Origin of the sequence: Bacillus sp. BS98 (assembly GCF_008432245.1) — a bacterium.
Classification (GTDB): Bacteria; Bacillota; Bacilli; order Bacillales; family Bacillaceae_G; genus Bacillus_A; species Bacillus_A toyonensis.
This window is the reverse complement of sequence record NZ_CP043831.1, coordinates 173,015-230,685: the sequence shown is the minus strand read 5'-3', so window position 1 is coordinate 230,685 and position 57,671 is coordinate 173,015. Positions and strand designations below refer to the sequence as shown.

Here is a 57,671-nt window from a genome sequence, read left to right as displayed (position 1 = left end):
TAAAGTAAATAACGCTAATACTGTTAAAACTAATAAAGAGCCGTTTAGAATTGCTGAAAACATATCAAAAAAGCCTTTTATAAGTAGTGCATCTAAAACCATTAAAGCAATTACAGAAATACATAATTTATATTTGTATCCTACTAATAATTTTTGACATCGATTCAGATCACTTATTTCCTGCACCCCTATATTTTTAGTACAAAATAAACGTCTGTTACCTACATTCTCTCTTAACCACAAAAAGCTGCTTCAGCATATTTACCTGAAGCAGCTCTTGTTATCTCAAAAATGGTAATGGTGCTTGCTGAATTCCGTTTTGAGTTGAGATATAAAAAGATTTTGCGAATCCCTCACTGTGAATGCATTCGTCTATTACGAGCATTATAGGAATCTTTCGTAAGTCTAACATGAGCTCCTTTCTAACATGTTCTGCTAAAGCGAGATTAGATATAGATAAAATAAAAATACCTGGTAAACTCTTTGTATTTTCGAAATTCAATAAATTATTTGGTCCATTTTGAATCTGATCTTCCCAAATTTTCAATCGCGATTTTAAATGTTGTGCATATCGCTGACCTTGTTGTACCCTTTCAAATATGAAGTTTTGATTTCCAATTGGAGTTTTAATTTCTCCAACAGCAATTGGATTATAACCATTACCAGTACCTTTTAGCTTTGGATACCAGCACCAGTTTTTTAATAGCTGTTGGCCTACTGCAAACTCATATTTTATTTGATTCATAGTGACAAATCTTTGTACCCCTACTACTCCAAGCCTTAACCACTGTTCTGGCTTTAAAGAATAGTTTGTATTACGGTTATGATAAGCCCACATCATCAAATGACCAGCAGTATTTAAAGTGATTGGAGCAGAGGTTTTGGGCTGATCCGGAAATAGCCCCGATTTTATCTCCCATCTACTAACAAATCCATACAGTACCAGTTTTTTCAGTGATTCTGAAACCTGTGACCTACTAATTTTAGATTCCACAAAATTTTTAATTTGAGCTTCAGTAATCGCTAATGAATCCCAAATAAGCTTTAATATTAAATTGTCCTTTTCATTTATAAAACCTGAATTAATTCTGTCATATATACTACGTAAATCTGTGAGTGGTTTAAATTTATCTGGAAGAATTGGTCCCCCCTGTAAAGAGGGGTCATCCCAAAGTGATAACGATTCGTCCCTATTAAGCCAATATTGAACCGCCTTTCCATTCTCTTGTACGGAAACCTGCGGCGCACTCATTAGTTATATAAAAACGCCGTTGGATCGTTAACTTTTTTACGTCCAAATGGAAACTTAAAGATAACCCCCGACCCTCTCTCTTTTTCCACATCCACACTTACAATTCTCATACTTACTACGTCATCCAATACTGGCTGTTCGATTATTTTAGGGACAATTCCTTTAATTGTGCAGCCTTGGTCCAATTCAACAAAAACACCAAAACGCGGGTCAACATTTACAACCCTTCCTACAATTGTATCCCCTTCAGCTAATTCAGATAATAACTGATAAGGATTTTCCACGGCAGCTTTTCTAGAAACGTGGATTAGTCGCTGTTCTGGATTAAATTGTAGAACCTTAACTGGGATACGTTCACCAATTGGTGCATAGCGATCCACAGCGTTTTTATACACTCTTCCATAGTTTAGTTCATGTAATTTCATGAAGCATTCCGCACCATTGATGCGTAAGAATATGGTTGGAACCTGAGCATTCATATTGTATCCGGTTACTTCTGCTTCGTAGGTTGGCTCTTGCAGTCTTTCATCTTGCTCCAATTCTATTAACTCACGAATTAACGCATCTGCCGATCTCCTGCTAGCTTCTTTTACTGAAACCTGTACTTTATTTATATCCAGTTCATCAGACATTTGTGTAATTACTACATTAAAAATATTACCTGTGAATTGAGTAATACTTCTAAAAGAGTAATCAGAGAAGTCTTCTTTTTTACAAATACCTATAATCTTACCGTTTTCAAGGGCAAACTCAGCGTATTCAGTATCTGTATCATCTTTGTCATGTTTTTTAACCGTTCTCAATACTGCTTGAATTGGCTCTTTATATCTACGTAATGCCTGTAGCTTTTCATAAGTTTTTGAATCCATAAAAATATCTCCTCTCCCTTGTTCAATATTTATAAAGTTCAAAAATAATACTTCTACTTGAATTATTGTTACTTTTAACTAGGAAACTAAGCTTTTTAGAAATATTTCCTGAAATTTTTAATCATTTTTATACTAGACCGGTCACTTACCTTATTTATAAGAAGTAACGTTTAAATAGTTATATATTAAATTCATGTTATATAGAATTTTTGACTGTGAGGGGGGAAAGGTTCGTATACCACTTAATAAAAAGGGTATTAAAAAAACAAAAGAAGGTTCTCTTTATTTCGTATTGCCTTCAGACTGGTTTCACAAATACGTTGGGCTTTGGGGCTATCTAATTCGGCTCATGGAATTTCATAAACCTATTTGTTCAGTTTTTGGGCACAATTTATAAAATATAAAAAAAGACTTTAAGCAGATGTGCCTAAAGTCTTTAATATCTTTGCTGTATTTATAATAGCTTCCTTTGATGGTCCGTTAAAAACTCTTACTATAAGTGTTATTGGTTTCTTTTTCTTAGTTGTTGTTTCCCATATTGTTGTTAGTACCCCCTGAAACTGTCTTGTCAGTTAGGTACTTGCAATTCAACAGATTTTTAAGACGTTGTTTTATAGAACTTATTTCTTTAATTCAACTTGTTTAAACCCTGCCATTACAATCTATTAAGTAAAACAGTTTATAAGCTGGATTCCTAACACTTATAAAGGGGATAGCCTATTAAAGTGCATAAATAACTTAAGATCTTCTCTATTTGATAAGAACTCAACACCTTGCCTTTTTTATATTTTCTTAAATCCTCAAAAAGCAATATAAAAATTTTTTTGTATTATTGGTAATTTTAATGAAAACCCAAAAATAACTTGCAAAAGTCTTACACATTTGATACGATTAAATATTTACCTTTATTTCTCGATAATATAATTGTAAACTTATAATTACTAACTATAAGTTTAAGGAGAGAGATCAAATGGCGTATGACCATACTTTTAGTTGCATTAAACTTACTGAAGAACAATATGTGAAAGCTGTTGAATTATTAGAAAAATTCAAAAAGGAGTCGATATATAACTTTGAAGTTAGACCATTAGATGTTGTAAGAAATTCCATTCAAACTACACATTATTTTATAATCGAAATGAATCTTTCACGTGAAGACCTAGAACGATTGATTATGGAAAATAATGAGTTGAAGTTGAGAAATAACGAATTAACTGAAGAACACAATTTATATAAATATAAGATTAAAGAATTGACATTGAAGAATGAAGAACTTACAAAAAGGTTAGAAAAAGAGAAAATAAAGTATTTACAGCAAGCAAACTTTAATAGAATAACTTCCTAGATTAACTAGATAAATAATGTAGTGATAAAATATAATGTTTAATACTAATAAAAAGGTGGAATTATTATGGAAAATAAAGAAATTCTTTTAGCAATTACTGAATTAAAATCAAGTATAGACAAACGCTTTGATGCTTTAGAAAAACAATTTGATAAACGTTTAGACAGTGTTAGTGAAGAACTTTACAAAATAAAACAGAATCTAGTTACAGTTGATGGACAACAGTCCGAAGATACTCAAAAACAAATCGATAAAATTGAAAAAGATATAAAAATTCTAAATCAAGATGTAATGTTTTTAGCTGGGAAATTAGGTGTACATGATTTGAAATTAATTGGTATTGAAAATAAAACATACATCAAACGCTAGATTTATATATACAAATATAGTTTTTTAGTTTAGATATTCTAAGCAAAAAATTAGCATTTTCCACTAACCTGCGAATCAAATAATTATTTTATTTTTAGGATCCGTATTGGCACTTTACAATTTGTTGTTTATATGAAAAAAATTCTTCAATATATTAATGTTTCCGGTCATAAGAAATACTAAATATTCCCCCTTGCCTACTTCATATCACAGTGGATAAGGGGGACTTTTCTATTGTACTCGATTACCAACCTACGGCATCTGATCTCTTAAATCTGCTAAAGGTATAAGTTTGTCGACAAGCCATAACTTCTTATTTCCATCATATATAAGGTTTATTTGCATTAATGACATATTATCAGATGAAACACCATTAACTGAAATTTTACTTTTCACTTTTGCTAATACATTTGCTTTGGTGGTATCCAAAAATGCATAATATAACTCGCCACCTGTGTATTCAGATTGAAAGGAAACTTTCTTCTTTTCCTTCTCATCTCCAGCACCAGGGGCAGATTGAATTGGTCCACCTGGTGGTGTTAATTCTTTCTTTGCATTTGGTGTTATATATGCATCGATATTAGCAAGGTATGATTCGCCTTTACCCGTATCATAAGTACGGAAAGCTTTAAGAAATCGTTCTGCAGCTTCCTTTACTTGTTGTTGATTATTACTCTTTAGAGCTGACAATTCCTTTTTCGTATCGTTGTATTGTGCCCCCACCTTTTCCACTTTTTTCGTTAATTTTATATTATCAGTTTTAAGTTTTTCATTATCAGATTGATATTTTATTAAAAACCCTACACTAGCTATTAATAAAATTGCTATTATAATGGTGATTTTCTTCATGATTTACCTCCTTTTCGCAGTTTCATAAGTTGCTAGATGTTACATCCATTATTATCTAACTACACGACCATATCCCGCAAAATGCTGTTGAAAATATGGTTTACCTAAATCAGCATAGCCAATCGGATCGCCAGCATGATACATTGTATTATTTCCTACATAAATGCCAACATGCGTAATGTAGTTACTTGTAGCATAAGTACTATGGAAAAACACTAAATCTCCTGGCTTAGGATCTGTTATGCGTTGGGTTTTATCCCATTGGGTTTGTGCAGTACCAAATAAATTAATACCAACTCTTGAATACGTATACTCAATAATTCCACTACAGTCAAATGACGTATTTGGTGTTCGCCCTCCAAACACATATGGCCATCCTTGATACTTTAGTGCTTCTGCCATAATTGCTTGGAATACATCATCACCTAAAACGCTACCACCAGCAATTCCACCAGAACCACCAGGGGTTTGACCAGGTTGATAGTATCTCATAATATGTGGGACATAGTCTGGATCACCATAACACCAATTATTAGCTACTGCCTCCGCACTTCGCCATGATGCACATCTATAACCATTTTTAGCTGATTGTTCTGCAGAAAATGCTCTTGCATTCTCGTGTGTATATCCACCTTTCAATACTGCATAGTTAGCGTATCCGGTTCCGTAGTTATAACATTGTAATGTAGTATTTTGATCACCATTTGATTTTTTATGACAATCAGCAAAATGCATTAAACCATATTTTATACTTTCCTCTGGATCAGTAAAATACCCCGGAGGATACCCTTGTGATTCTGAACTTTGCATAACATCCAATTGTGTTCCAGAACTTTCTTGTTGAATAAGAGCTAATATTAATGGGGTCATTGCTTCTATGCCATGTTGCGCCGCATATTTCCTTACCAATGGCTCCCATCTCATTACTTCAGGACTGACACTTGCAGTACCCGGTGCAAAAGGACCACCAATTCCGCCAGGACTGACTTCATCTTCACTCATTGTGGCAGTTAATAAAAATATCACTATACCTAAACCTAAAACAACAGCCATAATAACACCAGCAACTATTAATAACGGCTTTGCAACAGCAACTGTAGCAGCCTTCTGTGCTACTTTTACTGCTACTTTCTTACCTACTTGCGCAACTGCTTTACCCGCTATTTTTGATCCTTTACCAGCCGCCTTCCCTAAAGAATGGCCTGCCTTTTTCAAGGCAGGCTTAGCATTCCCTAGTTCAGCTTCAGGATGGTGTTCATTTTCAAGGTCGCGATTTGGTTCCGCACTCAATGTATAAACCCTCCCTCATGAGCTGAATTATTTTGGTTTTATGGTTTCTTTTGCTTTTACATTTTTTAAAGCTTCTTGTTGTGTTTGTGCTTTTGCGTTAACTTTCTTAATATCTGCTCCTTCTTTTACATGTTGTTGATTATTCACTTTAGAAACATTTTTAGTTTGTTGTTGATTAACTGGTTTTACCTCTACTGGTTTTTGTGGTGTACTCACATGGGAAGTAGTGACTGGCTTACTCTCAATTGGATTCGATTGTAATGGTGTTGTTCCTGACTGCGGTGTTGTGATCGGCTTAATTTCCATCAGATTCGCTGGTGTTGGTGTTGTTCCTGACTGTGGTGTTGTGATTGGCTTACTTTCCATTGGATTCGCTGGTGTTGGTGTTGTTCCTGACTGTGGTGTTGTGATTGGCTTACTTTCCATTGGATTCGCTGGTGTTGGTGTTGTTCCTGACTGTGGTGTTGTGATTGGCTTACTTTCCATCGGATTCGCTGGTGTTGGTGTTGTTCCTAACTGTGGTGTTGTAATTGGTTTACTCTCATTCGGATTCGATGGCAATGGTGTCGTTCCTGACTGTGGTGTTGTAATTGGTTTATCATCCGTTGACTTAGTTTGACCCGTTGGTGTTTTAATTGCGGCTACTGGTTTTACTTCCGCTTTTACATCTTCTTTCTTATTCTCGAGACCACCATTATTTTGAGTTGCAGCTGGTCTGATTTGAGCTTTTACATCTTCTTTATTACCTAGTTCCTCATTTAATGGTGCTACTGGTTTAGCATCCACCTTTACATCTTCTTTATCTTTTAATTCTGCTTGTTGTACTTCAGGATTATTATCTTGATGTTTCTCTCGTACTGCTAATTCTGGATTTTCTTTAGTTGCGGCTACTTCTTCCTGAACCCTTTCTTGCTCCTGATTTCCTTTTCTATCGCGAACACCTAAGTTTTCTTCTTTTTTCATTTGATTAATATTTTTTTCTTTTTCTGCTTGCATTTGCTCTTTTTCCTTACGTTTACCATCTGCTACCTTTTCTTTTCTATCTGCATAGTTTTCTTTCAACTGCTTAAACTTACTATAACCTGATTTGCCCATTTTCCCGGCCATTGCCGCACTTGCAACACCCGCGGCGCCAGCTACTGCTACACCTCTGCCAACTGTCTTAGATCCATGTTTAACATCACGATATTTCTGCCTAATATTACTCATAGCATCTGATGCCCGTGCAGCTCCTGCACTTGCTGGTACTGTAGTAATAGCATCAAAAATTGTTTTACGGTACAACCAAACACCCAAGAATGAAAGTATTTGTAGTATAGCTACAACTAAGTATCCATACTTATCAGTAGCACTGAACAAAATTGACGATACCCAAAACATTAAGGTCACCAGGAAACCAATTGCAACTTTCATAAGCAATGTTCTAAACAGTTCGGCTAAGAACTTTTTAGCAGTTCCAGTCCACGCAGGTACTAATGCCATTAATAACATTACAGGAGACATTAGCGCTACGATGATAAACATTAATTGATAAAATAACATCGCCATACTGCATAATCCCAATACAATCCATAAAGGAGCATTAATAACACCTAGTAGTAATACGAGTGCCCCCCTCTCAAAAGTAGCATCTAACGACAGTGTTTGGTTTTTCTGAACCTCAACTTCATCCTTTAAAAGAGCTTTTCTTTCATCAGGATCTGTCGTTGTTAACATTTTCTTTATTCTTTCATCACCGATTTTCTTCATATCTGTTGTGCCAAACTGTAATAATGTATAAGGTTGCTTTATTAATAGAGTGTGTGTTAAATCTGTAATGGAATCGACACCACTTGAATGCCCTTCACTTGCTCCACTAATACTTTGAGATGAATCAAGAACAGTTTTATTTACTTGCTCTGAAAAATTATTTAATCCTTTGATGATATAACTTGAATTCGCGAAAAAACCTAGAGTGAAAACTAAAATACCTAATGCTTTTAACAATCCTCCTAGCATCTCTGACTGGCGTCGTTGTACAAAACCTACCCAGATAACCCAGCATGCTAGTAAAGCTAACATGAGCCCAATTAGTTCACTATATATCCCATTACCCCAAGAACCATTGAACCCTGCTGTTTTAGATATTACCTCACCCAACTTATCTCCAACATCAGCAACTATATTTAAGCTCATTGATTGGCCTACTAAACTTGTTACCAAACTACTAATTGCAAGGTTTACTGTCCATGCAATACTAATTAATATAAAAATAGTTGCTACAATTTGTTCTTTAATATTATCTTTCCATTTCCAAAATTTAAGAGATTCTCCAAATCCACCTTCTGGAGTATAAACATCGATGCTATAACTACTTGGTGGATATTCCTCAAATTTTAATTTCTCTTTGCTTTTTGGAATAATGTTGTCTATTAGTGAAGGTCTTGGTTCCTCTTCCGCATAGACTGGTGCAGCTTTAAAAAGTAAATTAAATGCTAAAAGCAAAGTACAAATTAATAACAATAGGGTAATAAACTTTTTCATTACATGTTACTCCCCCTCTATGGGAAACCTATTAATCTTTTGAACTAAACTCACTTGTCGGTTTAGTATTTGCTACTTCATCAATTTCATTTCGTTCAGGGCCAGTATAACTTCGAACTTTGAATCCATCTTCTGTACGAACTACTCTTACCCATTTCACTGCTTTATCGATATTTTTAGGGGGCTTCTTTGAAATAAAGTTATACATAATTGTATCCTTATCTACCACATATTCTTTTACTGTGTAATCTTTATAAGATAAATTATTTTGAGGTCCTTTATTAGGATCCAATATTTTATTTTTCTCCCCATCGACAACTAATTTACGTATTGTTTTATAATCATGTCTTAAATCTGCGTTTACAAAGTCAAGCATCATTTCTCTTGGAGTGTGTCCCTGTTTATCTGTTTCTTCTCCTACACTTGTGTCACTATTACCACATGCCGCACTTAAAAATAGAGTACCTACACATAGACTTGTTAGAATAATTTTTTTGAATTTAGTTTTTACCATGTTAACTCACTCCTACATTTATTTTTTCTCCCCCTTCTTCGACAAAGGTTGCATTAACTTCCTGCTTTTCATCATCATTTGACTTTCTATAATTCTTCCTTGCATTTGGTCTAGTATCAAATGCATCGTATAAATCTTTAAACACTACATCCATTGTGACAACACCTGTTCTTCCTTGGATATCTTGGAATAAACATTGTCCTGTTTCTAAATTAGTAATAATCGCATGATTTTCTTCATTATCAGGTAATCCAAAGAAATCTAAGATTGAAGAAATCTCTTTACTGTCGGTATTACGGAATGAGAACTTCATACCGATATTATTCTTAAATGTCTCATCTCCAAGGTCACTTGCGCTTTGAGTTGCAAAGTATACTGCAGAGTTTAATGCACGACCTTCACGAACTAACTTACGAGCCAACTCTCGCCCTTGAGAAGTTCCCATAATCGCCCATGCTTCATCTAATAGAACAATTTTGAATTTAGTAGGGTCCTTTTGAAAGAATTTTCTTGCAAAAGAAGATAGAGACATCAGCATACTAACTGATAAATTTTCTTGTAAGGTATAATCTTTCGGATCTTTTTGAATATCTGGCATATCAAGATGCTGAATTTGTATGATATTCACTGCTGTATCAAGTTCAATATCTCTATTTGTTCCATCACCAAAGATTAAGTGTGCAAATGATAAATTTTCAAATGCTTGAATGTGTGCGGCTAATTGTTGATCCACTTTATCCTCACTATCTTCAAGGTATTGAGATACAGCTGTTAAGCACGGCTCTTCCATTCCTGCTACAAATTCTACAGCTGAAGCCAAGCGCGGGAATTTTTCCGAGTTATCAGGTTTAATACCTGTAATGAAAGTAAGAATTGTCATTGCTAACTCAATTGCATCTTTCCGACTATGTTTATGAATGATAAATGGGTCTAGTTTCCCTTCATCTCGTCTATCAGTCCCTAGTGTAATTACGTTTACTTTACCTTCTAGACCGTGTAAATCTTCTGTCCAGTTTCCCCTCTCACCTTTTGGATCGACTATCAGTGTTTGAGCTCCTCCAAGTACGGCTAGGTAAACAATTAAGTTCGTTCCAAATGATTTACCGGAACCAGTACTTCCTGTTACTGCAACTGAAAGTGCGCTTGTTTTTTGATTTGCAACGGTATTTGTTGCTGCAAGTGAGGGTGTCATATAAACTGCTTTGTTTAAAATACCAGTTGTTCCAATATAAAACCCGATATTATCTCCTAAATCTTGTGTTGCACCAAACATACCGGCTGCTAGAACTCCAGGTTCCATAAAGTGTATATAATCATTTACATATCTTCTTGAACCAGGGATAAATTCATTAAACAGTAGGAACTGATCTCCATACGGCCTTACTAGTTCAATCATCATCTCTCTATAAATAGAAATAAGTGAATTTGTATTTCGACGCATTGTATCTAAATCTTCAGCACATATACAGAAAGATACCGATGTTTTAACTAATGGCATACGTGTCTTTTGTATAAGTGCTTGTAATTCAGTAGCTTCTTGAACACCTTCATACACGTTTAGCCCAACAGTTTGTGCATTTTCTCTTGCATGTGCCTCTTGATCTTCTAAATCTTTTTTCTTTTTATTTAGTTTAGATAGAGCTTTGCGATGGTTAATATTTTCAGTGCGAACACTCAGTTCAATTGGAAAATCTATATTTTGAATCATATACATCCACTCTTGGTCTGGAAACTCCATCGTATATGGGATTTTAGAAGCCGATAAAAAGCTCATATATGCTGGATATTCTAACCCGTCGGTACCAATTTGAGACATTTCAATATGTCTTCCTTTAACATCAAATTCTGCCTCTGATAAACGTAATAAGCTTTCTTGATTTGGTATGATTGCAGAATCGTCATTTTGTACGGGAGGTGTCCATCCAGCAGTTACTGGCGCCTCTAATGTGCGATAGAAGTTTCTTAATATAACCCATTGCGTTTCATTAGTTTCTAGAGCCCTTACAGCCAAATGTTTTCTTATTTTATTTTTAAAAGCGCTAGCTTCTCTTTTAAACATCTCCAAATCAGTTTTTAGTATCTTAGTATCACCAAGTAACCCAAACTGTTCTGCTGTATTTTTAAAGGTATGAAATGCTGTGTACAACATTTCTTTAAACCCTTCTTGTATGTGTCTTACCTTTAATTTCACGCCAATAAAATATCGGTACTCTACTGCATTTTTACCAAATTTTCGTTCTAGCTCATGTACGACATCATCTGTATGATCAATTGCAAGTTCTTTTAATTCACCGCTTACTGTTTCTTTGAATTCATCTGCTTTTTCTTGGAAGTTCTGATAAACAGGAATCATTAAGAGGTGCTTTTCTTCATCAAAATTCCAAAACAAGCCAAGTTGGCGCATGAATAAGGTATTTTTATCATCATCTCCTCGGAATTCATATGGTATTCCGTATGCCTCGTAATACGCCCAGCAAGAACCATCTTGGTTAAAAATCAAATTATCGTGAAAGTATTTGACTGGAAATTCAACCTGATTCATTTTACCCTCCTTAGAGAAGAATATGAGACTAAAATAATTCTTCCGTATAGATTAATTAATTACTTATTATTGATTGAATCATCCTTGAATCGTATTAAGGTTTTATATTGATAGTTTCCAATATTACCAGTTGTATCTTTATAGCGGCTAATCTTCTTACTTTCGAACATAAACACGAAAAATCGAAATAAAAATTTATGCGGGCTTTTTCCATCCAATTCTACATTGCCAAAGAAGTATGCTATTCCACCTGGTAATATTAAATATTTTAAAAACACATTATTTCCTAAAGGTAAAAACTGATCTAGAATTAAAATTAAAAGTAAAGATCCAACAAAGAAGCCCAACTGTCTATAAGGAACTGGGAAAGGGAGAGTTAAGTCCCTTATCCCGTATAAACTCTTAGGAATATCCCATATCGAGTTGTATGTCCTAACTTCTTTACGAGTCGGCTTTTGAGTCATTTCTACCAACCCCTTTAATATTTTTAGAGATTTTTAATTTATTACTTGAATACTAAATTATATAATTTTGTGCCAAGATCTTTGAAAACGTCTGGTGAGAATACAAAAACTGATAATAGTGCACAAACAATTATCCAACCAAGTAAACCAGCCATTTGTCGTTTAACTGCAAAGACGATTACTCCAATAAGTGCTACAACTAAAAAGATCGGGCCCAATTGAGCTACTAACCAGTTTTTAATATTTACTCCAAAATTTATATTACCTATTACAGCTGCATCTGTAATAGCAGGTAATTGATGAGCAACCATATCTAATCCCAAAGGCTCCATAATTATTTACCCTCCACTTTCTCTAATGTGTTTTCAAATTTTTTCATAGAGCTAATTGAAAACTTATTATCTTTATTTACTAGATTTAAATCATATGTGTATGTGTACTCTAAGCTGCTATCGTTGTCTTTTAATTTTGCATCAACTAAGACTCTGTACCCTTTATCCTTATCTTCATAAATTCGCAGGTTTTCTAATTTGCTAAATGTCATAATGCCTTTTAATCCATTTGTTATATTGCTTTTTTCAAAGTAGTAAGCAATTTCTTCTGGTGTTCCTTCTGTATAAACTTTAAATACAGATTGTAAAAATTGTTCTACTTTTTTCACTTCTGCATCTGTATTAATTTCTCGTCCTTCTGATTTGAATGTAGCCACTTTATAAGATGCCTTTTCTCTCTCTCCATGAACGATTGTAGGATTGTTAGGAACGACCATTTTTCCTTTCTCCATTAAAATTGGAATAGAGAAGTACCTTGTCACTTCTTTAGGTTCTTTTGGTGTATCTGGGGCTTGAGTCGTTCCAGGAGCTGGATTATTTACAGGTTCTAGTTTTTGAATGATTTTCAATGTAACTTCTGCTTCATTTCCTTTTTGACGAACCTCTACAGCTTCTGACTTAACTAACGTACTAGAAGCATTTTTTAAAGTATCTCTATTTAATCCTCCTTGCTCATCGGATCCTTCAACTAAATATTTTTCTAATCGTTTTTTCCGTGTTTCAGCTACATTCATATCAACCTTCCAGTTAAAATAATCAGCGGCAAAACTATTGGCATATGCAATTAATTCTGCTTCCGACATCTTAACTTTTACGGGTTCCTCCTTCTTTTCTTGAACAGCTACTGCTCTAGGAGGACCGGCAAGTTGGATAAATGAAAGGGAGCTTCCTGCAAACACGAATCCCATCACACACCAAAATGTAACCTTACCTACTTTTCTTCCTGTTATAGCTGGAACTTTCTCCCTTGTTTTACGTGTCCTCTTTTCTTTAAGTGCTTCTGAATTTTCTTGTTGCATATCTAATAGTTCAGTTGTTTTATTCTTTGCTTTTTTAAAGAATGTAAATTTCTTTTTTTCGGCGTTTTTCTGGGATTTTTTTTTTACCATGTCTTCACCTCTCTTTTTAAATGGTTAGGAGATTACAAGGTTCATTGTAATTTCCACTAATTAACTATCTACTTTAAGTATGATTTACTTTTTTCGGAAATCTAAGAGAAATAAAAAAAATTATGTTTTATATCAAAATTTTTTAGGAAGATTAAACCTAAATATAATGTTTATTAAAGTACATAAAAAAACCAATTCCATTAAGAAATGAAATTGGTTTTACACAGGGTCTATTCTCTATAGTAAGTATTACACAATATAAAAACCTAATATAATATATATCTTTAATATATATAAAGAAAAAAGATAATACTTTTATACAGAGAAAAAATCGTCTTAAAACATTGCAGTGCTAAGGGTTCATCATTACTCTAGCCATAAAAAATCATAAAAAGTAAATACTGGGAATGTACTTAATGAGCTGGATGATGATTAAAAACTACAAAATATCGTAAAGTAGATATATAAAAACTACATATAATCATCGTTAATTTGATGCGAGTGAATGAATAAATAATAAATACAAATTTTGCTGATTTATGAACAAGCTTTCCACATTTCTTAAAAACTACACACAATTTATTAACAAATTGGTCAAAGTTAGGAACAGAATCCACTTTTTAAACATAACTAACAGAAGTTTTTCTGATTTTAAGTAGATTTAGAGATAGAACATGATAAGAACAGTATTTAAGGCTTTATGTTATACACATCAGATCAAAATTATTAAGATATCAACAGAATTATAAAAAATATTTCTGCTTTTTTGTAGATGAAATGACACAAAGGGATTGAAAATTCAGATTTAATAACTCAGAAATTGTGAATATCTCATTTTGATTTACATGCAATGTATGTAAATGCATAAAAAATAGAGAGGCGTGATCATTAAAATTGAAAACTTTCTCTCTGTTTTGTTTGAAGTAATGCATTTCATAGGGGATCTTCAACACGAATAGCCCTCCACTTTTGTTTTTTCAAAAATAGAGAGCTGTATCTTTACATTGCTGGAAGCAGCTGATCAACTGAATGTGGTGTTTCACTTGTTGAACGGTAGTATGCTTCTAAGGACTGTAGAAACTGAATTAAATCAAAGTCTTCAGGGACCTCAATTACACGAATCTTTTCCTTCGACAATTTATCAACTTTTTCAATGAACAGTTCACGAATATCACTAGGCATGTTAGTTCCTTGATGCCCGCTAGACTTTAATAGTTCACGGATTTCAATTTCTAATGCTGTATATGCGTTAATATTTACTCCTTGCTCATAAGCATATTTTCTAAATAGTGATTCCTCTTGATACTGCATGTAATTACGATGGTAAGCATCTAAGGTTACAGGTACAGCATATTTCGCATGAAGCAGGTCATGCGCTTTACGGAATAGCTTTTGAACATTGCGTAAAGAGTATATAGCAAAATGAGTACCAAATTTAAAAATGGCCTCTTCTTGTTCATGTTTAGGTACATTGTGTGTAATTAAAGGATAAATACCAGTTTTAGCAGCTGTGTCTAATACACGATATTGAGAAGATTGCTTTAATAATTTACTTAGTGTATAAACAAGCTTTTTAGGATATCCTTCTTGTCGATCAATCATTTCTCGTAAGCCACGAACTACTTGGCGAATTTGACGATGACAAGAGTGTTTTAAAACGTTAATGAATTGATTCATATCCTTTGCAAATTCAGCAATATTCATTTCCACTAACAGATTTTCAATGAATTTAACTTTACGCTTATATGTATCTCTTGGTGTAAAAGGATCACGGTATTCTGCTCCTTCTTCTTTTGCGCATAAGAAATCAGGATGTACAGATAAATGCAATGTTGTGTATTGCTTTTTATTCTTCTTCCCTTTTTCTAACTTGCAAATTTTAAATAAAGGAGATCCAGTAGCAGATAGCTTTGTTTCTAGTTCCTCAAGCACAGCACGAATCTGATGTGGGTATTTCTTATGTAAGTAACGATACATACCGCCAAAGTGAGTTGAGTTTCCTTGTTCATCAACTTTGAATAAAGAACGTTTCAGGGTAGTTTCGCGTTTCTGCTGCATTGCTACATCCATGAATAGTTTCTTAGCTGCAATGGATAACTCAAAGAATTCTTTGGTAAATACTATCGGGCTAATAAATGTATATGCATTTGCTTTATTCGTTTCTTTATTCATGAAATCAGTTAAGGTGATTTTATATTTACCACTGTACTCATTTTCGATTGTAATGATGTTATGGAAACTTAACTTCTTCAAAGCTACATAAAATTGTGAGTGGTGAATATGTGCAAATGCTTCTTTATAATTTTTATAATCTTCCCAAAGCATATGGATCGATACATGCGAAAGCTCACCATATGTATTACATTTTTTATGAAGAAATAGAAACACTTCTAAATCAGCATTTGTAATTCCATATAGCTTATGTTTTCTACCTTCGTTTTTATCAAATTCACTTACTTTATCTACAATCTTTTTCATTTTCAGTGAAAAAGATGGCTTTGCTTTAGCAACAAATCCCTCTTCATCTGCAATTCGTTCTTCATAGGACATTGAATTCACAATGTCTTCTAGATAAGTATCTTTAAAACTGTAATACTTACCTTCTAAAGCATCTACTAACTTTTGCCATGATTTAATTGTTACAATTACCGGTGTTGTTGTTTCACCATTCAAACTACGTTTGTTCTTTATAACGAAAGGTTTTGCCATCTTTTTCACCTCCTTTTATGTTAAGTTGCAGTTTTCCCTACAATTAGATATAGATTTTCATTTTTGATTATATCAAATCGAATACTGGTGAAATCTGTCCCTTTAAGAGGAAAAATAAAAAAATGAAACGTGCCCAAATCCCTTGGGGGACAAGGGATTTGACGTTTCATAAAAAAAAGTTTATTGCCACCATAGGGCTATGAAGTTTTTTGAATATGAAACGAAGTATGTTGTGGGAGAAATCTTACTAAACCATTGATTTTATAGGGTTTTACACTAATTTCGTTTTAAAGTTGTAGCCATCATATAGCTATAACGTTTCATATTTTGGATTGACTAAGAAATTTCTATAGATTTCGTATAAACACTGATATATAGGGAGTTATAACTGTTTTTAAATGAAAAGTTGTAGCCATCATACCGCTATAATCGTTTCATTTCGTTTCATGTTTCCTGCCGTCATATAGCTATAACGTTTCATGTTTTTAAAATAAGTTATATTTTATTGAAAGTTGCTGTAACCCTTGGTATATATAGATTTGTTTGAATTTTTAAAGTGAAAGTTGTAGCCATCATATAGCTATAATGATTTTATTGTTTTTTCTTTCATATTTAATGAAATGGCTTTATATCAACGTTTATTGGTAAATTACATAGAATAAAATTTTTTTAGTCGAATGATTTTCAGGATATTCTCGTTTCATTTTTTTAAAGTTGTAGCCATCATATAGCTATAACGTTTCATAAATTACGAAATTATAACCACAATATAGCTATTCATTATTATAAGTAAGAAGTAATAGCCGTGATAAGGCTACATAGTTTCAAGTAAGAAGTAATAGCCGCGATAAGGCTATATAGTTTCAAATAAGAGCTTATAGCCATGATAAAGCTATATAGTTTCAAATAAGAGTTTATAGCCCCGATAAAGCTATATAGTTTCAAATAAGAAATAATAGCCGTGATAAGGCTATGCAGTTTCAAATAAGAGCTTATGGCCAAGATAAAGCTATATAGTTTCAAATAAGAGTTTATAGCCATGATAAGGATATGTAGTTTCAAGTAAGAAGTAATAGCCGTGATAAGGCTATATAGTTTCAAGTAGGAAGTAATAGCCGCGATAAGGCTATGTAGTTTCAAATAAGAGCTTATAGCCGCGATAAGGCTATGTAGTTTCAAATAAGAGTTTATAGCCGCGATAAGGCTATGTAGTTTCAAATAAGAGTTTATAGCCCCGATAAAGCTATATAGTTTCAGATAAGAGTTTATAGCCCTGATAAAGCTATGCAGTTTCAAATAAGAGTTTATAGCCGCGATAAGGCTATGCAGTTTCAAATAAGAGTTTATAGCCCCGATAAAGCTATGCAGTTTCAAATAAGAGTTTATAGCCCCGATAAAGCTATGCAGTTTCAAATAAGAGTTTATAGCCCCGATAAAGCTATGCAGTTTCAAATAAGAGTTTATAGCCCCGATAAAGCTATGCAGTTTCAAATAAGAGTTTATAGCCCCGATAAAGCTATGCAGTTTCAAATAAGAGTTTATAGCCCCGATAAAGCTATGCAGTTTCAAATAAGAGTTTATAGCCCCGATAAAGCTATGCAGTTTCAAATAAGAGTTTATAGCCCCGATAAAGCTATATAGTTTCAAATAAGAGTTTATAGCCCCGATAAAGCTATGCAGTTTCAAATAAGAGTTTATAGCCCCGATAAAGCTATATAGTTTCAAATAAGAGTTTATGGCCATGATAAGGCTATGTAGTTTCAAATAAGAGTTTATAGCCCCGATAAAGCTATGCAGTTTCAAATAAGAGTTTATAGCCCCGATAAAGCTATATAGTTTCAGATAAGAGTTTATAGCCATGATAAGGCTATGTAGTTTTAAATAAGAAGCAGCTGGGGGATTTAAGTTTTGAATTAGAGTAACAAGTTATCTAGGCGTTAAGCAAAAAATCAGTGTGTTTAACTAATTTACTTTTAAAAATTGAAATTGTATTGTAAAGTAGTGATTTTACAAATAGAAGCAGTTTTATATAATTAAAGACAAGTAAATAGAATTTAAATGATCTACGATAAAACGAGTAAAATCAACAATTGTGCGGATTATTCAGATAATACTTCACCTTAGAGGTTATGTGGTTTTTCATCTAAATGGGAAAAATAAACACATTTTGATTCAGTCATTCGTTTAAAGTGAACTTCCATCAGTGGGAGTCTTATAGCCTGCGAATTGTGGGATGAAAAATGGACTAAGAATTTAATCTTAGTCCATTTCTTATTTTATATCCATTTTGTATGGAATGTACCTTCTTTATCTACTCGTTTATACGTATGCGCTCCAAAATAATCGCGCTGCGCTTGTAACAAGTTTGCAGGTAGTTTGGCAGTACGATAGCTGTCATAATAAGAAATTGCTGCTGAAAATGCAGGTATCGGAATGCCCTGTTGTACCGCCATTGAGATAATTTGGCGTAATCCACCTTGATATGACTCTACAATTTCTTTAAAGTATGGATTAAGTAAAAGGTTCGGTAGTTCAGTGTTTGTTTCATAAGCCTCTTTAATGTTCTGTAAAAAGGCAGCACGGATAATACATCCGCCTCTCCAGAGCATAGAAATGCTGCCAAAATCAAGGTTCCAATCATATTCCTCAGAAGCTGCCTTCAATTGCGTGAATCCTTGTGCATAAGAACAAATTTTACTCATATATAAAGCTTGGCGCACTGCTTCAATTAATTCAGCTTTTTCAACTCCAATTGCTGTTTTATCTTTAGGGCCAGATAAAACTTTGCTTGCGTTCACACGCTCTTCTTTTAAAGCAGAAATGCAACGTGCAAATACAGATTCCGTGATAATAGGCAGAGAGATACCTAAATCAAGTGCGCTTTGACTTGTCCATTTCCCTGTACCCTTTTGTCCTGCAGTATCAAGAATAACATCCACTAATGGCTTACCAGTTTCTTCATCTTTCTTCTTGAAGATATTGGCTGTAATCTCAATTAGATAGCTGTTCAGTTCACCTTTATTCCATTCAGCAAATATTTCATGGAACTCTTCTGCAGTCAAATCCAGTGTTTGTTTCAAGAAGAAATATGCTTCACAAATTAATTGCATATCTCCATACTCAATACCGTTGTGAACCATCTTTACATAGTGTCCTGCCCCATTAGGTCCGATATAAGAACAGCAAGGCTCGTTATTCACTTTTGCAGAGATGTTTTCAAGCATATCCTTTACTTTTTCGTATGCATCCTTCTGTCCGCCTGGCATAATAGATGGTCCCTTCAGTGCACCCTCTTCGCCGCCTGACACACCTGCACCGATGAAATTGATTCCTTCTTCAGCAAGACGTTTGTTTCGGCGAATTGTATCGACAAAGTATGTATTACCACCGTCAATTAAAATATCACCTTTATCGAGGTGAGGGACTAGAGAATCAATCGCCTTATCTGTAATTTCCCCTGCATTCACCATTAATAAAATCTTTCTAGGTGATTCAAGTGAGTTAACAAACTCTTCAACTATATGAGTACCAACTAAGTTTTTACCACGGTTTTCCTCAATGATTTCATCAACTTTTTCCTTTGAAATATCATATAGGGCCACAGAATACCCTTTGCTCTCAAAGTTAAGTGCGAGGCTTTTTCCCATAACGCCCACACCAACAACTCCAATTTGTAACTTTTCCATATTCTATCGTTCCTTTCCATGTATGTTACTCTGTATTATAGTATATATACCTAAAATAACACTTTAATCAAATAATCAATCTTTTTCATTTCAATAGGCTCTGCCAGTATTCGTGCAAAAGGTTATAGGGACACGGCACATCACTATCAAGTTAAAAAATAAAGAGAAATTTTCATCCTTATTAATCAATCATGAAAAATAACCGGTTAATTATGAAAAATCACATTAAACAGCTTCCGTATCCCTTTTACTGTTTAGAAAGATCTATACAAATAAACTTAATAATAAAGTAAACCCTAATCCGGCTACAGAAACGATAGTCTCAAGTAAAGTCCATGTTGCAAATGTTTCTTTCATGCTTAAACCAAAGTACTCTTTGAACATCCAGAAACCAGCATCGTTCACGTGTGAAGCAATTAAACTACCAGCCCCTGTTGCAAGGACAACTAAAGCAAGGTTAACATCAGATTGACCTAACATCGGAATCACTAAACCGACAGTTGTTAATGCAGCAACCGTAGCAGACCCCAATGAAATACGTAAGATGGCAGCGATAATCCATGCGAGCAAGATCGGTGATAATGAAGTTCCTTTGAATAATTCGGCTACATAGTTACCAACGCCGCCATCAATTAATACTTGTTTGAAAGCGCCGCCTCCACCAATAATTAAGAGCATCATCCCAATATTCGAGATCGCTGTTGTACAAGATTCCATCACGTTTTTGATTGGAATATTTCTTGCCAATCCCATTGTATAGATCGCAACTAGTAAGGATATCAACATGGCAGTATCCGCATTCCCAATAAACTCAATCGTTGCTAGTAAACTATTATCTTTGAATCCCATTGTTTTTTGCAGCAAAGTAATAATTGTAGCGACTGCCATTAAAAGAACAGGCAGTAAAGCGGTAAAAACACTGATTCCAAAGCCAGGAGTTTCTTCAAGTTTAAATACTTTCTGCTCACCTAAAGATTTGATATTACCGGTTTTTGTGAACGCATCAGGTACTAGTTTTTTTGCAAGTTTAGTAAATACAGGTCCAGCTAACACAACCGTTGGAACCGCTATCATAAAACCGTAAAGTAATACTTCACCGATGTTTGCATGCAATTCACCAGCGATAGCAGTTGGTCCTGGGTGTGGCGGTAAAAATCCGTGTGTTACAGATAAAGCTGCTGCCATCGAAATACCGAGATATAAGATAGAAACTTTTAATTCTCTTGAAATCGCAAATACAATTGGAATTAATAATACTAATCCTACTTCAAAAAATAATGCAATCCCGATAATAAATGAGGCAGTCACAACAGCCCATTGAATGTTCTTTTCACCAAATTTTTTCACAAGGGTCATGGCAATGCGTTGTGCGCCCCCAGAATCTGAAAGCAACTTACCTAACATCGCACCAAGTCCAAAAACGAGTGCTAAATGACCAAGTGTTCCGCCTAATCCCGCTTCAATGGTTTTAAAAATCTTTTCTGGTGGCATTCCAAGTGCTAAAGCAACCCCGACCGATACAATGATTAATGAAATAAAGGTATTTAATTTAAAGCGCATAATCAGTAAAAGTAATGCTAAAATCCCAATTGCTACAATGACTAATGGCATCGTAGTTCCCCCCTAATCTTAGCTGTATTTGTATTTATCCCGCTATTCGTGGGCAGTAAGGCCCCCACCTCGAGATTTAGATAGAAGCGAGGCGTGGGGGATTACTGATGATAGTTTTACTTTATTAAATTTCTTTGATAATTTGCAATTCGTGTATAATCGTCTTCTAGCGCCCTTGATAGGTTAATAAATATAGGCAATAATTGTCTGTATTCTTTTGTTGCTTCTTCTTTCGGTGTATGTTTGTAGGTACTGCCAACCATTTCGGAAACGATTTCAAAAGAATCAATTTTTCCTGTGGCATAGAGACCTAATATACATGCACCTAGACAAGAGCTTTCGTAGCTCTTGGGAACAACGACTTCAGATGCGAAAATATCGGACATCATCTGTCGCCAAACGTCAGACCTTGCGAATCCGCCTGTTGCTTGAATACGAGTTACCGGATTATCCATGCATTCGGTTAATGCTAAAAATACAGTGTATAAATTATATATAACGCCTTCTAAAGCTGCACGAATCATATGTTCCTTCTTATGTGACATCGTTAAACCGAAGAAGGAGCCACGTACATCTGGATTCCATAATGGTGCACGTTCCCCTGCGAGGTATGGATGGAATAATAATCCGTCTGCACCAGGTCTCACGCGTTCAGCTATTTTAGTTAATACATCGTATGGATCAATTCCTAGTCTTTTCGCAGTTTCTACTTCTGATGAAGCAAGTTCATCACGAATCCAACGAAGGACCATTCCTCCATTGTTTACCGGTCCACCAATTACCCAATGCTTTTCCGTTAAGGCATAACAAAATATTCTTCCTTTTTTATCTGTTTGTGGCTTGTCAATGATGGTCCGAATAGCACCACTTGTTCCAATTGTGACAGCAATCTCACCTTTTCGAATTGCATTCACACCTAGATTAGAAAGCACCCCATCACTGGCACCAATGACAAACGGTGTTTGTGAATCGATACCAATCTTTTGGGCTAAATCTGGATTGCAGTTACTGAATATTTGGGTGGTTGGTACGAGTTCAGATAATTGAGCTGATGTTATACCAGCAATTTTTAAAGCCTCCTCATCCCAATCTAGCGTTTTTAAGTTCATCATACCCATGCACGAGGCAATGGAATGATCAACAACATATTGATTAAAGAATTGTTTGAAGATATATTCTTTGATTCCAATATATTTTTTCGTTCTAATAGCAATTTCCGGATGGGCATTCACAATCCATGTAATTTTACTTAATGGTGACATTGGGTGAATAGGTGTTCCTGTTCGTCTATAAACTTCATGGCCATTCAGTTCATCTTTGATTTTATGTGCCCATGCCTCACTACGATTATCTGCCCAAGTGATACAAGGTGTCAGCGGCTGATCATTTTCATCCATAGCAATGACACTATGCATAGCACTGCTAAATGAAATAAACGATGGTTTTTTATCTGAATGCTGTTTTGTTATATTTGATATCGCTTGTAAAACAGCTTGGAAAATCTCTTCTGGATCTTGTTCCGCTGTGGATATATCCGGTGTGCGAAGTGGATAACCAATATTCTCGGTTTGGATGATTTCGCCTTTTTCAGTAAATAAAACTGCTTTCGTACTTGTTGTACCGATATCTATACCTAACATATAGCTACTCATGTCCTTGCTCTACTCCTTTAGATAACATTTGTTGTGACATCCAGAAATCTTCAACTTTCCCTTGAACATCATCAAAATTTTGATGTAAGGCCTTAATCATGAGGGCTCGATCTTTTGATTCGATTGCTTTTATATAAAGCTCATGATTTTTTATAATCCGTTCAAAGTCTTCGTACTTTTCCTTGAAACGAGTACGCATTGATAAAAGGATTAAGCTTTCCATAACAGGCTTTAAATTATTCCAAATCATCAGGATGTAGGAATGCTCAATGGTTCGAATAATCGTTTCATGGAATAAGAGATCTTGATAAGAAAATTCATCAGAATCATGATATTTAATGGCGATTTTCATCATTTCCATTATTTTATTTAGTTCTCTTACTAAATCATTTGTGTCCATCTTTACAAGTCGCTCAAAGATAAACGTTTCTATAAGTAAACGAACATCGTATATTTCTTCGATTTCTTTCTCGGTTAAACCAATGACAACTGCACCCATTCTTTCTAAGCGAATAATATTTTCAGAAGCTAGTACTTTTAATGCTTCACGGACGGGTGACCGACTTACAGAAAAATCGGCAGCTAATTTATTTTCCGACAGGATGGTACCGCTTTCAATTCCACCTGCAATAATGCGCATTCTCAGTTCGCTCGCAACACGATCACCTGTAGAAGCTTTTGAAAGCCATTTTTCAGGATAAAGAAATTCCATTGATTTCGCCATAAATTCACCTCATGTTAATCAAGTATACTTGTATACAAGTATTATAACTCGGATTTTTAATTATGCAAGCGCTTTTATTGTTTGCTTTGGTTCTTTTAGAGGAAAGCCCCATAATTATTAAGCTAACAAATCGAGTCGCCCCAAAAACTATTATTGTTGATGAAGAAGATCTAGGGAATGGAAAACTGAAGAATACGCTATCCAAGGACTTACATCAACATATTTATCACTCGGGTTTACAACTTTTTGAATCAAAAATATAGATGTTAAAAATGTAACAGTAACTGAATTTGAGCATTAAAAGCTTTTAAAAATTGGAATTGTATTGTAAAGTATTGATTTTACAAATAGAAGCAGTTTTATATAATTAAAGACAAGTAAAGAGAATTTAAATGATTCACAGTAAAACGTGTAAAAAAACAGCGATTATGTAGATTATTCAGACAATATTTCAGCTTAAAGGTTATATAGCCATCATATAGCTATGGCGTTTCACATTTTTAAGATTCAAATTATATTTGTAATTAACATTGTTAGGAGGTATTTAAATATGGAGAAAGTGTTAGCATTGTTTAGTGATGCCCTCCTACTTGCTGCTCCAATTTATGAAGAAAATAAGCAGTTATGGGCCAAATGGAATAAATATTATAAAGAAGTACAAGAGAATCACGATAAATTAGTAACATCAGCTAATATATCCCCTTCCTTTTCGACACTTGTTTCTTGGTTAGGTCAGAAACAAGAGCAAGGAATATCGTTATTAAACATTTATGCCAATCTGAATAAATATAAAATTGAAATTCAAAATGTACTAGATAAGATCATTGAACAAGAATTCGGAGAAAAGGTTGAAGCAGTTGAACCAACTCAAATTTCAATTTTTGAAGATAGTCAGGTAACAGAACATATAGAAGATATATCGGATGATTACTATCCTGTAACCAATGACGCAATGTACTATCAATTACGTGATGGAATAGCAAAAAATCATTTTGAGGAAGATGAAGCAGTAGCAAAACCGGTACTGCCATTAGAAACAAAAAATTCAAGCGGAGTTGCACAACTATCTTCACATAAGGATGAGGATTTGAGATTAGTGAATACAAACGAAGCAGAAAGATGGTCTATATTGGTTGATGGAGTCATTAGTAATATGGATGATCTTACAGCAGACTGTTTGGATACCATTACAATACAATGGTTAAATCAAGCTAAATCTCCAGACGAATTCATAGATTTTAGTTATGAAAACGTATTGGAATTGTGTAATATGCCAAAGGCATCTGCAAATGGTGTAGAGTATTATCGCGCAGAAGATAAGATAAAAATAGCACAACGTATAGCAGCTTTAGCTAGTATCTTTATTTATTTGAATGATGATAATGAAGTTGTAGTACTGAACGATCAAGCAGAAACTGGGCAACAATTCGAAGTAAAACGTGAAGTAATCAAAAGGCTATTCGTACTCGATTCTGTAGTGTTATGGAGAGATAAGAATACTAATGAATATATGGGAATAGAATCCTGTAAGATTAAACCAGGTAGTTTCTTATCAGGCTATTTGTATGGCTCTAATAGTACAACTGCTTTATTATCGAAAAAAGCACTAGAGTATAATAGCTATAGACATAAGTTTCACAAACGTTTAATACGTTATTTATCATGGCAGTGGAGAATCCGTCAGCAATACAGTACTTTAAAAAGACCATACTCCATTGGTGGAGAAAAAGGTCTACTATCTGTAATGGGTATTACAACTACAAAGGGTCGCCCAACTCGAATTCGTGAACAACTAGAAAATGTTTTAATTGATTTAGAAAAAGAAAATGTAATTTCACATTGGGCGTATGCAGAGGAATTGGATGAAACAAAGATAGGAGAACGCAATTGGTTTAAGAATTACTATGAAAAGTTAGGAATCATTATCTTACCACCAAAAGAATTGATGAATAATATAGATAGTATGGTGAAGAAAAAAACAATAGATATGCAAGAGAAGCAGGAAGAACCTTATACTGCAGATACAGTAAAACAAACTACTATAGGATCAGAGGAAATGATTCGGGAAAAAATTATGCATCAGCATATGCATCAAAATAAAACAATGCGTGAGATAGCAGATGAAATAGGTTTATCCCCTGCTACGCTATCAAGATTCTGTAATAACAAAATGAAGCGTATTTCAAAAAGTGTTAATGAAAAGCTAAACAAGTGGTATGAAAGACAAATGATTATAGAGTCTATGTAAAAAGAAGCAGATACCTTTAAATGGAGAGGTACCTGCCTCTTTTTAGTTTGTTCATATTCTGTTTTTGCTTTGAAATAAACTTTGTTCACAATATGTTTCACTAATTATTCTCAAGAACGTCGTGTAACCTCTCAGCAAACTCTTTATAATGCACTGTGTTGTATCCCGTATGGTGTCCGGGAAACTTAGCAAACTCTGTTCCGAGTTGTTTTGCTAAGTTGACTGCGCAATGGTAAGGAAAAAATTCTTGTGAAACACTTCCGCCGGCTGGAAGTACTTGTATCAATACAGATTTTAATGGTGTCTTTAATGCATCGATATTTAAAGTATAGCTGAGAATTCCCGGGATTTCATACTCAGTGAAATACGTCGAATTATCGAGTAGCCGCTTTGTTAGTACATCTTTCGATGATCTGAAATTGGTATCATCAATATTTGACAATAACTTCATAACCTCACTTCGATGATTTTTCTTAAGGTCTTCCATGAATTTTATAGCCTGATTCAACTCATTTTCAGTTAAAAGTTGTAATAAAACTGGTTCGTGTGAGATTAGTAACTGTATCTGCTCAGGATGGCGTATGCACAGATCAAGTCCGATGACAGCGCCAGAACTACTTCCGAATACATAAGCTGGTTCATCGGTCAGATTGGCTAGCAGTCGGTGAGCGTCTTCACTATGTGTGTTCACATGAAAATCCTCAGTCTTATTCGCGAGATTGCTACGGGAATGACCACGACGATCGTAAGTAACAACTGTATACCAATTAGCAAGATGGTCGGCGATACTATGGAACTTGTCGGCATCACCACCCCCACCATGGATCAAAAGCAGGATTGGACCTGAGCCACGCACCTCATAGTAGATGCTCGCTCCATGTACTTGCAATTTTCCGGTTTTTACTATACCCATTTGTACATTCTTCCTTTCTTCTGTCATCTCCCTTAACATTACATGATTGGCGAATGACATAAAATGCAGGAAATGACTAAGAAACAAATTCGCCATATGAAAAAGTAATTAGCATCATTTCACCGGTGCTTCCTTTTTATTTAAAGTAGACAATTTTTGGTCGTTTCAATGGAGAGGTGATATTCATCAGCTATTTGATTAATAGTTCTACAGTTTTTAGATTCTACTTTAATAGAAACATTTCTTTCATCAATCAGCTTTCTTGTTCTAGAGCGTGTACCCGTCTCTGATGAAAGGTTTAGGAATACATATTGTTTATCCTTTTCGCTATAAAAACACCTATTTAGATAGAACCATATCCTATGGAATAATACGGTATAACTGTATTCAAAACGGTACGACTTTATTTTAATTCCATATCTGCCTGTATTAATTCATAAACGTGCTAGTTTGCTCGGTGGATATCATGTGTACTTTTGCACATAATAAGATTGGCAAATGTTAAAGTCAGGAGGGTTTGTATGCAACATAATAAAAAAGATATAGAAAAGTCTGGTTCTATTATGAAACCAAATTTTGCAGAAACTGATCCGCAAAAAGTGAAACAAGAAATTCAAAATGATGTAAGAAAAGGCCAAGGAGCAATGACTTCCCGAGAAGCAGGTGCAATGCGGGATTAAGAAACCACTCCTTACTGTTTTTTATTTAGTGAAAGTTTTAAACAGTAAGGAGATAACCCCTTATCTGCTTTTGTTTCTTAAAAAATCGTTTTTACTTTCATATAAAGTGTAAAATGACAATAACGTTATTTAATTTTAATATCTAAAACACGTATAACCCCTTTCTGACTTTAAGAAGGGGTTAAAATAAAGTCTTTTAATTTTTGATGTGAAATACTTTACTACACTTAAAAATACAACAATAAAGTTGTTTAAATCTAAGTGTTATTGTACAAACGTGCTCTATTCTAAAATAGTCCTTTACTATTACCTCGTGAAACCCTTTTCACTTTTCTTGTTCTTTTCGTCTCCAGAGTAGTAGCAGAATTTCGAACAGTTGGGGTAAGCATAACATAATTCGAGATAGCTGCCACTGCATAAATAATCGCTATCCTCCACAGTGCAACTTACCAAGCCTCGGTGAACTGTGAAGTTACGTCTTTCTAGTCGAACCCAGAACATCTAAATAATGCTGATTATACATAATCCCTAAAATGTTCCCAAAGGGATCGACCACGGAAGCAGTAATAAACCCCTCGCCGCGCTCTGTGGGTGCCTCGTATTCTTTCGCTCCCATAGACAGCAGATTTTTGAAAGTTGCTGTTACATTATCGACGTGCCAGTACACTACAGCACCGGCCGGTCCGGTCGCTGAACCATCTGGCGCATAGCGGCTATCAATCAGCCCCAGCTCGTGCTGGTAATCGCCAAGGCGAAACTCGGTATATCCTGGACGTTCGAAGTAAGGTTCGATGCCCAACAGCTCGGCGTACCACTTCTTTGCCGCTGCTAGATCATCCGTCCAAAAACTGACTGTGGTTAATCCTCGTAATGTCTGTGTGTCACTCATAATCGATTTCCTCCTTAATGTTGAGTAGTACGTCCCGATGCTATACTAAATAACAGCTTCTGAATTAACTTCGATTTACTTATGAATATTCCTTTCTATTATTCAAGAAAATGACCCTTTAACCGAATAAAATGACTGACATTTTTAAACACCTTTATTGTAAATGTAACAATTTTATTTGTAATTAAACAATTGTATTATTACTTAACATGAAGTTTATTTCACGTAAGTATCCCCATTAGAAATAATCTATATTTTGTTTGACTTTTTTAAAAAGAAGTTTAACTTGCCATGATATAAACAATTCCAAAATTGTCTATTGTAGTCATCATCATTTATTAATATGTTAGTATCAAACTCCACTAATTTGTTCTTTAATTCATAAAAAGTGTTCATTAGATCATGACTTATATAGTGTTCTTGCTCTATTAGTTGAACCCAATGCTTTTTAAAGTAATTGAAGCAGCAATACATTTTTTCTATAGAAGAATTAACAAAATATCTTTCTACTCTTTCCGTAATTTCATGTTCTAGCTCATATATTTCTCCTGTGGGTTGGTAGATAGTAATTAGATTACCTGAATCCATATTACTCCCAATAACAAGGTATGGTTTAAACTTCTCTAAACTCGCTAAAAACGCTTCTGTATATTCTTTATCCAATATCGATAAAGAAAAATCATTTTGTTTTGTCCATTCCACTACATCTAAAAGAAAACCATTTGAATATGTGTAAAATTCTACATTGAGACATTCGAATTCATTTCCTTTAATTTGATGATTAAGTAAAAAGTGCATACTATCCATGGGCAAACGTAATTTGGCTATTTTCAATGTCATTCCTCCAACCCTTATTATGTAATCCATTTTCTGTTTCTTCACAAACTTAATTAAATTTTAGCATAAAGAAATGGTCTCCTTGGGGAAAGTTACATATGAAATAATAAAAAGGTATGAGTTTACGACCCACACCTTTTTACCAGTAGAAATATTCGTTATATGCTTAATGTATCAATCATGATCAATGTCACCTTCGATATATTGACTGAGTTTATCCTTAATTGCCGCACTTTCTGGAGTTACTTCTGCTACTTTACGATTGTGAAGACGAGAGCCACCTTCCATTTCATCTAAAGGTAATGTATTTTCATCATCTTGAGGAACAGTAGCAGCCATTTGTTGTAACCATTGTATTGTTAAGTTAGATGTTGTATTTTTACCATTGATTTCTGCAGTTCGCTGAATTGCCTGTTCCTGCTGATTATGGGTTACAGTCGATGTGTAAGCAGGCTCTCTATATTGTGGTGTATGCTTCGCCCTTGGCACTTCTATTGGAGTTTCAGTAATAACTGGTGCTTTGTTGTTAAGTTCAATAGGTTCTCTATGTTTACTTGTATCTGGTACATTTTCTTTTTGAACATCGATTACTTCATTAATTTTTGCGGGTTCTGTTGTAGTAGAAGTAGCAATTGATGCTGTAGTGCTTTCCTTTTCTAGCTTAGGAGCAGAATTTCTTGAGTAATCTTGCACAGACTGATTATTTGTTAACTCACCTTCCCTGTCAGTATCATCGTCATTATTATAAAAATCGTAAGTATCAGGATTTAACGTTTGTAACCAACCTTCTATTGCAGTAGGCGCTGTTTTAGGCGTACTCAAATCCTCAATTACAGTTTCTTCACTATCAACATCTGTATCTGTGACATAATCATCATATTTAATTTCCGCATTCAATGACTCTTCACGAATTTTTAGCCAATAAGCAGCTGCTTCTGCATCAACTTGAATCTTAGCTGTTTTAAACTCAGTGGCAGGAACAAAGTTTGCGTTTACTTGTATTCCTCCTTGAGGAGCATTATCTTTTACAATTTTAGCAGCACACTGGAATGCTTTTTGAATCAAGATATCATTTTCAGAAAGAATGGGTACCTCTGTTTTCGAATAAGAGTAGGATGTTCTACGTGTACTTTGTGTTTTTGTTTCTGCTGTTACCATATCAATTTCTTGATCACCTTCACGTGCCTCATAAATTGTTTTCGTACCCATTAGCTTACTAAACAATTTAGCGTCTTCATTTGTAACATCACCATAAACAAGTTTATTACGAAATGTGCCTAACAGGATATCCATAAATCTTGGGCCATGTTCAATTGCTAATTGACTAATGGTTTGTGCAATAACAATTAAAGGTGCTTTATATTTACGTGATTGAGCAGGAAAACTTTTAAATGCTTTATAAATGTAATCCGCAAACTCATCGACTAAAACAGGATGGTAAGGAGATACGTTAGGCTTACGACGGAAAACAGCATTCTGCACGGCATATAAACATAATTTACCGAATACATCAGATAGATCAGAAAGTTCCCCTTTTGCTGTATTGATTAAAAGAATTCCTCCAAATTCCAGGTGTTTCTCAAAATCAAAATCCGATGGGCCACATAAAACACGTCGGAGCAGAGGTTGAGCAGAAATATCATTTAATGTGTTTCGTAAACCGCGAACAAAGGTTTCTTGTTTATCAATTATCTTTGGTTGACCATAGTATTTCCCTTCAGTATGATAAACAACTTCCCCTCCCCCACGACCACCAGAAATTTCAGGAACATAATTTAAATCAAACCATTCATCTACCTGTTTCATTATGCGCCAATGGTTTCGTTCATCTCTATCTGGAATAGATTCAATATCATTTGGAAGTCGTTCTTTTAATTTGAGATGCATCTCAAAAACGAGATTAGCATCATTATACATATCAATTAAATGCTCAAATCTGGCTTCAAATTTAGAATCATGGAGTTTTAACAAATAAATATGTTGTTTAAGATGGGAACGCTCAGACTGAACGAAGAACGGATTTCCTGCTCCATTATCAGAGAGACCCGTTAATACTGAACATAACATCTCAGCAACGTTATCAACTGGACCACGTACAAAATTTATTGAAGGGGTATCAGGATTTGTTGGGTCTAAATAGAAAATAACACTTGCGGGAATTTTGTGTGCTAATACCAATTTATATACTTTTTCGCAGAAGTCATTAGATGGCTCGATAACTGTAAGACCATTAACCTGCGTTCCTTTTACATCCTCTGAATGATAATCTTTTCTTGCATATAAGGTTTTAAAGTTATTAATCATGGAAGCCATATAGTCAAGAATTTGATTGGCAATTGGCAAACCTAGTGCAGCTGATTTCCCTGTACCAATGTTACCGATGATCATTATATTAAGCGTTAAAGACTTGCCCTGTATAACTGCCATTTCCCGTGTAGCACTGTTAGGACCAAGAAAGATATCGGGTTCTGGCAATTTTGATGGATTTTTTTCAGTGAAAAATCTGTGTAATGAAGTAGCAAGTTTTCGTTGACGATCATCATTCAAAAAGGAAAGCATCCAACCAGGTATTTTAAATACGTATTCCCATTTTCCGAATTCATCTAAAAGCTCTTTTTTATGTTCATAAAAAATCTTAAAGAGCCATAAGAGTACGAGAATAATAATAATTACAGGTATTGCAAATACAAGGTGCATGATATTACTAAAATTTGAAAGTATAGTATCCTCTAATCCTTTGTCATTTAGTGAAACTTCTCCAGCTTTCGAATGTAAGAATGGAATAAATATTTTAGCTAATGGAACACTAAACGCCCATAAGTACTGGGCAACTATACCAATTAACATCATCGAGAATATAAACCATCTACGCTTTATCTCCTGATAGGTCTTAACCTTTGTTGATAGTTGCCAAGTATAAATTAAAATCCAAAAGCTAAAAAAGGTTTCAAGGTAATAATTAGTTTCAAACGGATTACCGAAGATACTTAAAGTAGGCAATGGAGCGCCCATTTGTATTGACCAGAAAGAAGCGTATTTATATATTCCTCTAAAAGCAAAATACCAAGCTAGCAGAAGTAGTAATGTTATAACATAGTAAGATGAGCGGGCTGCTAAACGATATTTCCAGCTTTTTGTAATATCGATTGTAACTGTATAGGAATTTTTTTTGCTCTTTCCGGCTTTTGGATCCTCCCCATTACCTGGTGCATTATTGAGTTCAGCATTCTTTTGAACTGCATTCTCCAAATTCTTGTTTCACCCTCTCTTTTAACGAATAAAAAGCAGCGGTGAAATTAAGCAATTCAGCAGAAGTAGCCAATAATATATTCTCTGGTGCTATGGAATTGTGATACAAATCAGTAAAAATGGCTTGCTGCCCATGCTCTAATTCATCCGCTTCATATATCCCCAAAATCTTTATTGGGTTTAGTGTTCGGTGTTGATTTTGCATGGCCAACAATCCTGATAATTGCTGTAATTTAAAGTGTGTGTTAACCTCCCCTACCTTAAGTATTGTTAATATACATAAAATTTCTAAGTAATCTAAAGATTTTTTTTCTTCATCAGGTGCTTTTTTTCGTAATACCAAAATGTCATCTGTTAGCTCAAGTAGTTTAGAATGTTGAATCCCTTTCGCTTGAATTTCATTTTTATTAGATATCCACCCTACCGAATAAGGGAAAGAAGAATTTATGTTTAAACGATCAGTGATTTTTTTGATTAGATGACTTTTGCTTAAACTATTAGTTTCACGAATTTCTTGAAGAATATTATTTACTACAAGTGCAGAACTACCCATATTGCATACGTAAACATTTAGGTTGTTTACCACACTTAAACGTGGAATATTACCAAAAGCTTTTTTTAAATTGGTAACACGTGTGGTCCGTTTTTTGTAAGTAGAAATGGTATGGTAGGAGTCATCAATAATAGAAAATAACACGTAATATTGCTTAGATGGGTTAGCAGCAGCAATATCGAGATATTTTTTTAATTTATTTTCTAAAAACGGAATGTTTTCCGATCCTGTATCAACTTCAATATTGATAATAGAATTGTTACAAGTAATAACCCAATCAGGAATTAGTAATGGGTTTCCCTTTGAGTCAGGATAAAATTCTTTAGATGGACGAAATGAATATACAAGTTGAGGCAGATCTGGTAGGAAAGAAACGGGTTGAAGTTCGGGCTGAAACACTTCACGGTATTCTTCATCTTCATATAAATAGTAGACATCTTTTGAATCGGAATACATTAGGTTGGGCAAATGCAAGTTTTGCTTTACGATTTGACTTAGCGGAAAGAGATAATCTCCATTACCACCTACAATTGCACCAGTATGTTCATTGTTTGATTCTGCTTTAAGTAAATTTAAAACAAATTGCGTAATTGCTATATTGTGTTCATATTGCCTCTTAGTAACAAATGAGGTACTACAATCTGAAATCAATTTTAATCTATATAATATTTCAGCTCCTTTTAAAGAGATAGAAACGAAATCCAGTGTAAAGCCTCGCTTTTTTCTCACGCTTATATTTTCCTTTTTTAGTAATTTCATTTTTGCCCATTTAGTTAACTTTGATGAAAAAGTAGTGCGACTTATAGGCCCCCCACTTATCAATTCATAAAATTTACGTAATTGAATTTGAGAAACTGTTCGCTGTTCATATAAAAATAAAACTGTAAAAATATCAGAACGATTAAAATAAACTCCACGATCATTTTCTCCGACGATATATTTAACTGCATGATTAAATGATTTTTTCAATTTTAAACACTCCCCTGATATGGAAATAAAATACGGAAACTTGCATAAAATCGATTGCAACTATCAAAAATTCAACCTAGACTGATTGGGTAAATAAAACATTAGAGAACATAAAAATGTTTTAAAAATATTTTAACTGAAATTTACAAAAAAACAACTCGTTACCCATCAAGACTCTGGATTTAAAAACACGTAATACATCTTCATGTATGTGTTATAAAAATCAAATGTAATAAGGATTTACTTACTATTAGAGTTCGTCATATATCCTTCGACATAAATAAAAAGACATGTGACGAAGCTAAAAGATAAAAATAGAGTTCGTCATATGTATTACGTCATATCTGAGTAGAGTCCTCAAAATACATAAAATACAGAGTGAATATATTTTTGAATGGATGAAATTCAATATTGAAATGAATGTTAAAAATTTTTTAGATGTAACTGTTTATCAGGAGGAAAAATCACATCATAAAAGAAATAAGTAAATAATTATAATAAAGTAAATGAAAATTTTGTATATTTCGTATTTTGCATGTTACAATCTGATTTAAGGGGTGAAAAAATGCGGAATTGGAACACAGAATATGGGTTAATAAAAAAGATTATACAAAGTGAATTTGAAACAGACTTTTTTTATAACAAGGTGATCAATACATTAAAAAATGAATATGAGATAATTCCATTACAGTTTGCTGCTCTAGATCCTTATAAAATCTACAATACTTCACAAGTTAGTAGAATATTGCGACTAAAACCTAATAAATTAAGGTATTTAATTAACAGATACGGTGAATACATCCAATTAATAAAAAAAGGAACTAAATATATTATTTCATTTAAAGCTGTATACAAGATTTATTTAGTACATCTATTTTTAACAAAGAAATTAATTAGTTTATCTGAGTTTAATCGCTTTATGGCTTTACATGTGAGTTATAGTGATTATATTGATATGAAATTGACAAGTTATACTGACAAGTTTGTAGAACTTAATTTCAGAGAAAAACAAATGAATGAAAATGAATCACAATTTTATGTGTTATTTCTGCAAATCTCAGAAATAACTACGGAATTAATAAAAGAAATAACGAAATATAACATGACATTGACATCCCCTTTCCTTTCTGTAGACAACCAACAGAAAAATGAGTTATTGAAAAAGAAGCAGGATCATAAAAATCTGTTTAATAAACTAAGTATTTTATATAAAACTATATAGTTAAAAGAGTAATACTTAAGAAGTATTACTCTTTTTTTATAGGATTATATACACGTTTTATTGATAAGTCTTTCATATAAGACCTTTAAATAGGGCGTATAATAATTCGTGGTAATATTCTATTGACATAAAATTAATATAAAATCATATAAACCCTTTAATAATAAGTGTTTGTCTACACGTCTTATATGTAGTTCGTATATATAAGGTGTATAAATTCAATGGCCATGATAATAGTACGTTATTTTAGAAGTATTATATATTGGAATTATAATTCTAGATAAAAATATACATAAATACTGCACTCATATTTATTGTTTAATAGTTATTGTTAGTTATATGAAACCTGATATTAACATGTTTTATTTACTGCTTATATGAACGACTTTCATGTACGTCTTATATATTTGATGTTGATATATAGGGCGTTATTTCGATTTTACATTTTATAAATATTATATAAGTCTTGTATATAACAACTTAATATAAGGCTTATATATAATGACTTGATATACGTCTTACAATGATGTAATATGTTTTTAGGAATAATTAACCAACGTTTTAAGGGGGGGACAACTTGAACGAGGTATTAAGTGAAAAATATAAACAAAACAAATTCACTGAAGAAGTTGTGGAAATGTTTGCAGACATTATTGAAGAAGACGAAATACTCTACAATGTATTTCATTACATAGGATCTCAAGTAAACAAACAATACCAAGAGACAAAGTATATGAGAGGAATCTCAATAAATGAAATAGTAGAAAGTGTTGTTATTGATAGGAGAGTAAAAAAACCTAAGGGTAAATCCTATTCATTAGAACTTGAAAGGACTAACATTTCAAGAAGATCGGCAGAAGGTAGTGTTGCTACTTTAGCTTCAATGTCATTAATAACAGAAAAAATTATGCATCCGTATAAGTTTTTAATTTCAACTATTAGGGGACAACAAGTATTAGTTGAATTAGGGAAACGTAAAAAAAGTAATGAGAATAAGGGAGAGATAAAATAATGGCAAAAAACTTTCTAAAAAACGAAGTAGCAGTGAAAATGACTATGGTTGGTTTTGGTCAAGCTGGAACTAGAATGGTAGATAAGTTTGCTGAGTATAAGCATACAGACGGTACAGCAGTTTATAATTGCCTAGCATTGAATAGTAATGATGGGGATTTAGCTGAACTGAAAAATGTGCCGAAAAGTAACCAAGTTTCACTAAAATTAGGTGGTTTAGGTAAGAATCCTGAGCGTGCTGTAAAGGTTTTAGAATCTAATGAAGAAGCTAAAGATAAACTAAAAGAATTTATAACGGAACGCGTTAGACCAACTGATGAATTAGTACTATTTTTTGCAGGTTTAGGCGGTGGTACAGGTACATCTACAATTATTCAAGCAATTGAAGAATTCTCCGCTTTTCATAATAAACCTGTAATTGCTGAAGAACTTAAAAGTATGGCAATGAAAATTCCTAGAGAAGAATTAATAAAAAATCAACAAAAGTATGCAAGAATTGCTTTCAATAATGCTATTGAGCGTAAAGATTTCATTAAAATGGGTATTGTAGTTACACTTCCAGTTAGGGCAGATGGGCCTGATGTACTAAGACAGGTGAATAAATTTTCACAAGAAATTTGGAAGTTAGCTAATGATCCAGCGAAAGGTGTTGCATTTGTTGTATTTGCAGATAACCAACACTTCTATGATGAGTTTAAGGGATTAAACGAAAATGAGAAAAAAGGCATTGGAAACTCACGAGACTATGCAAACCAACGCATTGGAGATATTATTCATGAGTTAAATACAGCTGCAAATGGTTCAGGAACATCAGTAATTCTAGATTCTCAGGACTTTAAACGAATTTTACTAGAAAGAACAGGCTGTTTAGTAATTAATAAGGTTTCACGTAATATGAATCAAATTGAAAACAGTAAAGAAATTGTAGATATGTTCTCAGAATCATTGAAAGGAAGTTCATTCCATCACCCTATTGACCTGATGAAGACAAATGAAAATGGAGATTTAGAGGCATCAAAGGTACATCATTTTGGGATGTTAGCAATTTTAGATGAACAGAAGAATATTGATGATTCATTTATGGATGATGCAAAAGTAGAAGTGACAAATAAACTACCAATCAATGGAACTGTTTTTAATGGTTATTTAGTCAGTAAAAATGACTTTATGGGCAGCGTGTATACTTTCTATAAGACAGATGCACTACCATCACGATTATCTAAAGGATTAGTTGAAGAATATAATGAATTTAAAGAAAAACAAAGCCAAATCCAATATACAAAGTCTCAAATTAATACAATTGAAGCGCAAGACTTTGATGATGATTTCAATATTAACTTTGGTGATTACTTTGAATTAGAACCAGTTAAAAATGAAGAGCCACAAGCGCAAAATGATGAAGAATTAGCAGCATTTATGGATCCAGATAAGATGTTTGGATCAAAATAAAAAATAAGCCTGGGATTTTCCAGGCTTATTTTTCTGTTTTCATTACACTTTTCATATATTCAATCATGTTCTCATCAATATAGTTTTCTATAAAAAGTTGTTTTCTTGCAAGATCTTCCTCTTTTTTAAACCAGCCAACCTTTTTAATACGAGTTTCTTCTGGTTGTGCACTCCACTCTCTTTCAGCTTGTTTTCTTAACTCTGTACGTGCTCTATGTTGAATTATCATATTATCTAGTCTTTCTTGTCTTTGGCGCTCTTTTAACATTTCAGGGTCTTCTGGTTCAGGTAGCACCGCACGTATAGCATCTTCAAACTTTCCTTGATACTCTAATTCAATGTTTTGTAAATGCATTTGAATCTTTTGCTCTACTATTTTCTCAATAGTCGCTGCAGCTTCCTGCATGTTTAATGGAGTTGAGACTTCACTAGTTTGATTTTCTGGAGAAACTGGTCTTAGTTCGAACTGATGTGGTAAAAGCTCAATAATTGCATCTAGCGACCACTTTTCATCCCTCTTTAGCTTAATAAATAAAGCTATATCTAAATCCAGTGTGTTATATAGCTTTTCATTTGTATTATTGGTTCTTAATGTTCCGTGTAACCCCTTTTCCTCTAGGGTATTGAACCAATTGTACACAGTGTTATGATGTCGGCCTACTAGTTTTGAAAACTCTGTTATTCGCCAAGCTTTTTCAAAAGCATCTTCATGACTAGAGTTTGTATTATTTGACTCCATATGTTCATTTGTATTTTTGTTATCTTGTTCAATCATCGTTATACCTCCTTGAAATATAATGGCCACAATAAAATGGAATTAACATATAAAGTGAGATTAACATGTTAAGTGTTTTTTTCGATAATATAAACCCGAATACCTTTATTGATTGACATTCACATGAAATGTATCGTTAATATGTAAAGTGTCACTTGTTAACATGAAGTTGATAAATAAAGGATTTGGAATTAACTATTGTTAATATCTTGGTAATAATTCGTTAGTTGTTAATGATTATTGTTGCTATGAAATTAACAAATTAGTCTACAATATATTAATGATAAGAAAATATTAGTGATTTGTAAATAAATTATGAGGATATAATATTAAACTTAAAGACTTAAAAGCTAAAAAGTATGTATAAATGTAAAGCGAAAAGCCAATAATAATAAATAAGGGCCTATATTTATTATTATTTATGAAACTCGGTAGTAGAAAACTAAGAACTGTATAGTTAATTGGTTTCAGCAGGTCTTTAGAATGCACATGAAGGTTATTATAGGCTATTGAATTACTTTTAATACGGTTTAATATAAATTCACTTTTTCTAGGGGGTACCGCCCTTTACAAGTGATCTCTATATAATCAAAATTGATTCATACAATTGCTGCTTTTAAATCGGAAGTAATTATCAAAATGCTTTCAAGAATGACATCTTCTCCTGTTTAGCCAGTGAATTTTGCTATAGAAAAAAGCCTTTTAATAGATGTAGAACCTAAAACTCTATTTGTATGTATATTCTCAACTTTAGAATCAATAATTGTTAATGTCATGTCAATACATATTGGTGATAGTTGATATGACGCTAGCATTAATTGATAACTAGCCCTATTAACATGTTAATCTCAGGTTATATATCAATGATAAATAAAGAGAAAACTATTAATTTTTGTGTGTTACTAATAAGAAACTATCAATTGTATGGAATTCTTGTTGGTTTCTAGCTACAAATAGAGTTCTTTTAGGGTGTTTTCTTTTTTATTTTTCAATAGAAATCTGTGTGATAGATAAATTTTTAACTAATGCGGATCTTGAAAACCCGAAAGCTGCTTCTATGACCATTTCAACTATCTAATGGTTAATGTCATATTGATGTTAAATACAAATTGTTGATATGACATTAACAATATAAATGGCATTTTTCTCTACGTTTGGCATTTAGACTGTATGTCAATGATAAAAAAGGTATGAAAACCATTGAATTGCTGTCGTCATTTATTATTGAGGTTAAATTTCAACTATTTTTTGATAGTGTGAAAACATCTTCTTGGATAGATCATCACTAGATTAGCTTCGAATAAACCGCCACAGAAGAAAATTTTCATCAATATAGATTTTGAAATCTCGAAAGTTATAAATACTACTCCTTTTTCAACACCTTATTGTTAATGTTATATCGATATCAATTAGAATAATATTAACAACAAAAGAAAACAAACACTTAACATGTCAATCTTAGATTATATATCGATGATAAATAAAGGGAAAACCGTGGTGGTAGATAAATTTATAATAAATACAGATCTCGAAGACCTGCATTTATGCGTATTTCAACTGCTTAATTGTCAATGTTATATTAATGTTAAATGGAAATTGTTGATATGAAATCAACAATGCAGACTGTATTCCTTTATATGTGCTGTTTTTTAACTATATGTAAATGATAAATAATCGGTAAAAATCATTGAATTGCTGTCATTATTTATTACTCGATTAAATCTTTAACTATGTTTTGATAGTGTCGAAACATTCTTTAGGATAGATCGTTACTAGATTCACTTCAAGAAAACTACCGCAGAAGAAAAAATTCAGCCGATATAGATATTGAAATCTCGAAAGTTATAAACATTCCTTCTTTTTTGATACCGAATTGTTAATGTTATGTCAATCTTAATCAGAATGATATTGATAACAAGAGAAAACAATCACTTAACATGTTAATCTCAGTTAACATGTTAATAACAAATGAGAGATTAAAAATCAGTTATCTTTCCATTGGTATCAACATGAGATTGATAGTTTCGTGTTGTTTCTTTTGTATATTTTACTAGCATTGAAACATTTTCAATGTTAGCTTATTAATTAACATACTTCCGTACAATCCGTTGCAATAGGCTAATGTTCAACTAATATAGATCTTGAAGTTTTGATAGCCACAAATATTTTTGATAAACGTCCGCTTGTTAATGTTATGTTGATGTTAATTGATAGATACTAGCATTTAAGTTGGCGCGATTCAGTTGACATGTTAATCTCGTTTGATATGTCAATGTCAAATATGGATAAGATGTATTGATTTTCTGTTGATATCAACATGATAATTATATGATTGTTTTATAGTCCTTGGTCTAAATTTTTTTAAAGTAGGAATAATTAATTTTGGACAAAATATAAAGTTATGATAATTGTTTACAATGAATTGATTATGGTTAACAAGAATGCACTTAATAGTGCAATTAATTGGTTAGTAGGGTATATATACTGTATCAAAAAAATTCAGCAGAGAAACATTAGTGAACCGTTAATAACGAGTATCCTTATAGCTTGGTAAATATAGATTGCTAAAATAGTATCTGATTCTGAAGAAGTTCTTGCTTTAAAAGGTCCAAAAGGAGTTAAATAGTGAGATGCCCATGTATAATTATAGTGTGGGGTTTAATAATATTTAGAAGATTATTTGATTAAATAAAGAATATTCTAATTAACCCCTAGATTAAATTTGTAATTTTTAGTATATTATTATTATAAAACGTAAATTTTTTTATTTTCTAGTGATTACATGAAGCCCTTCGGGTTACGGATTAAATTACACGTTTGTGTGGTAATTAACCTCCGTATTCCAAAGGGCTTTTTTATTTGATTAAGGGAAAAGGTGAGATGTGATGTCAATTGAAAAGTTAGCAACAAGTAGAATATTAAGACCAGTGAGAAGCATGAATAAGGGGAGTAATGAGAGATGGTTTGAATATTATAGAACAACATGCCCTATATGTGGTAAGCAAGGATGGTGCATGGTTAATGATTCTGAGACCAAAATAATATGTGGACGAATTTCATCAGAAACAGTATTCGGGGAAGCAGGCTATTTACATATAGTAGCTGAAGATCAAAAAAGGGGATATGGTTTTTCTCAAGATCAGATGATTAAGGAACATAGGAAGAAAAATGATTACACCCTTGATATTATGTACACTTTATTTCTAGAATCTTTAGACGTGCGAGATGAACATATTAAAATGTTAAGGGGATCAAAACGTAGGATTACAAGGGAAGTAATAAATGTTAGAAATTACAAAAGTTTTCCTATTAAACCTTGGGATACTACGAAAGAGTTAATAAAAAAAGTAGGAGGGAAAACAAGCTATATTGTTGGAATTCCAGGATTTTATGCAAAAGAAACGAAGGATGGAAGATATTTCACGTTTGCAGGTAGGAGAGATTCTTTATTAATACCGCAGAGAAATATATATAATCAGATATGCGGTTTTCAATGTAGAATTGATGATCCTGAATATATGACAGTTGTAAAAAATCATAAACCAAGCTTTAAGGCAGAAGTTATTGAGCAACCCAATACTATAGAGGTGACCTACAAAATCAATGGGAAGATAGAGTCTATATTTAAAGGTAAAGTCGATGTTAAAGAATGGTATGAAATTAATTATGAGGGTGAAAAATTAGGTGAAATACAATTAAAGTTAGAAAGTAAATATATTTGGATCAGCTCAGGTGGGAGATTTCATGGAACAGGAGTTGGGAACCCGTTGCCAATACATGTAGCAGTACCTAGTCGAGAGCTGAAAAATTGGGAACGTGGAGAATTAATAAAAAAGGATAATGTATGGATTTCAGAAGGGAGTTTAAAGTCTGATATTGCTGCAGAAAACTTAGACGAGCTATTAACAAATGAGGAAAAATTAATGTATGGTACCACAGTCGTATCAATACCTGGGGTTAAAGTATGGAGAATATTAATTGAACCATTAAAAAAAATGGGAGTTAAACAGGCAACGTTCGCTTTAGATATGGATATGATTACAAATTCAGATGTTCAGCGGTCGTTATTAGAATGTGCACAAACGCTTTATCAAGAAGGAATAAGTATTAATTATGCAAGTTGGGATATTAATCTTGGAAAGGGGCTAGATGATTTACTATTAAACGATTATATTCCAGCAATAGAGAAAGTGAGATAAACGCTATTTTGATTAAAATAAGTTAAAAAACATATTAATAGGGGATACAAATGATTAATTACTTTTGTATACCATAACTAGAATGAGTGGTTTTTATAAAATTGAAATTTCTATGTTGATTATACAAAAATTACATATGAGATTCGAGGAAATATAAATTTGGAAGCTTTAAAGGTAAATTTATTTTTTACTCTTTCTAAACGGATGTTTTGTATAGAAGAATACAAAACATCCATTATTTTATACGTGTTCTTGATAGTCATCAGGGTTTAAATTGTATATAAACCTTGATGATTATCAAGATTTATATAAATATAATTAGTTTAATCATAAGGAGATGATGGATATTTTAATATCTCAGTAATCTTTTAAATTTTCGGAATAATTTGTTTTACATTTTGTTATAATCCTATATCATATACATACAGGATAAATTTGGAAGAGTTTTAAGGTGAAGTTTCGTATCTATGTAATATCGATAGTAGTTTTAAATGACTAAATAATACTATTCATGTATACGAGGTGAAACAAATGGGGAGACGAGTAAGCGAGAAGAAAACAAAAGAGCAGTTTTTATATGAAAGAAGAAGACAATTAGAAATAATGGAAGGTATTAGTAGCATCTGCAAAGGATGCGATATTTATATAGAATTGAGAAAAACAAAAGCACATAAAGAAGTTGCCAATACATGCGCAAGGAATTGTAAGTTGATTAGTAACGTACAAAAGGAGACAAAGATGTTTTTAGAAACAATTCGATAAAATGAGAAGGGAGGGAAGTAACAGTTGAAATAAATCTATAAAACTTTATAAAAGACCCTCTAATTATTATAAAGTTTAAGTAATAATAATTAGAGAGGTGATATAGATGAAGTACTATTCCATAGGTGAATTTGCTAATTTAATAGGAAAGACAACTCAAACGTTAAGAAACTGGGATAAACAAAATGTTTTTAAACCACATCACGTAACGGATAGGGGTTATCGATATTACTCACAAGAACAACTTAATCACTTTTTGGGTATTAAAGGTGAAATGCAGTTAAACAAAATAGTGATAGGATACTGTAGAGTTAGCTCTCATAAACAGAAAGATGATTTGGAAAGACAAATTGATAACGTAAAAACGTATATGTTTGCTAAAGGCTATCAATTTGAAATCATCACTGATATAGGAAGTGGGATTAGCTATAATAAAAAGGGATTAAATGAACTAATTGATAAGGTCACTAATTCGGAAGTAGAAAAGATTGTTATTCTATATAAAGATCGGTTAATTCGATTCGGGTATGAATTAATCGAAAACCTATGTAATAAATATGGAACGACTATTGAGGTCATTGACCATACAAAAAAGACCGAGAAACAAGAATTAGTAGAAGATTTAATTCAGATTGGCACTGTTTTCAGCTGTAGATTGCAAGGCAAAAGATCCAATAAAGCCAAGAAGATGATTAAGGAGTTGATGAAAAATGATACTTGCGAGGAAAGTAAGAATAAGACCAAATAAAGAACAAGAACATCAACTTTGGAAATCCGTTGGAACAGCCCGATGGGCTTATAATTGGACATTAGGTAAACAAGAAGAAAATCACAAGCACGGTGGTAAATTTCTATCTGACGGCCTCCTTCGTAAAGAATTAACCGTTCTGAAACAAACAGAAGAATATGTATGGCTATACGAAGTATCCAATAACATTACAAAGCAAGCGATCAAAGATGCTTGTGAAGCATATAAGCGATTCTTCAAGGGGCTGGCTAATAAACCATGTTTCAAAAGCAGAAGAAAATCCAAGCCGTCTTTTTACAACGATAATGTGAAATTGAAAGTTCGAAATAACGAAGTGTTGATTGAAAAAGTTGGATGGATGAAAATTTCAGAATCATTACCAGTCGATGTAAAGTATAAGAATCCACGTATTCATTTCGACGGAAAGTATTGGTATTTGTCCGTTGGCGTAGAAAACGAATGTCCCAAAATAGAATTAACAGATGTCTCACTAGGTATTGATGTTGGTGTGAAGGAACTGGCTGTTTGCTCGGATGGAGAGAAAAAGAAAAATATCAACAAAACACAAACAGTAAAAAAGGTAGAGAAACGACTTCGTAGGTTGCAACGTCAAGTTTCTCGCAAATATGAAATAAATAAGGAGGGAAACCGTTTCATCAAAACCGGCAACATTATAAAAGTCAAAAAGAAAATACAACACTTGCATAGAAGGTTGACCAATATCAGAACAAATTATCTTCATCAAGTCACGAAAGATATCGTGAAAACCAAGCCATATCGAATCGTGATGGAAACCTTGAACATCAAAGGAATGATGAAGAATAAGCACTTGTCTAAAGCTATTGCAAAACAATGTTTATATGAGCTTAAGCGACAAATTCAATATAAAAGCGAAAAATACGGTATTGAATTTATTGAAGCTGATAAATGGTATCCATCTTCTAAGATGTGTTCAAGTTGTGGGAGCATCAAGAAAGATCTAAAGCTATCTGATCGCATATACAAATGTGCTTGTAGTCATGTCATAGATCGGGATTTGAATGCAGCCATCAACTTGTCACGTTATGAATTAGCCAATTAACACCTAAACGTTATGGCTAATATGTAGGATGCGTTGTATCCGAATTTACGCCCTCGGAGAGTTATATCAAACGGTAGTAGCTTTGGCAAAACCGGACTCGTAGAACAGGGAAATAAACAAACTTTATAGACTTTTATAAGGTTTTGGCAACGGAATAGGTATGAATCAATCATATAGCAGCTTGAATCGCGATGAGTCATTAAATAAAACTATAACACAAGATTCTAATGCAAGAAGTATTAAGCCAATGGCTTATCCAGAAGGAAACACTTTTGAAATTAAGAAAATAGGAAATTATAAGGTACTATCAAAACAGGAAAGTTTAAAATTATTTCAGCGGTACAAACATGGTGAAAAGGATCTACGTGATTATTTATTTCATGTGAATGTAGGACTAGTATTATCTATTGCAAGAAAGTACAAAAACAAGCACCCTGATATAGAGTTTGATGATCTGGTTCAAGAAGGAAATGAGGGAATGTTACGAGCAATGGAAGATTTTAATCCGGCTTTAGGCTATTGCTTTTCCACATACGCTTTTTGGTGGATACAAAAAAGTATGTTAGGAATTATATGTAAAAAAAAGTCTGGGCCTTTTAAAATACCTAATTATGTGAATCAATTTAATTTAAAATATGTCGAGTTAGAAGATAAATATTTACAAATGTATAACAGAACCCCTACGGTGGAGGAAGTTGTAAAAGAGTTAGATGTAACAAGCGAAACAGTCATTAGGCACAACGTATATTATAAGCGAGCTACTACTATGACTTTGGATATAGATACAATAAATGAAGATATAGGTATGTCGAAGCCATTCTATGATGATAATTCAGCAATTCCTTTAATAAATGAGATAGTAATTGAAGACTTAAATTACGAGATATGGTTAATATTTGATGAAGTATTAAACCCAAAACAAAAGATGGTACTAAATCTATGTTTTGGTCTTTTAGATGGTAAAGTGTATTTGCATAAAGAAATTGCAAAAGCACTTATGATAACAACTGAAAGAGTGTCACAAATAAAGGAAGAAGCAATTAAAAAATTGAAGAAATGTGACTATAAAGATGAGATTTTTAATCTACTACATGAAAAGTTGAAAGTTATGGATGAACTTAATATGGCGTGAAAATATATACTCGTATATATCTGAATATTTAGTGCGACGAGTGTATTGCATCTTTTTCTATCTAAAAGTTGGAAACAAATTGATGTATTAAGGGGATAACATGTACTATAACCTCAATAGATGTAAAATAAAAAGAAGGATAAATGGGTGCAACCTGTTTATCCTTTTTTTATTTATTATGCTTTAAAAAATAATATTACCTTTATTTTTCCTTAGTTTTTCTATAGAAATATCTCATGATTAATTATGAAGGATAAATAATTTAATTACTCTCATTAATGAGGTACCAATAGAAAGGAGGCCATTGTTGTTATATGCAAAATAATAGAAAAAGAAACGTAATTAAGGAAAGGATTAGACAAGAAAAAGAACGACGAGAACGATTATTAGCTGAGGAAGAAGAACAATATGAGGATATTCATGAGAATCAAGTAAGTGAGAAATTCCAACAAGAGCATTTGGAACAACAGTTGAAACAAAGTGAAAATAGAGAAGAAAGTGTAGTTTTAAATACACCTAAAAATGAAGCTTCAAATAGTAATCCGGCTCTTGATTGGATTACGACAATTCAAAAACAGTCAAGCACTTCGGAAAGCAATTTTAATAAAGAACAACCAGAAGTAGAAGAAGGTAGAAAAGCAGAGGAAGAAGCAAGGAAACGTAAAGAAGCGGAAGCACGTAGAAAAGCAGAGGAAGAAGCGAGGGAACGTGAAGAAGCGGAAGCACGTAGAAAAGCAGAGGAAGAAGCGAGGAAACGTAAAGAAGCGGAAGCACGTAGAATGGCAGAAGAAGAAGCAAGGGAACGTGAAGAAGCGGAAGCACGTAGAAAAGCAGAGGAAGAAGCGAGGAAACGTGAAGAAGCGGAGGCACGTAGAAAGGCAGAGGAAGAAGCAAGGAAAAGTGAAGAAGCGGAAGCGCGTAGAAAGGCGGAAGAAGAAGCAAGGAAACAGGCTGAAGCACGACGGAAAGAAGAAGAGAAAAAACTTGAAGAAGTAAGAAAAAGAAGATTAGAGGAAGAAAAGAGAATAGAAGAACAAAAGAGACAAAAAATAGTTGTGGTTAAAAGAGAACCAGAAAGTGATGAAATTAATTTAAATAAGAAAAGAAATCTACCAAATGAAACTAGATTTAAACAAGAAGAGAAAGAAGTAATCGATAAAAAAGGAATCTTAAATAATATGAAAAAATATAAGTACGCTATTATAGGAATCGCATCGATTGTTTTATTAATATTAGCAGGTTTTGCCTTTAGCAATTTGAAGAATTCACAGGCTGCATCTGCAAATAATGTAAATAGTTTAGAAGTTAACGCGAATCTAATAAATGGATTAAGGTTATCTGCAGTTCAAAAATATCAAGATGCTGCCTTGGAATTTGATAAAGTGGATTATAAAAAGTTAGGAAAAGAAGATAAAAAGGCAGTTTTATTTACTTATCTTTTAAGCGGTAAAGCACAAAAGGCTATTGACTTAGAGCAAGATTTTGCAGAATCAGTAGTTTCATATTATATAGCTGTAGATAATTTGAAAAAAGTAAAAGAACTCAAAACAAAAAATCCACTAATTCATTTTGAAATTGCAGCATTAGATGACAGACATGAAGAAGTTATTAAATTAAAAGACCATGTTCCACTAGATGGCAGAAGAGAAGGAATTATTGTTAATAGTTATTTGAAATTAAATAAATCTGAGGAAGCTAAAAAGTTTGCTCAAAAGGTTGGAAATAAAGATTTACTTGAAAAAATTAATAATTCTGCACCTAATAGCTCTGCTACCTCTGTAGCAACTATTAGTGCAGGTTAAGTAATGGGGAGGAATTGATTGTGCCATTAGATTATTCGAAAATTTTTAAGAAAGTTTTACTTGCTACTACTGCTACTACCCTAAGTGTTGGGGTAGTTTCAGGCTGCTCGCTGTTTACTTCGGAAAAAAAGAGCACCAAAACAGCATCAGTATCTAAAAAGAAAAAAGATACGGAAAAAGAAAAGAAGAAAGATAAGAAAAAAGATGAAAGTAAGGATGCAACAACTGAGAATTTAAATACTAATGATTTTGATGAAATCATTGATAATGCAAAACGTAGCTCAGATCAAAATTTAGCCGGAATCATTGAAAATAACAAAACCAAAAAGAAATTTGATGATTTAACGGATTCAATTGCGATCGCGGCTATAAATTCAGATAGAAATCTAGCATCAGTTATTGACAGTGATAAATCAAATAATCGTTTTTCAGATTTAAATACTTCAATAGCATCAGCAACAAACAATCCTTCTGTCTCGGATAATAAGGGTAGTAAGAACTTTGTATTTGGTGGCGATCTAAATATCAATGATGGAGTGGCTAGTGCAGATAATTTAATACCTCCAATTAATAATGATAAAAAGCCAACAACTTCTGGAGACTCTAGTGGCGGAGGAGATACAAAACCGCCAACAAGCGGCGATGGTAATAATGGCGGAGGAGATACAAATCCACCAACAGGCGGCAATGGTAACGATGGTGGAGGAAATACAAACCCACCAACAGGCGGCGATGGTAACGACGGTGGAGGAGGTACAAACCCACCAACAGGCGGCGATGGTAACGATGGTGGTACAACAAAACCAGAGAAACCTGAAAAAGATACAGTGGCACCAGTAATTACAGCAAAACAAGGTGTGACAGTATATGTCGGTGATAGTCTAAGTGCAGACGATTTAGTAGAAGTAAAAGATAATAAAGATCCAAATCCAGTAGTGACAGTAGGAGCGTATGATACAAGTAAGGCAGGGGAAATTCAAGTAGCAGTAATGGCAACAGATGCATCAGGAAATCGCTCAAGTACAACAGTAACCATTAACGTAGTAGAAAAAGAAGAGGAAAAAGATACGGAAGCACCAATAATTACAGCGAAGCAAGGTGTGACAGTACATGTAGGAGATAGTCTAACTGCAGGAGACTTAGTAGAGATAAGTGATAATAAAGATCCGAATCCAGTAGTAACAGTGGGAGATTACGATACAAGTAAGGCGGGAGAAATTCAAGTAACAGTAACGGCAACAGATGCATCAGGAAATCGCTCAAGTACAACAGTAACTGTTAACGTAGTAGAAAAGGAAGAGGAAAAAGATACAGAAGCACCAGTAATTACAGCAAAACAGAGTGTAACTGTACATGTAGGAGATAGCTTAAATGCAGGTGATTTAGTAGAAGTAAGTGATAATAAAGATCCGAATCCAGTAGTAACAGTAGGAGCGTATGATACAAGTAAGGCAGGGGAAATTCAAGTAACAGTAACGGCAACAGATGTATCAGGAAATCGCTCAAGTACAACAGTAACCGTTAACGTAGTAGAGAAAGAAGAGGAAAAAGATACAGAAGCCCCGGTAATTACAGCAAAACAAAGTGTAACTGTACATGTAGGAGATAGCTTAAATGCAGGTGATTTAGTAGAAGTAAAAGATAATAAAGATCCAAACCTAGTAGTAACAGTAGGAGCGTATGATACAAGTAAGCCAGGTACAATATCAGTTCAAGTAACTGCAACTGATAATGGGGGTAACAGTTCAACTGCAACGGTAACCGTTAACGTAGTAGAAAAAGAAGAAGAGAAGGATACGGAAGCACCAGTAATAACAGCGAAACAAGGTGTAACCGTTCATGTGGGAGATAAATTAAGTCCGGGAAGTTTAGTGAGTGTAAAAGATAATAAAGATCCAAATCCAGTAGTAACAGTAGGAGCGTATGATACAAGTAAGCCAGGCGCAATATCAGTTCAAGTAACGGCAACCGATAAGGCAGGAAATAGCTCAACTGAAACAGTAAATGTGGTAGTTCTTGAGAAAGAAAAGCCAGAACAAAAGCCAGAGCAGAAATCAGAGAAAAAGCCAGAACAGAAAACTGCAGGAACAACTTCTAAAGAGCAGGGTAATGGATTACTTGCATCAAATTCTAATGATGTAGTTAAATAAGATTTTAGCGGAAATTTATATTAGCGAAGATTTTAGAAGGTTCATCTATAAGTTTTTGTATCAGTCGAACTTAACTAATCAAAACCTTGTTATTATTAAATAAGGTGTTTTCCATAGAAACTCCAGAAACTTTATATGGAAAAAAACGAACTGTCTTAGTAACAGTAAGGTAACACCAATTAGAAATATTAATATTGGAAAAACAGAAAGTAGACGTTTTTTCAATTGTAGATTAAACTCCATTCTGAGGGTTTATAGTATTCATCATAACATAAAATTAACAGATTAAACATTCTGAATATTGTTGTTTTTGCAGGTGTAATTTGTTAAAATTAAGTATACCTTTTTTAAATTTCAATTTTTTATATCAATAACTACTGTAGCCCTTTCGGGGTTTCGATTTTCAAAGATAGTTTAAGTTTTTTACTTTTACTTTCTTTTTAAATACAACTCCGAAAAGGGCTTTTTTGCGTTTTTTGGAGAATATCACATTGTGAAAGGATGAAGGTTTTATGAAGATTAAGAGATTATTTTTAGTGTTAGGCGTTTTAGCTATGATGTTTGTTTTTATAACACCTTTATAAAGGATGAACCTTAAACAGATGCTTTAACTCCTGTCAAAGTAGGGGATTTGAAACAAAAAGTTCAATACGATTATTTGTTTGAAGATGAATTATCAAAAAATGTGATTAACGATTTAGGAGGGCAATTCAAATTAATATTTGATGATTTTGATAAGAACGGCTACTTAACCATTTATCAAAATAAAAAAGAACTAGAAATGTTTTTAGGAAATCATGTAACTACTACAGAATTAGCTAATGAATTTACATCGGACTATTTTAGTACAAATAAGAATTACAAAGTTACTTATAAAAGTAAACCAAGTCTATTTAATTATGAAAGACCAAGAACTGTTACAAAAGTAAAAAAAGGATTGTTTTTGGTAAAACAAAACGACTTAATTCTGGAATTTAAATATGTACCAGAAATAGATGGATTTCGTATTTTTTGAGATTACATATTTAAAATAACAAATTACGTGGAGGAATTCACTATGTTACAAATTAGAACTTTGATTGCTGATGCTTTAAGAATTGATGAAGAAGTGAATAGTTTTTTGAAATATTGTAATAATCAAGGGAAAATAGTTAAAGAAATAAAACCAAGTGGGATCATTAATCGTGAATATGATCAAGGCCAACCACTTGTAACCGTTATGGTTGTTTATGAAGGAATAAATTAACTGCAGTTATGAAAAAGACGAGGATTAATTCCTTGTCTTTTTTATTTTCTAAGAAGGGTGGATATATCGACTATGAAAATAATAAAAAAAGTGGTCGCCTTTAATTACAAATATAAAGACGTAGAGGAAAAACAGGTAGCACTTGAGATACTGGAATTCTATATTCATCAAAATTGTATTGTGATCTACAGTATAATTGATGGCAGATTCAAAAACATTAATAATAATCAGGCGTTCAAATTATTAGAAAGTGTACAGGTATCAAATAATTTGATTTGTTAACTTGAGAAAGTTAAATAACAAAATAAATTTTCTGAATTGGAAGATAAAATAAACTTCATTGTGATATAATTTAGTTGCATTTTTTCTTTTTTATATCACTAATTACTTATAACCTTTCGGGTTAATGAAATTACACAAAAAGGAACTTTATGTTGCTTTATTTTATTGTGTAAACACTTCATTATCCCGGAAGGTTATTTGTTTTTGCCTGAAAGGGGTGATGCTATGTCATAAGAACTAATTATTAAATAGAAACTGCTGCTGCAATGTCAAAAGTTTTTCGAAAAGGGGTGCATATTATGTTGGTTACAGTAATTGTGTCAGTTGTGGTTGGTATGGTTTCAGGATTGGCTAGTCATTACATCACAAACAAAAAGGTTTTGTTGCCTCGTAAGAGCAAGCTTGCATTTCACCCGGGTTTCTTGGGAGAGATGTTTGTAGGTAGTATTGCTTCACTCGTTGGTGTTGCAATGTTTAACCCTGAAACAATGATGGATATTCTTAAGGTGAGTATTCTTGCCGGGATTTCAGGACAAGCTTTCCTGCTGCACAATCGCTTGGCAACGGAACAAGTAAAAACCGATGAGATTCAGTCGATTTCAAAGAAATTGACCGAACTCGAAAAAAAGAATAAGGAATAAAAGAGGAGTAATCTGGTATAAATAGAAATAGAGAGATGAGGAGATTTGGTTATGTAATGGCCAAATAAAGAGAGTTGAGTTGAGGTGAGCCCGATGTCTCGAAAGGAAGTTTTTGATTATCTAGATGATCAAGAAAAGGAAGAGTTAGCAGAATGGACAGAAGAGCTTAAGAATGCTCAATCTACGAAAGCAGTTAAACTTTATTCAAGTAAGATAAAGGAACTGCTAGGAAAGATTGAACAACGAATGATTAGCTCAGGAGAGGAAGCAGCGACGGTTAGCTTCTAATTGAATAGCAAGATAGAAAGAAGCTGGTGGAGAATTTATCCACCAGCTTCTTTTTTTATCGGGCTACATTGTTTTAGTATTATCTATTGAAAAAAGTTTTTATTTAAAGGATATATCAAAAGATTAGCTGAATAGCAGTTGATGCTAGCCTAAGATGATTTTTTAACCTCGCTATATTAATAATATATTTATAAATTTTTAATAAAAAATACAACAATATTATGTAAAACATGTATACACCATACAATCCAGGATGGTGGAAATTTTGTATGTCCATTCTCATATTTTCTTGTATAAATCCAATAAGAGTACACAAATACAAAACCCATAATGCAAGCATATAATATATAAATATAGCTAAAATCGTGGCTCAATCCAAATATAATAGCTGAAATAAAGATAATCGATTTGTTGTATTTTTCCATACCAGGGATCAATTTTAAAATCCAAAATATAAACATTTGGTATAGAGCTGTTTCTAATAAAGGTGCAATGACTATGCCATCCACTATTTGAATCCATATATATTCATCTTTAATGGGGTTTTTTTGTAATCCTCCTGGTAGAAAACTGGTGGGGAGTGGTAACAAGAAAGATGCAAAAGTCATGAACAGAATAAACCATTGTTTTTTTAAATGATAAAAATAATGTTGTGTCTTCTGAATCATGGATATATTCTCCTATACTGCCGTGTCTTATTTACGGTTTATAAATAGGTGTACTTCTAATCTAGTAATAATTTAGGTATATAAAAAGACACTATATATAGTGTCTTTTTATACGTTGACCTATTCTGAAAGAAAATGTAGTGATTAATAATAGTTTGTTGGATACTTCTTGGTTGATATTAGTATACCATTATCATCAGTTATTTTAAATGTAGTTATTCATATATATGATTTTTATTATATTATGGTTAGAGTCATGTTTTTTCTTCTTATATGTAGTGCATAATTTGAGATTGTATAATGTCTTTCCATAAATCCTTCCTCATTGAAGTAAAAGGAACATCTATACTAGAAAGCAAAAAATAAAAAGGAATATTTTAATAATTGTACCAGATTTTATAGTAAAATAGGTCTCATGGTATGAATGTACAATTTAGATATTTGCCCAATGAACCATATGCTTTTAGAACTGAGAAAGACCTTAAAACAAATAAGTTATATATTTTAAGACAGTAATGTTCCAAGCAGTATAGATGGGAACGTCAAGAACTTAAATGATTTAAGATTTACACTATATAAAAGTTGAAGTATACGACTAAGGAAAGAGGACTTTGCAGTGTACTGCACATTCAAGAATTAATTCTTTCGTAGGGAGTGCTTATATGAAAAGTATGAAAAATGTAATATTGCTAGTAGTATGTTTCATATTTTTAAGTGGTTGTAATTCAAAAAATGAAGCTGAGGTACAAAGTTATATAAAAGAAAAACACGGAATCGATGTTGATATAACAGAATGGGGCTCAATAAACGAGAATAATTTTGGTAACACTTACCATACTGTGCAAGAAAAAGATAACAAATATCTAAAATTCCGAGTAAAAGTGCAAGGTTTCCTCTATTCATCTATAGTGGGTGACGAATACAAATATGGGAAAAAAACATATGAGGAATATAAGAAATTCCAACCAACTCTAGAAGAAATAAAAAAATTAGGGTACGTGGAAACTGAAGAGGAAAATGCTCTTCAATATTTGTTGGATAATGAAAATCCAGAAGAAGGAAACCCGACGGATGAATTGCTATTAACTTTGAAAATGAGCAACGAGATTGACTTTAGCCAATTGGATTCCGTAGAATTAGATCGTTTATATGCTCTATTTCAACTCATTCAGAAGAATAATAAAAAGATAACAGAACTAGAGATTAAGGATCAAAATGGTAAATCCTTAGGTGGACCTTTTAAAAATGTACAAAATATAATAACAAAAGAAGAACTGTTATTAACAATGAAAACTACGATGTCAGATACCATAAACAAATATTGGGAAGGTTGGATTAGAACGCACACGAAAGTAGTAGAAAGATTATATGAATTGCAAAACGATCGATTTGCAATTAAAGGTATTACTTATATAAGTTCGGATCATGAGGGACTTCGAAAATATATAGTGATTTTAAAATTTAATAGCGACGGTATATTTGAAAACAATCCACCTTTAATTGAGGATTTAATCAAAGTAACCAAAATACTTAAAGAAGAACTGTATAATAAAAATTATGCCATAGATTTAACCAATAAGACTGGAACATTATATACAGCTTGGTTATCATCAAAAGAAATTAAAGAAGCGAATAACATTGAAGATCTTGTAAAAGAGGGATTTCCTACGAATTAAATGTAAAGTCCTATTCATGTTTGTTATTTGATCTGAAAGCATGATATATCGAATTCTTAATCTATACCCATCAACTTTAGAATTTTATAACACCTCAGGCTAAAAATCCCGTGTGTTTTTGTTAGAAAACGGCTTATTTTTCGCTTTGGGGTGTTTGCTTTTCTTAGGTTGATGATGATGTAGTGTTATTCTACGCCAATTTTCATGATGATCCTTTTAGAGTAATTATCAATTTTTAAACTGATGTATATAGGAGATCACTCCATATACATCAGTTTAAAAACATAAAACACTTTATTTATCAAGTTAATTTAATTTGCATCCGCATAGGAGGGAATGGGGATTCTAAACACTTGTTTGAATATTAATCACTTCAATCGTATTCCTTCGAATGCATTTATTACCAAGTCATGCACATAGGATTCATCCAACTTTTCACCGGTTACTAGCAACCGATAAAAAATTGGTCCGTAAATGAGATCGATGCTTAAGTCAATATCGAGATTTTCTTTTAATTCGCCTCTTTTAATTCCCTTCTCCAGAAGTTGCTTTGCTTGCAGTCGACGTGGTTGGAAATAGCGAGCACGATATTCCTCTGCTAGTTTCGAATCAAATTGCCCTTCGCCAATTAACTCAGTAATAATAGTGCCTTCTCGACTTATTAAAAAACTGGCTAAACTTGTGGCGTGTGTTAAGATATCATTCAATGCTGAACCTGTATCAGGTACAGGCAATCTGGCAGCAGCAGCAAAAAGAAAACCATCCATTACCACAGCAGCCTTATTTGGCCACCATTTATAAATCGTAGCTTTGCTAACTTTAGCACGGTCTGCAATTTTATCAACTGTGACTGCTTTAAAGCCACTTTCCAGTAATAACTCATAGGATGCAGAAAGGATAGCCTTTTGGGTTTCGATATTACGTGGTCGACCTCTTTTACCTTGCACATTAATCATTCCTTTCAAGAACATAAACTATACGTTTAGTATACTTAATATGAACGAATAATAAAATAGCCTATTTACAAAACTGAACGCTTAGTATATATTTTAGGTAATTAATAAACTGAACGTTTAGTTTATTAATTACTTAGCAACTTATAATGGTAAGGTCTTTAAACATGTTTCCAAATCCACAAAGTGAATTACTAAAAAAATTTAGAAAAGGGGAATAAAAAAGTGGGGAAATTGGATCTTTTGAAAGAAAAACGGAAAGTAGTTCAGGCTCAATTTAGAATAATGGTAGTGCTGTAGTTCTTGCCAAGGCGATTGAGTAATTTTGAAATAAAAGTATGGGAGGAAATAGATATGTCTAATTTTAAAAATAAAGCAATCAATAAGGAGATTTCATCGGGTTTAATCATTCTTCTAGCAACTGCATGTGGTATTATTGTGGCTAATCTTTATTATGCCCAGCCTTTAATTGGGGTAATTAGTCATGTAATTGGGCTTTCTAATAGTAGCGCTGGATTAATTGTAACACTAACTCAGATTGGATATGTTGTTGGCTTACTATTTCTTGTACCTTTAGGGGATATTGTTGAGAATAGAAAATTGATAATTATATTGTTAATTCTAAGTGCAGTTGCTCTAACTGCCACAGTTTTTGTAAAGAGTGCAATCTTGTTGTTAGTAGCTTCATTCTTTATCGGATTGGGGTCGGTTGCAGCGCAAGTGCTCGTACCTTTTGTATCATACCTTTCATCGGAAGATGCACGCGGTCGTGTAGTTGGTAATGTCATGAGTGGCCTGTTATTAGGTATTATGCTTGCGCGTCCGATATCTAGTCTAGTAGCTGATATCTGGGGATGGAATGCAATATTTGCTTTATCTGCGACTGTAATCATTGTTTTGGCGTTTGTATTATCGAAAGTACTCCCTACTAGGAAACCAACGGAAAAAACAAATTATACTGCCTTACTTAGTTCAATGTGGCAACTACTACGAACTACTCCAATTTTACGCCGTCGCGCAATTTATCATGCTTGTGTATTTGGGGCTTTCAGCTTATTCTGGACCACTGTTCCATTATTATTGTCTAGTCCTGCTTTTCATTTTTCTCAGACTGCCATAGCATTATATGCACTTGTCGGAATTACAGGTGCAATAGCCGCTCCAATAGGTGGCCGTCTAGCTGATTTTGGCTGGACACGACCCGCCACTGGGATAGCTCTCACTGTTGTTATTATTTCTTTATTACTACCACTTATTATTCAAGGTAGTTCGCCCATCGGAATAGCTGTTTTAGTAATTGCTACAATTCTGTTGGACATGGGAGTATCTGCAAACCTTGTGCTTAGTCAACGTTTAATTTTCTCATTGGATCCAGAAATTCGTAGTCGACTAAACGGGCTATTTATGG

The 57,671-nt window shown here is 33.2% G+C and carries 44 protein-coding genes and 3 pseudogenes (2 of these 47 running past the window's edge); 21 read left to right on the top strand and 26 right to left on the bottom strand.

What is annotated here, in order from left to right:
* The 3 genes in view from F0362_RS28230 to F0362_RS28220 are tightly spaced (at most 37 nt apart) and all read right to left on the bottom strand, a layout consistent with a single transcriptional unit that may run on beyond the window.
* A protein-coding gene (locus tag F0362_RS28230; RefSeq protein WP_253265957.1) for a hypothetical protein crosses the window boundary here: on the bottom strand, positions 1 to 243 show its 5' portion. The gene continues 90 nt to the left of window position 1, outside the view; the window shows 243 of its 333 coding nt (coding positions 1-243); its start codon is at positions 241 to 243; the stop codon falls past the left edge of the window.
* 37 nt (positions 244 to 280) lie between these two features.
* Positions 281 to 1,252: a hypothetical protein gene (locus F0362_RS28225; RefSeq protein WP_001275777.1), complete on the bottom strand. Its 972-nt coding sequence runs from the start codon at positions 1,250 to 1,252 to the stop codon at positions 281 to 283.
* Entirely contained in the window at positions 1,252 to 2,121 is an 870-nt protein-coding gene (locus F0362_RS28220; RefSeq protein ID WP_149890135.1) for an RNA-binding protein, read from the bottom strand. The genes F0362_RS28225 and F0362_RS28220 overlap by 1 nt, the downstream gene beginning before the upstream one ends.
* A gap of 970 nt (positions 2,122 to 3,091) precedes the next feature.
* On the opposite strand from F0362_RS28220, the gene F0362_RS28210 reads away from it, so the two are divergent.
* Together F0362_RS28210 and F0362_RS28205 are read left to right on the top strand one after the other, a co-directional pair.
* Entirely contained in the window at positions 3,092 to 3,466 is a 375-nt protein-coding gene (locus tag F0362_RS28210; protein WP_000312789.1) for a hypothetical protein, read from the top strand.
* Between the two features lie 66 nt (positions 3,467 to 3,532).
* Complete coding sequence (locus F0362_RS28205) at positions 3,533 to 3,835, top strand: hypothetical protein (protein WP_000428112.1); 303 nt, start codon at positions 3,533 to 3,535, stop codon at positions 3,833 to 3,835.
* A 252-nt stretch (positions 3,836 to 4,087) separates the two neighbouring features.
* On the opposite strand, the gene F0362_RS28200 is transcribed toward F0362_RS28205, so the two are convergent.
* The 9 genes from F0362_RS28200 to F0362_RS28155 all read right to left on the bottom strand — a co-directional run bounded on the left by F0362_RS28200 (position 4,088) and on the right by F0362_RS28155 (position 16,167).
* The gene (locus F0362_RS28200) at positions 4,088 to 4,684 is read right to left on the bottom strand and encodes a hypothetical protein (RefSeq protein ID WP_000724395.1); all 597 of its coding nucleotides are present in this window, start codon (positions 4,682 to 4,684) and stop codon (positions 4,088 to 4,090) included.
* A 51-nt stretch (positions 4,685 to 4,735) separates the two neighbouring features.
* A complete protein-coding gene (locus F0362_RS28195) occupies positions 4,736 to 5,974 on the bottom strand; it encodes a bifunctional lytic transglycosylase/C40 family peptidase (protein WP_098009447.1) in 1,239 nt (412 codons plus the stop codon).
* Positions 5,975 to 6,001: 27 nt separating this feature from the next.
* Complete coding sequence (locus F0362_RS28190) at positions 6,002 to 8,497, bottom strand: CD3337/EF1877 family mobilome membrane protein (RefSeq protein ID WP_149890134.1); 2,496 nt, start codon at positions 8,495 to 8,497, stop codon at positions 6,002 to 6,004.
* A 31-nt stretch (positions 8,498 to 8,528) separates the two neighbouring features.
* Positions 8,529 to 9,011 (bottom strand): hypothetical protein, encoded by a 483-nt coding sequence (locus F0362_RS28185; protein ID WP_052943587.1) that lies wholly within the window; start codon positions 9,009 to 9,011, stop codon positions 8,529 to 8,531.
* Position 9,012: 1 nt separating this feature from the next.
* On the bottom strand, positions 9,013 to 11,553 hold the full coding sequence (locus F0362_RS28180) for an ATP-binding protein (protein ID WP_052943588.1): 2,541 nt from the start codon (positions 11,551 to 11,553) through the stop codon (positions 9,013 to 9,015).
* Between the two features lie 59 nt (positions 11,554 to 11,612).
* Entirely contained in the window at positions 11,613 to 12,017 is a 405-nt protein-coding gene (locus F0362_RS28175) for a TcpE family conjugal transfer membrane protein (protein ID WP_000192365.1), read from the bottom strand.
* Positions 12,018 to 12,058: 41 nt separating this feature from the next.
* Positions 12,059 to 12,349, bottom strand: a complete 291-nt coding sequence (locus F0362_RS28170; RefSeq protein ID WP_000433503.1) for a hypothetical protein — start codon at positions 12,347 to 12,349, stop codon at positions 12,059 to 12,061.
* Between the two features lie 2 nt (positions 12,350 to 12,351).
* Positions 12,352 to 13,458 (bottom strand): conjugal transfer protein, encoded by a 1,107-nt coding sequence (locus F0362_RS28165; protein ID WP_052943589.1) that lies wholly within the window; start codon positions 13,456 to 13,458, stop codon positions 12,352 to 12,354.
* Positions 13,459 to 14,457: 999 nt separating this feature from the next.
* Positions 14,458 to 16,167 (bottom strand): hypothetical protein, encoded by a 1,710-nt coding sequence (locus F0362_RS28155; RefSeq protein WP_098162071.1) that lies wholly within the window; start codon positions 16,165 to 16,167, stop codon positions 14,458 to 14,460.
* 1,284 nt (positions 16,168 to 17,451) lie between these two features.
* On the opposite strand from F0362_RS28155, the gene F0362_RS30680 reads away from it, so the two are divergent.
* A complete protein-coding gene (locus F0362_RS30680) occupies positions 17,452 to 17,808 on the top strand; it encodes a hypothetical protein (protein ID WP_172624232.1) in 357 nt (118 codons plus the stop codon).
* A 635-nt stretch (positions 17,809 to 18,443) separates the two neighbouring features.
* Here the strand turns inward: F0362_RS30680 and gndA are convergent.
* The 4 genes from gndA to gntR all read right to left on the bottom strand — a co-directional run bounded on the left by gndA (position 18,444) and on the right by gntR (position 23,840).
* Entirely contained in the window at positions 18,444 to 19,853 is a 1,410-nt protein-coding gene (gndA, locus tag F0362_RS28140) for an NADP-dependent phosphogluconate dehydrogenase (protein WP_097980360.1), read from the bottom strand.
* Between the two features lie 264 nt (positions 19,854 to 20,117).
* Positions 20,118 to 21,464, bottom strand: a complete 1,347-nt coding sequence (gntP, locus tag F0362_RS28135; RefSeq protein ID WP_001131717.1) for a gluconate permease GntP — start codon at positions 21,462 to 21,464, stop codon at positions 20,118 to 20,120.
* A gap of 116 nt (positions 21,465 to 21,580) precedes the next feature.
* Complete coding sequence (gene gntK, locus F0362_RS28130; protein WP_000100525.1) at positions 21,581 to 23,116, bottom strand: gluconokinase; 1,536 nt, start codon at positions 23,114 to 23,116, stop codon at positions 21,581 to 21,583.
* Positions 23,109 to 23,840, bottom strand: coding sequence for a gluconate operon transcriptional repressor GntR (gntR, locus tag F0362_RS28125; RefSeq protein ID WP_001130028.1), 732 nt, complete (start codon positions 23,838 to 23,840; stop codon positions 23,109 to 23,111). Before gntR ends, gntK begins: the two co-directional genes overlap by 8 nt.
* Positions 23,841 to 24,390: 550 nt before the next feature.
* On the opposite strand from gntR, the gene F0362_RS28115 reads away from it, so the two are divergent.
* Positions 24,391 to 26,088, top strand: a complete 1,698-nt coding sequence (locus F0362_RS28115) for a helix-turn-helix domain-containing protein (protein ID WP_000416745.1) — start codon at positions 24,391 to 24,393, stop codon at positions 26,086 to 26,088.
* Between the two features lie 100 nt (positions 26,089 to 26,188).
* On the opposite strand, the gene F0362_RS28110 is transcribed toward F0362_RS28115, so the two are convergent.
* Positions 26,189 to 27,097 (bottom strand): alpha/beta fold hydrolase, encoded by a 909-nt coding sequence (locus F0362_RS28110; RefSeq protein ID WP_001284900.1) that lies wholly within the window; start codon positions 27,095 to 27,097, stop codon positions 26,189 to 26,191.
* A 44-nt stretch (positions 27,098 to 27,141) separates the two neighbouring features.
* Positions 27,142 to 27,340 (bottom strand): annotated as a pseudogene (locus F0362_RS31495) (hypothetical protein).
* Positions 27,341 to 27,522: 182 nt separating this feature from the next.
* On the opposite strand from F0362_RS31495, the gene F0362_RS30675 reads away from it, so the two are divergent.
* Positions 27,523 to 27,681, top strand: coding sequence for a hypothetical protein (locus F0362_RS30675; RefSeq protein WP_001164456.1), 159 nt, complete (start codon positions 27,523 to 27,525; stop codon positions 27,679 to 27,681).
* 472 nt (positions 27,682 to 28,153) lie between these two features.
* On the opposite strand, the gene F0362_RS28100 is transcribed toward F0362_RS30675, so the two are convergent.
* From F0362_RS28100 to F0362_RS28085, 4 genes are all read right to left on the bottom strand, one after another.
* A complete protein-coding gene (locus F0362_RS28100; RefSeq protein ID WP_001285713.1) occupies positions 28,154 to 28,570 on the bottom strand; it encodes a VOC family protein in 417 nt (138 codons plus the stop codon).
* A 249-nt stretch (positions 28,571 to 28,819) separates the two neighbouring features.
* Positions 28,820 to 29,410, bottom strand: coding sequence for a hypothetical protein (locus F0362_RS28095; protein WP_033660320.1), 591 nt, complete (start codon positions 29,408 to 29,410; stop codon positions 28,820 to 28,822).
* 171 nt (positions 29,411 to 29,581) lie between these two features.
* Positions 29,582 to 32,656 carry a type IV secretory system conjugative DNA transfer family protein gene (locus tag F0362_RS28090; protein WP_149890133.1) on the bottom strand — a complete coding sequence of 1,025 codons (3,075 nt, stop codon included), beginning with the start codon at positions 32,654 to 32,656 and terminating at the stop codon, positions 29,582 to 29,584.
* On the bottom strand, positions 32,628 to 34,178 hold the full coding sequence (locus F0362_RS28085) for a replication-relaxation family protein (RefSeq protein WP_052943523.1): 1,551 nt from the start codon (positions 34,176 to 34,178) through the stop codon (positions 32,628 to 32,630). Before F0362_RS28085 ends, F0362_RS28090 begins: the two co-directional genes overlap by 29 nt.
* A 535-nt stretch (positions 34,179 to 34,713) precedes the next feature.
* Between F0362_RS28085 and F0362_RS28080 the strand changes: the two genes are divergently transcribed.
* The 3 genes from F0362_RS28080 (at position 34,714) to F0362_RS28070 (ending at position 37,860) form a co-directional block, all read left to right on the top strand.
* Positions 34,714 to 35,400, top strand: coding sequence for a hypothetical protein (locus F0362_RS28080; RefSeq protein WP_002040099.1), 687 nt, complete (start codon positions 34,714 to 34,716; stop codon positions 35,398 to 35,400).
* A gap of 577 nt (positions 35,401 to 35,977) precedes the next feature.
* Positions 35,978 to 36,412, top strand: coding sequence for a hypothetical protein (locus tag F0362_RS28075; RefSeq protein ID WP_001006720.1), 435 nt, complete (start codon positions 35,978 to 35,980; stop codon positions 36,410 to 36,412).
* Positions 36,412 to 37,860 (top strand): FtsZ/tubulin family protein, encoded by a 1,449-nt coding sequence (locus F0362_RS28070; RefSeq protein WP_001097026.1) that lies wholly within the window; start codon positions 36,412 to 36,414, stop codon positions 37,858 to 37,860. The genes F0362_RS28075 and F0362_RS28070 overlap by 1 nt, the downstream gene beginning before the upstream one ends.
* Positions 37,861 to 37,885: 25 nt before the next feature.
* Here the strand turns inward: F0362_RS28070 and F0362_RS28065 are convergent, their stop codons facing one another.
* Entirely contained in the window at positions 37,886 to 38,635 is a 750-nt protein-coding gene (locus tag F0362_RS28065; protein WP_000572413.1) for a terminase gpP N-terminus-related DNA-binding protein, read from the bottom strand.
* Positions 38,636 to 41,520: 2,885 nt separating this feature from the next.
* On the opposite strand from F0362_RS28065, the gene F0362_RS28060 reads away from it, so the two are divergent.
* The 7 genes from F0362_RS28060 to F0362_RS28030 all read left to right on the top strand — a co-directional run bounded on the left by F0362_RS28060 (position 41,521) and on the right by F0362_RS28030 (position 50,509).
* Positions 41,521 to 42,834, top strand: a complete 1,314-nt coding sequence (locus F0362_RS28060) for a DUF3854 domain-containing protein (RefSeq protein ID WP_000021193.1) — start codon at positions 41,521 to 41,523, stop codon at positions 42,832 to 42,834.
* Between the two features lie 531 nt (positions 42,835 to 43,365).
* Complete coding sequence (locus tag F0362_RS28055; RefSeq protein ID WP_000533697.1) at positions 43,366 to 43,596, top strand: hypothetical protein; 231 nt, start codon at positions 43,366 to 43,368, stop codon at positions 43,594 to 43,596.
* 106 nt (positions 43,597 to 43,702) lie between these two features.
* A complete protein-coding gene (locus F0362_RS28050) occupies positions 43,703 to 44,344 on the top strand; it encodes an IS607 family transposase (protein WP_000878680.1) in 642 nt (213 codons plus the stop codon).
* The gene (locus F0362_RS28045; protein WP_000599429.1) at positions 44,307 to 45,425 is read left to right on the top strand and encodes an RNA-guided endonuclease InsQ/TnpB family protein; all 1,119 of its coding nucleotides are present in this window, start codon (positions 44,307 to 44,309) and stop codon (positions 45,423 to 45,425) included. The genes F0362_RS28050 and F0362_RS28045 overlap by 38 nt, the downstream gene beginning before the upstream one ends.
* A gap of 160 nt (positions 45,426 to 45,585) precedes the next feature.
* Complete coding sequence (locus tag F0362_RS28040) at positions 45,586 to 46,557, top strand: sigma-70 family RNA polymerase sigma factor (RefSeq protein WP_149890132.1); 972 nt, start codon at positions 45,586 to 45,588, stop codon at positions 46,555 to 46,557.
* Between the two features lie 314 nt (positions 46,558 to 46,871).
* Complete coding sequence (locus tag F0362_RS31090; protein WP_052943524.1) at positions 46,872 to 48,359, top strand: hypothetical protein; 1,488 nt, start codon at positions 46,872 to 46,874, stop codon at positions 48,357 to 48,359.
* A gap of 20 nt (positions 48,360 to 48,379) precedes the next feature.
* Positions 48,380 to 50,509, top strand: coding sequence for an adhesin (locus F0362_RS28030; protein ID WP_149890131.1), 2,130 nt, complete (start codon positions 48,380 to 48,382; stop codon positions 50,507 to 50,509).
* 73 nt (positions 50,510 to 50,582) lie between these two features.
* Here F0362_RS28030 and F0362_RS31085 read toward each other — a convergent pair.
* Positions 50,583 to 50,752: pseudogene (locus tag F0362_RS31085) on the bottom strand (signal peptidase I); the annotation flags it as partial.
* A gap of 269 nt (positions 50,753 to 51,021) precedes the next feature.
* On the opposite strand from F0362_RS31085, the pseudogene F0362_RS28020 reads away from it, so the two are divergent.
* The 4 genes and pseudogenes from F0362_RS28020 to F0362_RS28000 all read left to right on the top strand — a co-directional run bounded on the left by F0362_RS28020 (position 51,022) and on the right by F0362_RS28000 (position 52,966).
* Positions 51,022 to 51,543, top strand: a pseudogene (locus tag F0362_RS28020) (peptide ABC transporter ATP-binding protein).
* Between the two features lie 23 nt (positions 51,544 to 51,566).
* The gene (locus tag F0362_RS28015; protein WP_000939326.1) at positions 51,567 to 51,755 is read left to right on the top strand and encodes a hypothetical protein; all 189 of its coding nucleotides are present in this window, start codon (positions 51,567 to 51,569) and stop codon (positions 51,753 to 51,755) included.
* A 581-nt stretch (positions 51,756 to 52,336) separates the two neighbouring features.
* Entirely contained in the window at positions 52,337 to 52,678 is a 342-nt protein-coding gene (locus tag F0362_RS28005) for a DUF4257 domain-containing protein (RefSeq protein WP_000961802.1), read from the top strand.
* Between the two features lie 93 nt (positions 52,679 to 52,771).
* Positions 52,772 to 52,966, top strand: a complete 195-nt coding sequence (locus F0362_RS28000; RefSeq protein ID WP_000087405.1) for a hypothetical protein — start codon at positions 52,772 to 52,774, stop codon at positions 52,964 to 52,966.
* A gap of 188 nt (positions 52,967 to 53,154) precedes the next feature.
* Here F0362_RS28000 and F0362_RS27995 read toward each other — a convergent pair whose 3' ends face one another.
* Positions 53,155 to 53,634, bottom strand: coding sequence for a CPBP family glutamic-type intramembrane protease (locus tag F0362_RS27995; RefSeq protein ID WP_149890130.1), 480 nt, complete (start codon positions 53,632 to 53,634; stop codon positions 53,155 to 53,157).
* Positions 53,635 to 54,296: 662 nt separating this feature from the next.
* Here F0362_RS27995 and F0362_RS27990 point away from each other — a divergent pair.
* Positions 54,297 to 55,310: a hypothetical protein gene (locus F0362_RS27990; protein ID WP_098010103.1), complete on the top strand. Its 1,014-nt coding sequence runs from the start codon at positions 54,297 to 54,299 to the stop codon at positions 55,308 to 55,310.
* A 368-nt stretch (positions 55,311 to 55,678) separates the two neighbouring features.
* On the opposite strand, the gene F0362_RS27985 is transcribed toward F0362_RS27990, so the two are convergent.
* Positions 55,679 to 56,266 (bottom strand): TetR/AcrR family transcriptional regulator, encoded by a 588-nt coding sequence (locus F0362_RS27985; protein ID WP_149890129.1) that lies wholly within the window; start codon positions 56,264 to 56,266, stop codon positions 55,679 to 55,681.
* Between the two features lie 351 nt (positions 56,267 to 56,617).
* Here F0362_RS27985 and F0362_RS27980 point away from each other — a divergent pair, with 351 nt between their 5' ends.
* Positions 56,618 to 57,671, top strand: partial view of an MFS transporter gene (locus tag F0362_RS27980; protein ID WP_149890128.1) — the 5' portion only. 137 nt of this gene lie beyond the right edge of the window; the window shows 1,054 of its 1,191 coding nt (coding positions 1-1,054); its start codon is at positions 56,618 to 56,620; its stop codon lies off the right edge, out of view.

Bases quoted from the DNA above. Each gene is read 5' to 3' on its own strand.
- F0362_RS27985 (WP_149890129.1), bottom strand. From the start codon at position 56,266: ATGATTAATGTGCAAGGTAAAAGAGGTCGACCACGTAATATCGAAACC.
- F0362_RS28115 (WP_000416745.1), top strand. From the start codon at position 24,391: ATGGAGAAAGTGTTAGCATTGTTTAGTGATGCCCTCCTACTTGCTGCT.
- F0362_RS28175 (WP_000192365.1), bottom strand. From the start codon at position 12,017: ATGACTCAAAAGCCGACTCGTAAAGAAGTTAGGACATACAACTCGATA.
- F0362_RS28060 (WP_000021193.1), top strand. From the start codon at position 41,521: ATGTCAATTGAAAAGTTAGCAACAAGTAGAATATTAAGACCAGTGAGA.
- F0362_RS30675 (WP_001164456.1), top strand. From the start codon at position 27,523: ATGCAACATAATAAAAAAGATATAGAAAAGTCTGGTTCTATTATGAAA.
- F0362_RS28110 (WP_001284900.1), bottom strand. From the start codon at position 27,097: ATGGCGAATTTGTTTCTTAGTCATTTCCTGCATTTTATGTCATTCGCC.
- F0362_RS28015 (WP_000939326.1), top strand. From the start codon at position 51,567: ATGTTACAAATTAGAACTTTGATTGCTGATGCTTTAAGAATTGATGAA.
- F0362_RS28040 (WP_149890132.1), top strand. From the start codon at position 45,586: ATGAATCAATCATATAGCAGCTTGAATCGCGATGAGTCATTAAATAAA.
- gntP (WP_001131717.1), bottom strand. From the start codon at position 21,464: ATGCCATTAGTCATTGTAGCAATTGGGATTTTAGCATTACTTTTACTG.
- F0362_RS28205 (WP_000428112.1), top strand. From the start codon at position 3,533: ATGGAAAATAAAGAAATTCTTTTAGCAATTACTGAATTAAAATCAAGT.
- F0362_RS27990 (WP_098010103.1), top strand. From the start codon at position 54,297: ATGAAAAGTATGAAAAATGTAATATTGCTAGTAGTATGTTTCATATTT.
- gntK (WP_000100525.1), bottom strand. From the start codon at position 23,116: ATGAGTAGCTATATGTTAGGTATAGATATCGGTACAACAAGTACGAAA.
- F0362_RS30680 (WP_172624232.1), top strand. From the start codon at position 17,452: ATGCAGTTTCAAATAAGAGTTTATAGCCGCGATAAGGCTATGCAGTTT.
- F0362_RS28095 (WP_033660320.1), bottom strand. From the start codon at position 29,410: ATGACATTGAAAATAGCCAAATTACGTTTGCCCATGGATAGTATGCAC.
- F0362_RS28155 (WP_098162071.1), bottom strand. From the start codon at position 16,167: ATGGCAAAACCTTTCGTTATAAAGAACAAACGTAGTTTGAATGGTGAA.
- gntR (WP_001130028.1), bottom strand. From the start codon at position 23,840: ATGGCGAAATCAATGGAATTTCTTTATCCTGAAAAATGGCTTTCAAAA.
- F0362_RS28050 (WP_000878680.1), top strand. From the start codon at position 43,703: ATGAAGTACTATTCCATAGGTGAATTTGCTAATTTAATAGGAAAGACA.
- F0362_RS28055 (WP_000533697.1), top strand. From the start codon at position 43,366: ATGGGGAGACGAGTAAGCGAGAAGAAAACAAAAGAGCAGTTTTTATAT.
- F0362_RS28170 (WP_000433503.1), bottom strand. From the start codon at position 12,349: ATGGAGCCTTTGGGATTAGATATGGTTGCTCATCAATTACCTGCTATT.
- F0362_RS28180 (WP_052943588.1), bottom strand. From the start codon at position 11,553: ATGAATCAGGTTGAATTTCCAGTCAAATACTTTCACGATAATTTGATT.
- F0362_RS28045 (WP_000599429.1), top strand. From the start codon at position 44,307: ATGATACTTGCGAGGAAAGTAAGAATAAGACCAAATAAAGAACAAGAA.
- F0362_RS28070 (WP_001097026.1), top strand. From the start codon at position 36,412: ATGGCAAAAAACTTTCTAAAAAACGAAGTAGCAGTGAAAATGACTATG.
- F0362_RS28165 (WP_052943589.1), bottom strand. From the start codon at position 13,458: ATGGTAAAAAAAAAATCCCAGAAAAACGCCGAAAAAAAGAAATTTACA.
- F0362_RS28220 (WP_149890135.1), bottom strand. From the start codon at position 2,121: ATGGATTCAAAAACTTATGAAAAGCTACAGGCATTACGTAGATATAAA.
- gndA (WP_097980360.1), bottom strand. From the start codon at position 19,853: ATGGAAAAGTTACAAATTGGAGTTGTTGGTGTGGGCGTTATGGGAAAA.
- F0362_RS28185 (WP_052943587.1), bottom strand. From the start codon at position 9,011: ATGGTAAAAACTAAATTCAAAAAAATTATTCTAACAAGTCTATGTGTA.
- F0362_RS28225 (WP_001275777.1), bottom strand. From the start codon at position 1,252: ATGAGTGCGCCGCAGGTTTCCGTACAAGAGAATGGAAAGGCGGTTCAA.
- F0362_RS28065 (WP_000572413.1), bottom strand. From the start codon at position 38,635: ATGATTGAACAAGATAACAAAAATACAAATGAACATATGGAGTCAAAT.
- F0362_RS27995 (WP_149890130.1), bottom strand. From the start codon at position 53,634: ATGATTCAGAAGACACAACATTATTTTTATCATTTAAAAAAACAATGG.
- F0362_RS28080 (WP_002040099.1), top strand. From the start codon at position 34,714: ATGTTACAATCTGATTTAAGGGGTGAAAAAATGCGGAATTGGAACACA.
- F0362_RS31090 (WP_052943524.1), top strand. From the start codon at position 46,872: ATGCAAAATAATAGAAAAAGAAACGTAATTAAGGAAAGGATTAGACAA.
- F0362_RS28200 (WP_000724395.1), bottom strand. From the start codon at position 4,684: ATGAAGAAAATCACCATTATAATAGCAATTTTATTAATAGCTAGTGTA.
- F0362_RS28100 (WP_001285713.1), bottom strand. From the start codon at position 28,570: ATGAGTGACACACAGACATTACGAGGATTAACCACAGTCAGTTTTTGG.
- F0362_RS28190 (WP_149890134.1), bottom strand. From the start codon at position 8,497: ATGAAAAAGTTTATTACCCTATTGTTATTAATTTGTACTTTGCTTTTA.
- F0362_RS28210 (WP_000312789.1), top strand. From the start codon at position 3,092: ATGGCGTATGACCATACTTTTAGTTGCATTAAACTTACTGAAGAACAA.
- F0362_RS28005 (WP_000961802.1), top strand. From the start codon at position 52,337: ATGTTGGTTACAGTAATTGTGTCAGTTGTGGTTGGTATGGTTTCAGGA.
- F0362_RS28000 (WP_000087405.1), top strand. From the start codon at position 52,772: ATGTCTCGAAAGGAAGTTTTTGATTATCTAGATGATCAAGAAAAGGAA.